Source organism: Paenibacillus sp. FSL H7-0918 (assembly GCF_038007025.1).
In the GTDB taxonomy this organism is placed as follows: Bacteria; Bacillota; Bacilli; order Paenibacillales; family Paenibacillaceae; genus Paenibacillus_AQ; species Paenibacillus_AQ odorifer.
On sequence record NZ_JBBOWJ010000001.1, the window covers coordinates 1,610,397 to 1,668,067 of the forward strand.

Below are 57,671 nucleotides of genomic sequence, written 5' to 3' on the forward strand. Positions count from 1 at the left end.
CAGAGAGTGTACATGCGTTGAATTTAGATAAATTAAAAACACCTGAAATCACCTTCTGGAGTGCCTGGGAGCAGGGCGAACTCTTAGGTTGCGGTGCTCTTAAAGACTTGGGTAGCCATCATGGTGAAATCAAATCCATGCGTACTTCTACCAAGCATCTTAGGAAGGGCATTGCATCTAAAATGCTTGCCCATATTATTAAAGAAGCTAAGCAACAAGGCTATCGGCGGCTGAGCTTGGAAACCGGATCCACTGAAGGGTTCGAAGCGGCTAGAAAACTATATGAACAATATGGGTTTGAATACTGTAGTCCGTTTGCAGATTACATTGAAGACCCCTATAGTGTTTTTATGACGAAAGAATTATAAGTACTGTAGAGGTGCTTACTTGACTACTAATCAATGGATACCGATTCTCGCAGCGTTCATCGGAGCCTTTTGCTGCTGGATTACGCTCCTTAATAAACGTAAGAACAAATAGAATCACAGATAATAAAAGATAAAAAAAGATAAAAAAAGACTCCCAAATGGGAGCCTAAAGGTTGACACATTATTTTTTTGGAATGTATTTCCAAATCTTAAATGTAAAACATGTAATTGTCAGCCAAACTCTCTTCTTTGTAGTTAATCAAATCATAAAGTGTTGTGGAATCCAGCACATCGGCAATACTGTCGCGAATACGCAACCATAAATCCCGTTTCGCTGCATCGTCCTCTTCCGTGAAGTCTACAGGAGAGATAGGACCCTCCAGCACACGGATGATATCACCGGCAGTGATAGCATTCGCCTCACGAGACAAAATGTATCCGCCATATGCTCCACGAATACTTTTTACAAGTCCTGCATTGCGCAGAGGAGCAATTAGTTGCTCCAGATAATGCTCGGAAAGACCATTTTTCTCAGCGATACTCTTAAGTGAAGTTGGTCCTTCACCAAATTTCAGTGCAAGCTCCATCATAATTGTTAGTCCGTAACGACCTTTGGTTGATATTTTCAAAGGGGCACCTCTTTCAGTTTAATGTCTGATTATTGTATACTATTGATTCGGCAAGTCATTTGGATTGTCATATCAAGGTATTCCGATAATTACTCTCAGTTTATGTTATCATATCCGAAGTCACAAATGAAATGGAAAACAAAACATTTTACGAGAATGTTCACCCCAGGTGGACATTTTGTTGTTTCCAGTCTCTTATTTCAGAGGTTTAGAGTAGACAGGTATGTTATAATACATTTTGAGCCGGGTGTTCCATGAATGACCGGTATTTTGGGTACAGAAATGGTGATTACGATGACAAAAGCAAAACAAGACACCCGTGTCGTCGTCGGCATGTCCGGAGGGGTCGATTCCTCCGTCACGGCGCTTCTGCTCAAGCAGCAGGGCTATGACGTCATCGGCATCTTCATGAAGAACTGGGACGATACCGACGAATTCGGAGTATGTACGGCCGAAAGCGATGCAGAGGATGTTCGCCGCGTATGCGAGCAGATTGATATTCCTTACTATACCGTTAATTTCGAGAAGGAATACTTTGATAAGGTATTTTCTTATTTTCTCGATGAATATAAGGCCGGCCGGACGCCAAATCCTGACGTCATGTGCAACCGCGAGATTAAGTTTGGAGAATTTTTGAACAAAGCTCTTCAGCTTGGTGCCGATTATGTCGCAACTGGACATTACGCACGTGTTATAGAAGAAGATGGTGTGTACAAGCTGCTCCGCGGCGTAGACAACAATAAGGATCAAACCTATTTCCTGAATGCACTGGGGCAACATCAACTCTCTAAAACAATGTTCCCTATTGGACATCTGCCGAAACCTGAAGTGCGGAGAATTGCTGAAGAAGCAGGACTTTACACTGCCAAGAAAAAAGATAGCACAGGCGTCTGCTTTATCGGCGAGCGCAACTTCCGCGAATTCCTCAGCCAATATCTCCCGGCACAAGCTGGCGATATGGTTGACATAGTAACTGGAGAGATCAAAGGCCGCCACGACGGACTTATGTATTATACGTTAGGCCAACGCCAAGGCCTTGGTATTGGTGGCTCTGGCAACGGCGAACCGTGGTTTGTAGCTGAAAAAGATCTTAGCCGCAACATTCTTTATGTAGTACAAGGAGACAAGCACCACAGCCTGTACTCCACTAGCCTGATTGCTTCCGGTGTTAACTGGATTGACGGTCAAGCGCTTGGGCAAGAGCCGCTGAAATGCACCGCCAAATTCCGGTATCGCCAGCCAGATCAAGGCGTGACCCTTACAGCGCGTGAAGATGGAACGATTAATGTAGCCTTTGATGTTCCACAAAAAGCGATCACACCTGGTCAAGCCGTTGTCTTCTATCTCGGGGAGCAATGTCTCGGCGGCGGAACGATAGAATACGCGGAGAAGGTTGTTCCTTCAGCACAAGTGTGAATGTAACCCAAGTTTCTATAAAAGCTTGATCTACAAGTAATCGTAGTAACTCACAATATCTAACTAACATACCAAAAGCACGAAATAGTTGTATTTAATACAGCTATTTCGTGCTTTTTTATTTCTTTTTGGGTTTTAGTTGCACATTGTACAGTTAAACTGAGCTTATATCTCAATAAGTATCCATATACTGATAAATAGTTGTATGAAGTGCAATTAAATTACGTTGACGCGGCTAGAGCCTATTTTAGTTGTAGGAAATACAATTAAAATGGACATGAAGCCACAATTAGTCGAAGTGCAGTCGCTAACCAGCCAATAACAAAAAAAGCCCCAGCCAAATGGCTAGGGCTTCCCTCATTTAGACTTTAAGGCTCAAGTCCCCATGCTAGAGCACCATTCAAGTACAACGGCACATGATTCCATTCCGTGTACGATGTTTTGGTAGGGTCATAAGAGTAGTCTCCAACCTCGTTGTAATTACTCCAGTCCGTTTTGTTGACCCGGATCTGGATATCACCCGTGTTGGCTCCCGGTGCAAGACTGCCTGCACCTGCGCCGAAGGAGATTTCTAAATAATAGTCCGCTCCAGTTTTGGCAGGGTCTACCTTCACGAATGTTCCCTGTATATTACTTCCACCGATGTTAGCATAGTCAACATTAAATTGTTGAGGTTTATCGCCATCAATCGTGTAATAATACCGCAGCTTTACATCGCTAAGCGCTACAGCCGTATCCCCATTGTTAACAATTTGCAGCTGCGGGCGGAACTGATTATCTCCCGGATTGGTATCACTTGTCCGGTACTTCACCACCAAATCTCCTTGTGCCGGAATCGGTACATCCATAGGCTTGGCGTGAACCTCAGGCGAATTCGGGCTCTCTCCAACCACGTTGGAAGCACTAACTACATAGTAATAATCCGTACCGTTAACCACGGAAGTGTCACTGTAAGTAGCTTGAGTGACAACAGCCACATCGCTGTAAGGGCCACCAGTTGTTGCAGCTCTTTTCACAGTATAGCTTGTAGCTCCAGTTACGTTGTTCCAACTAAGATCTACAACTTGGTTACCAGCGACCGTACTTGGTTTGGAAGGTGCTTTTGGAGCTACTGGCTCAGTAGGCACGCTGCTGTTGATCAATCGATCGTATTCTGCATAAGCAGTTGCCATATCTACTTGCGACCAGAAGCGATGGTAGGTAAATTCAGGGGCTCCATTGTCCCATGTTTTAGTCACTTTATTAAAAGAAGTATTGTATTTGTCCAGCAGATATTGCCACTTAGAGTCATTTACGATATTTGGACGGATATCGGTATAGCTTGCATATACCCCATTTCCGCCTTTAGCAGGATCGGAAGGCACTGTTGATGTACCAGGGATCGTATTTCCTTGGCCGAATGTACCTGTCCAGCCGCTTGGGAAATAGACTTCTTTAGTGAAATAGCGAGAATAATCTGCACGGCTTTCGGTAGTTGCAATACCAATTCCATCGTTATAACCCCATGCCGTGTCTAACAAAGATTTAGCCAGTACCTGAGCTTCTCCTCCCAGAGTACTGTAGCTGCCATGTTCAGCTTTGGTGCCAGCCGCATAGAAGGTAAGTGCCTTAATATAGCTGCCCAGTACACCTGTATCTTGGCTTGGACTCTTAGTTACGGCTTTCAGGTTACTGTTTGCGGCAGAACCACTGAAGCCATTCCACGTATTAGGTTGTCCTGTCCATTCCACATTACCTGGAATCCAGAATTCTCCTGGTGCAGAGACTGTAGCCACTTGTGGATTGGCGCCTCCAAGAATTCGATTTCCTTGGCTGTTCAGATAGTAACCTTCTGCATCCGTAACTGGACGTTTGTTGGCAAAGGCATAATCTTTAGACCAATCTACCCAATTTTCTATAACTTGTTTTGCCATTTGGAAGTTTTCAGATGTAGTGTCTCCGTTAGAAGCAAGGATATAGTACAGCTCCGCTACCCGCTCCACACTCCATGCCTGCATTCCGAACCAGTTATTGGATGGAGGATCGTGGTAGACTGGAGCTTCGTCATAGGCCATGCCATAAAAAGTACTGGTTCCAGCTGGATAAGCCTTGTAGGCGCCTTGATAACTATTGGTCGCTCCACCGGCAATTGCCCCTTCAGAGGACTGCAGCCAAGTATAAAATTCCAATTGACGTTTCAGAGAGTTTTCCCAATCCTGCCCAGCTGTAGCTGATGACGGAATCAGACCACCATCCGAATCAGAAAGTGCGTAGGCAGCCACGACATTCTGATACCCTTGGTGGGCATGGCTCGCACCGATTCTCCAAGCCCAGTTTCCTGTTGCTCCAAGTCCACCGCCCCATGCGGTATACCAAGCCAGAAGATATTGATTGGAATCTTTGCCAGTCCCGGCATCAGGGGTGCCGTCAGTAGCTGCACTTCCTACTTTTTGGAAGTATTTATCATACATACCGTACCGCAGGAAATCGCCCATTTTCTTAGCTTTATTCAAATACACTGTATTGTTGTAGCCGAGCTCTTTAGCCCAGTACATTGCTTGCACTGCCCGTGCATCGGCATCTGTAGCATTCGTGTAACGCCATTGAGCGGAAGGCACGTTAGCTTCTTTTGTGAACAGGCTCATGAAGCCTTCGTTTGCTTTTCCGAACGTTTTGTCATCTTGAGACGGGTGAGGGACCGCCTCCCAAACGGACTCTTGTTCACCCCGTTGGAATGTATTCACATAAGCGGCTGTATGCGTAGGATTCAGCAAGTTGCCGAAGCCGTACCAGTTGTCCACGTCTACCAGCCAGTGCATCAAGTAGGTCTGGTTGTTGCCATACGTCGCCTTCAATTCAGCATCTAGCGGATCTTTACCTGCTGTATACTGGCCACCTAGCTGACTTGGATACTGATCCGGCTGAGCATGCTCCGCTGCATACGTAGCCGGGCTGTTCGGATTGTAATAACTCATGGTTGGCTGTTCTTCCTTGCCATCACCTTCGTTAATAGGAATGATATATTTCTCCATGTTGTCCCAAGCTGATTCCAGCTTAGTCCAGTCCCCTGTGTGATAACCATAGAGTACCTCAAGCCACATCCAATAACTGTAAGCTTCCGAGGTCGTCATATGTCCGTAATCAGGGGCTTCACTCATCAAGGTCTCTACCGCATGATAAGGTACTCCTTCGGCAGAGAAATAACCATTTGCGGGGTCTTTTAGCTGCGCATATAATTGCAGAAATCGCGTCTGCTCCGTAGTTGAAGCGTGAGCAGTCTGAGGTCTAAAATTAAATAGACCGGTCATGAGTGAGAGAAACAGGACTGCGGCCATTATTACAGAAACAGGCTTCTTTATTAAGCTCAATTTCATCATCTTAGGCAAGCTCCCTCTCTTGGATATATTTATGGTTCTAAGCCCCATACAAGTGTTTCACCTTGATAAAGTGTAACCTTATTCCAATCGGCAAATGTCTGCTGAACCGCGCTGTAGGAATAATCATCCGTTTCATTATAAGCCGTCCAGTCCGTCTTATTGGTGCGAGCCTGAATCTCGCCGCTATCTCCACCAGGCGCTATACTTCCAGCCCCTGCACCAAAAGAAATCTCCAGATAATAATCCGCGCCCGTACTGGCGGGATTCAGCTTAACAAAACTGCCGCTTAAATTACCACTGCCCACTACAGCATAATCACAATGAAACTGTTGTGGTTTATCCCCATCCACAGTGAAATAATAACGCAGCTTCAAGCCGCTAAGTGCCACAGACTCGGTTCCTGTATTCATAATTCGGAACTGAGGGCGCAGCTGTCCATCACTGGCATTCGTATCATTCGTACGATATTGCACCTTCAAATTTCCCGTTGTGGGCTGTGTCGGTTCTTGGGGTTTAGCACTAACCTGTATAGATGGCAAGCTCGCCCCTACACTATTCGTGGCAGTGATCACATAATAATAAGTGGTTCCGTTCACCCGTCCACTATCCATGTAATCCGTTCCCGTGACATTCTCAAGCACCGTATACGGGCCTCCACTCACTTCACTGCGTTTAACGGTATATTCACTGACCCCGCTAATCGCATTCCAAGTCAAATGGACAGTCCCATTACCTGCTACAGCCTGAACATTAGTCGGACGTGCAGGGACTTGAGGTTCTCCAGGTTGTCCGCCACCCGCTGGAAGTTCTCCATACATGTGCACACCTGCTTCAAACACCGGAATGTTCGCTGTTTTTACAGGAGTTACTCCTTGAGCTGCCACCCCTTGGAATGAAAAATCATTAGCATTATTCCAGAAGTTAGTGTTCAGCGGAGCTGCAATTCGGAATTGAATCTCCTTACGATGAGCAGATTGTCCACCCGGATAAATCAAAGTACCTGTAAAATCAACCTTAGTATAGTAGATATGGTTAGCTGCATCGTAAGGCTGAAGTGCAGACACCGTTCCACCCTGATTGTAGCCTCCCGCTGTAACCGTAATATCCTCAGGACCATAACCAGCCGCTATCGCTTCACTAAGATCCACATAATAGTTAAAAGACATCTCTTTACTGGCCCTTGCCGGCCAGCCCGTACGGTTATTCAGCAATGCTCGAATCTCTACAAAGTTGCTGCCACTAGCATTCACAGAGGCTTCGACAAACATCTCATCTTCACGTGTCTCTGCAGGTGGAAATTGTGCAAGGGGCTGTTGCCCTTGTCCATGCAGCAGCACCATTTTTGCAATAGCTCCTGTAAAAGCTGCATTGTAATCGGTTGCAACTTCATTCGAGACATAATCGTTAATGGAGTCGGTGTAGCTGTCTGTTTTGGACGGGCCTCCAACTAGCGCTCCGTACAAGACATGGCGATGATTTACCGGAACGCTCTGACTATCATTCCATGATCCATGTGAGGTTCGATGATGGGGATGCTGAGGAGAATTGTTACCAAAACCGATAACATAACTGCTGTTTCGTGGATTGTCGCCAAGCATATACGTAATTTGTCTCTCCGCGAAAGAGCGCGCCGTATCTTTCTTCACCGGATCGCTCACCCAGTCTGAGTAAACGAAGGCCATAAAAGCCTGATTGGCTGCATAACGCAATGCGCCCCATTGATCCAGATGGGCTAGTCCGCCAGGTGTATAGGCAACACGGTCACTTGTTCCACCCACTCCAGTCGTCCAATACTGCATATTCCGTTCAGTGGATTGAATGAACTTGGTCTGCCCGGTGATTCGTGCCAACAGTAATTGAGCGCCATAATGCTTGTCGTCCCAAGACTGTGTCCACTGATACCCCCAGTTTCCAGCCTGATTCGTTCCCCATTGATCGCTTGCTGCAATAGCCTTATTGAGATACTGCTGATCGTTAGTCGCCAAATACAACCAGACAGCCCCCCAGCTCAATTCATCCGCGTAACCGCTCCAAGAATTATAATATTGTTTGACGTCGGTAATGCTGTCGGAATAGGAGCCGCGATAAGTGTCTGCAAAATTGTAAAGCTGTTTAGCATGCAGCAGCAGCTTGTCCGCGTATACGGCATCCGTATCCCTGAAAATAATGGATGCTGAAGCTAACGCTGCAGCTGTTTCTGCGGCAAGATCTGATCCGGGATGAGTGGCATCAATTTTGTAGGAAGGTCTCTGCATCTGCATGACTTCTGCGGGTCCCCACCAATTATGATCGGTTGTTCCGTTACCAACTTGTCCCCACAGCTCGTTAGGAGCGGTATGAGCTTTCACAAAATAATCGGTTGCCCAGCGAATATTGTATAAAATTTCCTCCAGCTGCCCAGACCCCTCATATCCTTGCTTGTACTCATAAACTGACCATGCCAGCATCGTTGTAGAATAAGCCATAGGCAAACCGAATTTAACGTGATCACCGGCATCGTACCAACCACCAGTCAGATCATGTCCCACATCCGCCCCGTCCAAAAGACCGGAATCGCCCCGCCATTCCACCCGATTGTTATCTGGCAATTCACCAGACCGCTGGGTTTCGTAGAAATAAATAGATTTTTGTAGAACCTCCGCATAGTTGTAGTCTCCGGCCGCTGCCTCTGCTATCGCCGGTTGAAATGCAGCATTTGAACAAAATGTAAGCGTAAACAACAAACTGAACACCAGTCCTTGTTTCCTATACCTCTTGATCATTTCTACTGCCCCTCTCTTCAGTGAATGCCACAAGAAAGATTACACCTCAGTCCCGTAACACCTCCCTCACTTGAATCAGGTACCTGTCATTGCGATCATCCACTCACCTCACTCTAAGAGCTATATTTAAGCGAAAGTTTCGCTCTCATCCAAAATATACCATATCTTTCATTAAAACACTATATTTTTACAGTAAATAATGCACAAAATATAGGAATAATTGTTAATTTAACGGAAAATAAAAAACAGCAGCTCAGGATTTCTCCTTGAACTGCTGTTCATTAATCCCCTCTTACTGAGCCACCGCAGCTTTATCTGCAGAAACCGCAATGTCGTTATAATAGAGTCCGGTTCCATCACCAATTGCAAAGTTTAGAACACGGTTATTAACCGGCACAATCACAGCACGATAAAGTGTTGGGAATACTGGAATCTCATCAACCATAAATTGTTGCCACTCTTTATAGATTTCTTTACGTTTGTCTACATCAAATGCAGCCTCAGAGATCCCTTCGGCGAGCAAACGATCGTTCTCTGCACTGGAGTAACGTGGGAAGTTATAGATTGCATCTTTGCCATACAGACCTGATGGGTCAACGTCAATCCCTACCCCCCAAGCACCTTGGTACACATCAACAGTAGGATCATCCTCACCATTTTGACCTATGCGATCATAGAAGGTATTAAACTCTACCATTTCCAAAGTTACATTCAGACCAATCGCTTTCCAGGATTGTACATAATATTGAGCCAGCGGCTCAGCAATGTCTCCACCAGTCATCGAAATGAAATTAATCTTCAGCTCGCTGCCATCTGGATTCGTTCTAAATTCACCGTTTAATTTGTAACCAGCGTCATCCAGGATCTTTTTAGCTGCTTCTGGATCAAAAGCTACGCCCGGATTGGTAGTATCATGGAATTCTGGATGGGACGGTGGAATCAAGGTAGTCGCATTCCAACGCAGACCATTATAGAACTTTTTACCAACAGTATCATTGTCAACCGCAGCCCACATTGCTTTACGAAGATTCACATCCGCCATTTTAGCTTTAGGATCGGTAACAACCTCTTTTTTCGTTGCATCCCATTTGCCAAGCTTAAATCCAATATACGTATACGCACGGTCAACCGCCCCGAGATACTCAACATTTGATAGCTTCGCATTATCTGGGAATTGATCAATAGGGAAGGAATCCACCAAGTCAACTCCACCAGATTTCAGTTCTTGTACAATCGTTGTTGGGTTGATAACCTTCAAAATTACTTTATCCAGTTTAGGGGCTCCGCGCCAGTAATCTTCATTCTTAACAAATACTACAGACTCACCAGGAACGATACTCTCTACTTTAAAAGCTCCGAAGCCAATTGGCTTTTGGCGGACTTCAGGGGAAGAGGAGATTTTGGCAACATCCATGCCGCCAAAGATATGTTTGGCTAATGGATAAATCCATACGCTACCCGTTAACAAGGAAGGTGTAGATTGCTTATAAGTAATTTGCAGTTTCTTATCACCCAGCACTTTAATCCCGGATATGGTTTTGGCCTTACCGGAATGGTACTCATCCATGCCTTCAATATTAGTGAAGTCAGAACCGTAACGAGGACCATCATAAGCAGGATTACCAATAACTTCATGGGCGAACAACCAGTCTTCAGCCGTTACTGGCTTACCATCCTGCCAGTTTACATTGTCGCGAATCGTAAAGGTAAAGGTACGTCCATCTTCTGCAACTTCATAAGTAGCCGCACCATCATTAGTATAAACATAGTCTTTATCCCAAGTTAACAAACCTTCATCAAACCAGTTCAGAACTTGAGCATCTGGATCTCCAGAATAGAAGTTCCAGTTCAAAGTGCCTTCAAATGGACTATCGGAAACAAGTCCAAATGTAATTGTCCCTCCGTCAATAGCTTCACCTTGGTTAGTCTTAACGTTACTGAAATCTTTAATGTTATAAAGTCCGTCTTCTGCCTCAGGCGCGGCCGTTGCTTCTGCGGTTGCCGCAGGTGCGCTGGCGTTAGGAGCTGCTGTTGATTCAGCCGCTTCGTTGTTGTTCTTGGAGCCGCAAGCCGCAAGAGCGAACAACATTACAAACATTAATGAAACTAGTAAAGCTTTTGAACGAATGGCTTTTCTCATTTAATCATTTCCTCCCTTATTATCCTTTTCTTTGTCTTGCGTCGGTCGCACGTTTTAGCGCTTGACCCACATTATTTATACTCAACATCAATACCAGGATCAGCAATGATGCGGGTAACCAGATCCACCATCTGAACTCAAGAGTCTGCGGATTTCTCGCATAACTTACTAGAGTACCCAGACTGGGTGTACTTTCTGGAAAACCAAAACCTAGAAAGGATAGGCCTGATTCCAATCCAATATTAGCTGCCAGATTCAAGGTCATTGTTACGATAATGATTGAGCTTAAGTTCGGCAGAACTTGCGTAAACATAATTTTTAGATTGGAGGAGCCTAGGGTCTTAGATGCCTGAACATAATCCAATTCCTTCTCTTGTAATGTCTTGGAACGAATGAGCCTGGCAATCCCCATCCAAAGAAATGCTGTCATGATAAAGGAGAAGGTCAACGTATTGTATTTAGGAACTGCGCTGACAAAAGCTATAACAATCATTAGAAAAGGTAGAATCATGAAGAAATCTACAATACGCATCGCGACATTATCTACCGTTCCCCCAAAGTAACCTGAGACTAAACCTACCAGAATACCGATAATTCCCGTAAAAAATGTAACCATAAAGGCAATAGACATGGAATTTCGTGTTCCTATAATTAATTGACCGAATACATCCCGTCCTCCATAATCAGTCCCCAGCCAATGCACAGCCGAAGGCTTCTCATATAGGGCGAACAAGTCAACCGTGACAATTTCTTTCTGATCTAAAAATAAGGAGATCCCATATACAGCAGCAATAATCGTAAATAGGAAAATCAACGAGACCAGTGCCAGCTTATCCCGCACCATCTCCCGCCAAACAATTTTGAAGCCCGATGGACTTTTATCAGTTTCCTGCAGCAGAGCTATCTCTGCGCTCGTCTTTGCCATTTCATTCACCCCAAAGTGTTCATCTTCTTATTTAATCCGGATACGAGGATCTACGATACTTAAAATAATGTCTGATAACAACGCACCGACGATGGAAGCAACCCCATACAGAAGAACGAGGGCTGTTACCACGCTGAAATCCCGAATCGTTATCGAACTTAGAAACAGCAAACCCATTCCTGGATAGCTGAAGATCGTTTCAACGAACACCGTACCACCGATTAACCCAGTGATCTCATATCCAAAAAATGCAGCGATCGGCAGCAAGGAGTTTCTCAAAATATGACGATTGTATACGCGTGACTCCGAAGCCCCTTTAGCTCTAGCAGTGAGAATGAAATCTTTTTGCTTCGTATCAATGATCTCATTTCTCAGATATTGTACGGTCCCAACCGTTGCAATTAGCGCCATAGATAGCGCAGGCAGAAGCAGATGATAGAATTTACTCCAGAAGTGACTTAGTGTACCTGGAACTTCCCCGGGACTGACACTGCCGCTGGTAGGAAACCAATGAAAATGAAATCCGAAAACCCATACCATTAAAAGTGCAAAAATAAACAACGGTGCAGCAAATCCAATATAGGTATAGCCAGTTATCAAGCGATCCAGCCACGAATCGTTATAACGTCCGCTGGTAATACCAAGCGGGATAGCAATAAGGTATGTAAGAATCAGCGTAACAATGGCCAGCCAAAGTGTATTCATCAGGCGTTGTCCGATTAGCTCTGAGACCGGCATTTTGAAACGGAAGGACTGGCCGAAATCCCCTTGTATCGCTTTAGTGATCCAATCCCAGTACTGGATGTACCATGGATCATTTAGACCGAGCTTTTCTCTCATCGCATCAATGGCCGCCGGATCAATATTCGGATCGAGCATTCCTGAGAGTGCGTCACCAGGCATCGCCTTCGCCATAAGAAAAACAAGAATACTTAATAGAACTACCTGAGGGATCATTATAAGAATTCTACGAACGATAATCTTCCACATATTCTCAACCTTTCTCAGGCAAGGCTACCAGATGAGTCTCGGAAATTGATTTTAATGGATAAGCCATGCCTTCTTCATCAAAATAATTCCGGTGCGCTTGTTCATATTCCTTGCTTACTGATTTTCTGAATTCCGTCTGCTTTTCTCTCTGTTTCGGATCAATATCAGGAATGGCGGCAATGAGTCGTTTGGTATAAATATGCTGAGGATTGTCAAAAATATCTTTAGCAGTCCCTTGCTCCACATGTCGTCCTTTATACATAATCCCTATGTGATCGCACATATGCCTGATGATCCCGAGATCATGACTGATAAATAGAAAAGTAAGATTCAGCTCTTTTTGAATGTCCTGCATGAAGTTAAGCACCTGTGCCTGTACTGAGACATCTAGCGCAGATACCGGCTCGTCAGCAATAATAAGTTTTGGCTTGAGTGCAATTGCTCTGGCAATTCCGATCCGCTGCCGCTGGCCGCCAGAAAATTCATGCGGATATTTCAGGATGTTCTCAGGACTTAAGCCTACTTGTAAAAGCAATTCCTGCACCCGGCGTTTTTCTTCCCCTGGAGACATTTTTTCGAAATTACGCAACGGTTCTGCAATAATATCGAGTACACGCTTCTTAGGATTTAAGGAAGAGTACGGATCCTGAAAGATCATCTGAATGTCTTTGCGGACATTTCTTTGCTTTCGTACACCCCTCAAGGCCAAATCTTGCCCTTCAAAAATCACGCTGCCGCTAGTAATAGAATTAAGACCTATAATCGCGCGACCCGTTGTCGTCTTTCCGGAACCAGATTCACCAACCAGACCATAGGTTTGCCCAGCTTCAATGGTAAAATTAACATTATCGACAGCCTTAACTACGCCAACTTCCCTTCGAAAAACACCGCCGTGGATCGGAAAATGTACTGCTAAATTTTTAACCTCAAGAAGTCCCATTGTGGATTGCCTCCTCGTTAGTATCAGGGAAATGGAAATTGTTATAACAGGTGCAGCGAACGAAATGTCCGGGTGCGACTTCATGCAGCTGTGGGTTCTCCTCATGCTCCGATTCAGGAATCCAAGGCGTCCGTGCCGAGAAACGGCAGCCCTTACGCGGAAGGTTTTGCAGTGGTGGAACAATCCCCTGAATCACATGCAACCTGGATTTTTCTTCTTTTGCCGTTGGAATGGAGTTTAATAAGGATCTCGTATATGGATGTTTCGGATTAGACGTCAACGTAAAAATATCTGCGATTTCGACGATTTGTCCGGCATACATCACCGCAACACGGTCAGCCATTTCGCTTACAACCCCTAAGTCATGAGTGATTAAGATAATGCCTGCTTCCATATCGTTTTTTAATTTTTTAATAAGTTCAAGGATTTGTAATTGGATAGTCACATCTAGTGCTGTGGTAGGCTCGTCGGCGATCAAAAGCTTGGGTCCATTGGCTATCGCAATGGCGATAACCACCCGCTGCCTCATGCCACCGGATAATTCGTGGGGGTACTGCTGATATGTATGCTCTGGACGGGAAATTCCAACCTTGGTCAAAAGATCAATGACCTTCTCTTTTCGCTGTTTCTTAGAAAGCTTGGAATCATGTAGGATAAGTACTTCTTCAATCTGTGAACCGATGATCATTAGCGGGTTTAAAGCGGATAAAGGATCTTGAAAAATCATAGACATTTCTTGGCCGCGCAGCTTGTTTAGTGCAGCAGGAGACATAGTAACGATGTCCTGGCCCTTGTATTTGATTTGTCCGTCAATTCTGGCTCTGGTATGCAGCCCCATAATGGAAAAGGCGAGCGCACTTTTTCCTGAACCAGATTCTCCAACGATAGCCAGAATTTCATTTTTGCGAACAGACAGGGTAACATCATCAACCGCAGCATAATAGTCGTCTGCAATTCTGAACGATGTCGACAAATTTTTGATTTCTAGTAGTTCTTCGCCCATATTCATCACCCTAACGACAAGGATTTCAAAATTAACACAATGAAAATATTATGTAAATTTTGATATAAATAGTGTTGATTTTCATGAAACATTTTGAAATAACCAATGTGATGATAATTAACACTGTTAAGAATACTACCAGTAGTTCAATCGGAAATAAAAATGAACATCTCGTAACTTTGTAGTTCATTTTAATTAACTTATGGTAAATTATCAATCTTTTCCTATAAAAAATTTTCAATCGATGTGATTAAAAGTAACGTAGGCAACAAAAAAACGGCTCTAGGCCGCCTTTTTTTGGGAATTATTTAGTTCGACTGAAAGTTAAAATCTTTGGCTTTCCAGCATGAAATTGGAAGGTATTACAGTCGCTAGCGGCTCACTGCTCCCGCCGAAGCTTTTGATTATGACGAATCTTAATCTCATTGCCTTGCTCAGTAGCTTGATAAAAAACACGCTGAGAAATCTCCTTAGGCAAATACTCTTGCTTCACATAATGCCCCGGAAAATTGTGCGGATATTGATATCCTTCATGCCCTAACGCAGTTGCACCTTTATAGTGCGTATCACGCAGATGCAGCGGTACCTCCGCTGATTTGATCTCATCCATACTTGCCATTGCATTGGAAATAGCCATAACCACAGCATTAGACTTCGGACTTTCCACTGCAAAAAGAATAGCTTGGGCAATGTTCAGCTTCGCCTCTGGCCAACCATTGTTTCGATACGCATCCAGCGCACTCACCGCTTGAACCATAGCTTGGGGATTAGCCAAGCCGATATCCTCACTGCTGGCTGCAATCAGGCGCCGAATAAAAGTCATAGGGTCCATTCCAAGCTTTTCTACCGCATACAGAAACCAAAACAACGCGGCGTCGCTGGAACCGCGAATACTTTTATGAAAAGCGGATAGCACATCATACTGCGTAGATTCATCAGCCTTCACAATGGGGCGCCGAATGGATTCCTCCGCCACCTCCAGCGTGATATGAACACTTCCATCAACTTGTGGTGCGGTAGTCAGGGCTGCCAGCTCCAGTGCATTTAGTGCCCGCCGGATGTCTCCATTAGCCATTGTTGCAATATGCAACAAAGCCTCCTCATCGACCTGAAGCTCCATAAATCCAAGACCTTTCTCTTTGTCCGCCAAGGCTCTGCGCATCGCGATCAAGCTGTGTTCACTCGTTAATGCCTCCAGCTGAAATAAGGTGGAGCGGCTCATAAGCGCCCCATTAACATAATGGAACGGGTTCTCTGTAGTCGCTCCAATGAAGGTAATAGTCCCTTTTTCTACTGCTGGCAAAAGCGCATCCTGGCGTGAGCTATTAAATCGATGCACCTCGTCCAGGAACAGGATCGTCTTAGTGCCGTACAATGTTTGATTGTTCTGAGCTCGCTCAATAACCTCCCGTACATCCTTCACGGTAGCTTCCACCGCATTCAGACGTACGAACTCTCCTTGCGTGTGATGAGAAATAATATGCGCGAGTGTCGTCTTGCCGCATCCCGGGGGGCCATAGAGCAAAATCGAAGAGACTTGATCCGCCTCAATCGCTCTTCGCAGCAGCTTCCCCCGACCTATGATATGCTCTTGACCAATATATTCATCAAGATTCTCCGGTCTCATCCGGTCCGCAAGCAGCCGTCCGCCCCCGGTGTCCTCTCCGAAAGAAAATAAATCCATAACTCCACTTCCTTGCTATATTCTTGTAAAAGCTCAATGTAAATCCTCTCTATCATACCATATCACAGGGAAGGATTAGGATGCCCTGCCGGGTCAAGGTAACAGTATCAGCATAGACTTATTTTACGCCAAAATAAAAAGAGCATGATCTCGTCTTAGAAAGGCGGGAGCCATGCTCTTTTTTCAAAATATAAGAAAGTATAGGTTTCACGCTATACTTTATCCTTATGATTTCTCGCATAACGCTTACCGTCCTTCTAAGGACACCAGAGGCGTTTATGCTTGAATTGCAAGCTAGCAATTTACTGCCAGCCGCATTTTTGATATGATTTTACGAATGCTTTCTTCCGATAGATGGTACTTCTTCTGAAGTTCCGCTACGGAATCACCGCTTCGATGACAACTGAAAATTTCCTTGTTCCGGTTCGCTATTTCTTTCCTCGAACCGCTGTTCTCGCCCCATCGAACCCGCTCTTCCGTCTTCTTTGGGATGTAGAGCAGTTCACCTTGGATGTATCCCTGAAGCTCTTCGAGCAAGCCAGGGGGGAGCACATCCTTCCCATTTACATAACTCAACTTGCATTTCCTCCTTCAACAGGTGTGTCCCTATGCGTCGGTCAACTAAGTTTTTAGTTATAATCACGTCACCTGCCTCCTTTCTTCTCCTCATATTTGGAAAAATCCGTAATTTCATTATATAAAAACCTTTTGGTAGCGTCTACATTCGATTTCATAAATTTCGTTCTTATGGATAAGTGTGGTACTTCTTATGTTAGTAATAAGGAGGCCGTAAGGCCTCCTCGCTTTAAGCAGGTTTCCGTCTTAAACGGAAACCACCTCGTATACTGAAATCATTTCAATCAGCCTCCTTCCAGAAGTGTTCTTGCCCGGCCGGACACTTATTATTAAGCCATACCTATGGGGGAGTTACAAGACCAAGAACAGTTATAACCATTCTCCACCAGTCTTACTCTCCCTCAGAATCGCTTCCAGCCGCCGTTTGCACATAGGAAGGAACTTCCCCATTATGGAGCAGCCACAGCTCATGGAGAGCACGTGTACAGCCGACATACATCAGCTTCGCGTCCCAAGCCGTCGCTCCATAATGGTCTTGATCGGCATCTGCTAAGATCACCGCATCGAACTCCAAACCTTTTGATAAATAGACAGGCAGCACCGATAACCCGCCCTGATATTGCGTCATACTGCCATCAATCAGATGAATATCTTCAAAATGCTGTGCCAGCTCCGCATATAGTTCTGCAGCCTCATGAAGATTTCTTGTTAGGACAGCCACCGTACGGTATTCCCTTCCTGACAGAGACTTCAGTGCAGAGGTTATTGTCCGCAAGCGAGCTTGCTCATCAGCCACCAGTTCCCCGGCATCCTCGCCATAGGCGATCATACGCACGGGATCTCCACTACGAAACACAGGAACAGCCAGCAATGAGCTCTCCACACCTGAAGATAGAATTCCATTAGCGAAGTCTATAATTTCCATAGTAGAACGATAGCTGCGTGTCAGCGCGTGATAAGCCGTGTTCTCAGGGGCAAACAACGTCTGCATCTCTTCCCACGCGTGTACGCCTTTATAGGCATGTATGCCCTGCGAGAGATCACCCAGGATCGTAAAGGAATGGCCTCGCACATATAAATCCAGAACGGCAATTTGGAAAGGTGAAAAATCCTGAGCCTCATCGATTACTACATGGTCAAAGCGAGTAACGCCCTCATCACCATTCAAAAGATAATGGATATACAGCAGCGGAGGTAAATCCTCTTCACGTATGATGCCTTTTTTCAGCTCTTTTGCCGTTTCCTTCAACACAGCTGCCGGAATTTCCTCTGGCGGTTCAACCGGCCAATCCTCAGGAAGTTTAGCTGCTCGGAAAATTTGCTTATAGATCGTTAATGGATCATATTTAGGCCATTTGGCACTATAAGCCTTCTCTCGCTGCGCGCCTTTTTTCTTGCGATCCTTCATAGCAGCAGCTGAAGGACTCTTCTTCAGTTCCATCTCAATCCAGCGATGAATCCGCGCCATTACCCGTTCCTTGCGCTTGGCTGGAGGATAGGGAGCATACTCCTCATTATGCCAGCGCAAAATCATAGAACGGCGTAGCACCGCACCCTCCCACGGGCTAAAATCACCCTCAGGTACAGAGCTGCTTTCTAATAGCTCGATGCTGGAATCTATGATTCCCATCAGCACCGTGGAACCCTTGAAGCGCCCTGGTGTCTCTTCTGTAATTACCGGCATGCCGCCAGGGGTTTCGAACCAGCGGTTCATCGTCTCTGTCGCATCCTGTTCCGGCAATTCCAGTCCTAGTACATTAGCCGCCCAATCCGGAAATGTACTTTGAGCAATATTACCTACCCCGAGCTCAGGCAATACGTCCGAGATGTAATCCAAAAACATCCGGTTTGGTGCAAAAATGATCATTTTTTCCGCAGAAACCTGATCCTTGTATTGATACAGCAGAAAAGCAAGCCTGTGCAGTGCAACGGTTGTTTTACCGCTTCCTGCCACGCCCTGAATGATTAGCGCTGTATTTTTGGCAGCACGGATAATCTTGTCCTGCTCCTCTTGAATGGTCGATACGATATCCCGTAGACGATTATCCTTGTTCTCCCCAAGTCGATAGACGAGAAACTCATCTGATACAATCGGTGCATCGCTTTCCCGATTGTACGTATCCGCGACCCGCTCCAGAATTTGCTTCCGAATCACCACGTTGCGTTTGAGGTATACCAGCCCCTCTATTAATCCCTCAGGAGCTTCATAGGAGGCTGGCTCGGTACCGCCGGTAAACGAATAAAACAGGCTTGCTACCGGTGCGCGCCAGTCGATGACTAGCGGACGGTCGCTTACCTGCTCGCGGTCTACGCCGATTTTGCCTATATAGAGTGCCTTCCGTTCATTCTCATCATTGCCTTGAAAATCAAGCCGTCCGAAATAAGGCTCCTGCCTAAGCTTGGCAAGATCTTTGCGCTTCTGATCACGGTTCGCTTCCAGCACCTGTTCCGTATAGTCATGTCCCGTGTACACTGGTGTCTGCTGGAGCTTCTCCAGCAAAGTGTCAATTTCAGTAAGCGCTTGATTCAGCCTGTCTTCTTCCTCTTGATAGGCACTTTGAAAGTTGTCTTCCAATTTCAGTTACCTCCTAAAAGTTTATCGAGCTTAAATTTTCATGCTCCTACGCCCATTTCTCACGCAAAAGGATACCCATTGTAGCACAATCAGCACTTAAATACCAAATCTTTCAAATGATTTGACTAAACTTATAAGTTCTCCAACCTAAAGCACTTTGGTGCTCCTTAGCTCGCACAAGCGTCGAATGTTTGGGACAAACCAAAGGCTTTTTTGCCTTTGGTTTCAGCGTTCGCACGCATTTAGCTCCGAGCAGAGGCTTTTTTGCCTTTGGTTTCGGCGTTCGCACACGTTCGGCTCGAATCAACGGCATTTTTGCCTCTGTTTTCGACGTTCGCACACGTTTAGCTCGAATCTGAGGCATTTTTGCCTTTAATTTCAGCGTTCGCTCACATTTGGCTCGCATCAGAGGCATTTTTGTCTTTGATTTCGACGTCCAGGCACATTTAGCTCGTATCAGAGGCATTTTTGCCTCTGTTTTCGGCGTTCGCACACATTTAGCTCCGATCAAAGGCATTTTTGCCTTTGATTTCGACGTCCAGGCACATTTAGCTCGCATCAGAGGCATTTTCTCCTCTGTTTTCGGCGTTCGCTCGCATTTCGCTCCAATCAGAGGCATTTTTGCCTTTGATTTCGACGTCCAGGCACATTTAGCTCGCATCAGAGGCATTTTCGCCTCTGTTTTCGGCGTTCGCACACATTTAGCTCCGATCAAAGGCATTTTTGCCTTTGATTTCGACGTCCAGGCACATTTAGCTCGCATCAGAGGCATTTTCGCCTCTGTTTTCGGCGTTCGCTCGCATTTTGCTCCAATCAGAGGCATTTTTGCCTTTAATTTCGACGTCCAGGCACATTTAGCTTCCATCTACGGTATTTTTCCCTTTGTTTTCGAGGCTTCCACACATTTAGCCCCATTCAACGGTATTTATCCCGTAGATTTCGTCGTCTACACGCATTTAGCTCCAATCAGCCGCATTTATCCCTCTGTTTTCGACGTCTACGCACATTTGACTCCAATCAGCGGCACACGCATTTACCTCTTTGATTTCAACGCGGGCTAATAGAGCTAATAAGTGTGTAACAGGTCCCTCGCAATCAAAGAAACCGGATGCCGCACTATAGCACAGCCTGCAAAATAAAGTTAGCCACAAACAAACCAGCAATTCCATACAACGCAGGTGGCACTTCCTTCCCTTTGCCCAGCGCCAGCTTCACAATTGGGTAGGTAATAAAACCAAAAGCCATACCGTCCACGATGCTATAGGTGAATGGAATCATAACCATGATTAGAAAAGACGGGAACAGCTCGGTCAAATCACTTAAGTCCATCTCACGCACATTTTGTACCATTAGTCCGCCGATCACAATCAGGATCGGTGCGATCGCACTGTCGGGAATATAGGATAACAGCGGTAGGAATAAGAAGGTCGCCCCGAATAGAAGCCCTGTTACCAGCGAGGTGAGACCCGAACGCCCGCCCGCAGCTATTCCTGCATTAGATTCTGCAGCGGCCACGACCGGACTGCTTCCGAAAAGGCCTGCGGCGATATTAGCAAGCGAGAGCGCACGCAGGCTGCTTTTGAAGCGTTCTGGACGGCCTGCCATCATCGTCTGCGAGGCTACAAGACCGATATTTTCAAATACAACGATTAACAATAACAGGAATACAGCAATCCAGAACACCAGGCTCACAATGCCGCTCCAGTCCATTCCGAAAAATAGGCCGCCATAACCTGAGAATACATGCCCTGAGGCCTGTTTTTCCGGTGCATGTGCAGCTCCCAGCAGATAGGCTAGTCCTGTACCAACCAGCATACTTATCAGCAGGCCTCCGTTAGTTCCCCGGATAAATAACACTAAAGCCAGCAATAAAGTCACACAGGATGTAATAACTGCAGGATCACTAAAATGTCCTATGGCAACAAAAGTAGTCTGATGGGCAATCACTATCCCACTCTTTTGCAGCCCTATAAAGGTCAGAAACAGCCCTATACCGACTGTAATGGCATGCTGCAGGTTTTGGGGAATTGCCTCACTAAGAATACGATAAAGTGATGTGAAGGCCACGATAGCGAATAACACGCCTGTTATAACGACTACAGTAAGCGCCTCTCTCCAGTCCAGTTTCATGGAATGAACAAGCGTATAAGTGAAAAATGCGTTAATCCCCATCCCGGGAACTACGATGATAGGCGTCTTCCCGCCAAAAGCCATCAGCAGACAGCCGGTAATTGCGGTCAACAGTGTAGCCACCATTGCCGGTCTAAGCGGCATCCCCGCGTCATGGAGAATCGTCGCATTCACCATAACAATATAAACTGAAGCAAAATAGGAGAGAATCCCTGCAGCCCATTCCCGTTTCCAGTCATTCTCAGGCGCAAGCCCCACACTATTTCGCCAAAAATTCGATTTCATGTACAAAAACCTCCACTGATATTAAGTTCCGCAGGCGGATATTACCCGGATTATAAATCTAATAATCAGCCGTTGATCCCGGTTCAGCTATTATGCCTATTTGTGGCCTGCTTCTTGCAGAACCCGCCTGTTTAACGACAACAAAAGGGCGTACGCAGCCGGATTCCAGCTACTCGCCCTTTTGTCCATTACTCTAATCCTATAACTATAATTGAAACAGCCTCAGCTCAGCAATTCACTTACAAGCTGACGCCTCCAGCCTCAAGCAAATCCCGCACGGCAACGCTGACCATAATTAGGCCGGCTACCGGTGGAACAAATGAATTGCTGGCTGGCGGTTGTTTCGCTTTACGTCGATCCGGCGCATTCTCCGGAACAATCTTGTCCGTAACATCCTGACGTGGCTTCATTGGCGGCTCCGTAGAGAAAACCACCTTCACGCCTTTCTTAATCCCATCCTTACGCAGCTTCTGGCGAATGACCCGGGCAATCGGATCATACGTTGTTTTAGAAATGTCCGCTACCTGGAATCTTGTAGGATCCATTTTGTTGGCAGCACCCATGCTTGAAATCATAGGAATTCCACGTGCCAGACATTCTTTAATCAAATGGACCTTGTAGATAATCGTATCCGAGGCATCGATCACATAATCCGGTTTCAGCTTGAACAGTTCCTCATAGGTTTCTTCCGTATAGAACATGTTCAGCGCAATTGCTTCACATTCCGGATTAATCAGCTTCACACGGTCTACCATCAGTTCGGCCTTCTTTTGCCCAACCGTTGTAGTAAGTGCGTGGATCTGCCGATTCACATTGGTAATGTCGACGGAATCCTTATCAATCAGAATCAGTCTGCCGATCCCGCTACGAGCCAATGCCTCAACAGCCATACCGCCAACACCGCCGATACCAAGTACCGCTACTGTGCTGTTCTTCATAATCTCCAGACCTTCCGGTCCGATCGCCAGTTCCGTACGTGAGAACTGATGCAGCATGAGGTCAGCCTCCTTCAAAAGCTATGGCGAAGCAGAAATCTGCCTCGCCCGCTTTATTTAATTATTCTTTTTCTTTTTCTTTCTTTGGTTTAAGAGCCAGCTTAATATGCAGTTGCTCCAATTGTGAACCGTCTACTGGTGCAGGTGCATCCATAAGCAGGTCCGTTGCACTTGCCGTTTTCGGGAATGCGATGGTTTCGCGCAGATTTGTACGACCCGCCAGCAGCATAATTAGACGATCTAAACCGAAGGCAATACCACCATGTGGAGGTGTACCATATTCGAACGCATCCATCAGGTAACCAAATTTCTCGTAAGCAACCTCATCTGAGAAGCCGAGAGCTTGGAACATTTTTTCCTGTACTTCACGTTTGTAAATCCGCATGGAGCCGCCGCCTACTTCATAACCGTTCAGAACAATATCGTAGGCTTGTGCACGAATTGCACCTGGATCTGTGTCGAACAGATGCAGATCCTCTTCACGTGGACGAGTGAACGGATGGTGTTCTGCTACATAACGTTTCTGATCTTCATCATAACCAAGCAATGGGAAGTCAGTCACCCAAGCGAACTTGAACACGTTATCGTCGATCAGACCCAGCTGACGTCCGATTTTGACACGAAGGGCACCTAGAACGTCCGCTACAACCTTTTTGGTATCAGCGGAGAACAACAGTAGGTCGCCTTCTTCAGCGCCTGTACGCTCCTTCACAGCGGCAATTTCTTCTTCAGTGAAGAATTTGACAATCGGCCCTTTGAACTCGCCGTCTTTCACTTGAATCCAAGCCAAACCTTTCGCTCCATAACGCGCAGCATAAGGTCCGAGATCATCGATTTCTTTACGAGTCCAAGTCCCACAGCCTTTAGCATTTAGACATTTCACTTCTCCGCCTTTTTCGATCACGGAAGCGAATACCTTTACGCCACTTGTGGCAACAATATCGTTCATTTCTACAAGCTCTAATCCAAAACGCAGGTCAGGTTTGTCTGAACCGTATTTGCCCATAGCCTCAGCATAAGTCAAACGTTGGAATGGAAGCTGAATATCCGCTCCTACAGTTTCTTTAAACAGACGTTGCATCAGGTTCTCCATCATGCCAAGCAGCTCATCCTGAGACAGGAATGAAGTCTCGATGTCCACTTGTGTAAATTCCGGCTGACGGTCAGCACGCAAATCTTCATCACGGAAACAACGAGCAATTTGATAATAGCGTTCAACGCCACCCACCATCAATAGCTGCTTGTAGATTTGTGGAGATTGCGGCAATGCGAAAAATTCGCCTTCATGCACACGGCTTGGCACCAAATAATCACGAGCACCTTCCGGTGAGCTCTTAGTTAGGATTGGTGTTTCTACATCAATAAATCCTTCACTGTCAAGAAAGTCGCGGAAAATCTTAGAAGCTTTCGAGCGTAGCAACAGCGTTTTTTGCATTTCTGGACGACGCAGATCCAGGTAACGATATTTCAGGCGAAGAGATTCGTCTACTTCCACTCCATCTTCGATGAAGAATGGAGGGGTCTTAGCAGCGTTCAGCACTTCGATATCTGTAATTTGAACTTCAATCTCACCTGTTGGCAGATTGCGGTTAATGGTTTCTTCATCACGTTTAACCACTTTTCCTTTGACAGCCAAAACATACTCACTGCGAACCTTATCCGCAATTTGCAGTGCTTCGCCGGAGTAGTCCGGGTTGAATACAACTTGCACAATACCGCTTCTATCACGCAGGTCAATAAAAAGTACGCCCCCAAGGTCGCGGCGGGTCTGGACCCATCCGTTCAAGGTTACCGTTTGTCCAATATGTTCTGGTGTTAATTGCCCACAGTTATGACTTCTTTGCATAATTCACCATTCCCCTTTTTATTTAAAAATACATTTCTACTTAAAAAGTCTTCTTCTATACCAACGCCTGAGCCAGCTCTTCGAGCTTCACAGTCTGCTGTTCCCCTGTGCTCATCGACTTCAGCGCAATTACACCATTCTTCAGCTCGTCTTCGCCAAGAATCGCAGTATAACGTGCCGACATACGGTCAGCTGACTTCATCTGCGCCTTCATCTTCCGGCCGAGGTAGTCGCGTTCTGCCGAGAACCCTTGGCTACGCAGAAAGTATAGCTGCTTGGAGATTTCAATGTCAGCCTCTTCGCCAAGAGCTACAAAATACACATCCAGTGGCTTCGCAGTCTCCAGCTCAACCTTCTGATCTTCCAGAATAAGAAGAATACGCTCCAGCCCGATCCCAAAACCAATACCCGGTTGATCCGGTCCACCGATTTCTTCAACTAAACCGTTGTAACGGCCTCCGCCGCCTACGGTATCAATAGAGCCAATGCCAGCTGCTTTATATTCAAACGCAGTATGCGTGTAATAATCCAAACCACGTACAAGACGAGGATTAATCGTGAACTCCACACCCATGATGTCGAGATGCATCTTAACCTTCTCAAAATGAGTTATGCATTCATCATCCAAACTGTCCAAAATGGAAGGCGCATCTGTAAATTTATCCTGATCCACCTTGCAATCCAGCACACGAAGCGGATTACGCTCGATTCGACGCTGACAGTCACTGCAGAGGTTATCCTTCATCGGTCTAAGGAATCCCAGCAGCTTCTCCCGGTAAGCCGCACGGCTTGGTGCATTACCCACGGAATTAAGCTCCACTCTTACATCCTTAAGACCTAGATCCTTATAGAATTGATAGCCCATAGAGATTACTTCTGCATCAATAGCCGGATCCACGGCCCCAAACGCCTCAATCCCAAACTGATGGAACTGGCGATATCTTCCGGCCTGCGGACGCTCATAACGGAACATAGGTCCGATATAATACAGCTTGCTTACATCAGGTTCACCGTATAGCTTGTTCTGAACGTAAGCCCGCACGACACCAGCCGTTCCTTCTGGACGAAGAGCCAAATCACGGTCGCCTTTGTCCTTGAACGTATACATTTCGCCTTCCACGATATCCGTTGTTTCGCCTACTCCACGTTCGAATAACCCTGTGTGCTCAAACATAGGTGTGCGAATTTCCCGGTAGTTAAAACGGCGGCATAAATCTCTGGCCTTCCCCTCAATATACTGCCATTTCTCCACAGCACCCGGAAGCACGTCCTGCGTTCCTGTTGGTTTCTCGAATCTTTCTTTAGCCACAGTCTATCCCTCCTAAAAAATAACCCCTCTAAAGCTGTTCTCTTCATCTGTTTCTATTGCAGAAAAAGCAAAAAATCCCTCGCCCTGTTTTATAAAAAAACAGGGACGAGGGATTATCATAACCAATAATACACCACGTGGTACCACCCACATTCCGGATCAGTAAAAATATACTGAAGCCGCTCAAAGCGGTTAACGCCCGCCTACGCGTAAACGGCTACTGATCGCGGCAATCAACACTGCCCACTTTCGCCGTACGTTCTCGGGGAGGTCATTCATTCGCTCATCAACAGAATCCTTGCAGCCAAGCGATACCGGTTCATCATCCACTTAAGTAGATGTCATCCGAATCGACAAGGGATTCTTCTCTGGAGTTGTGGGTTCTCGAATTACTTGGTCCCGTCATCAAAACCATATGATAAAATCGTATATTGTTAATATTCTACTGAACTACTGCATTAAAGTCAAGGAAGTAAAAAGGATGCCTGGTATAAATTTTGACAGCTTCCGAGTTTTTTATTCAGCAATTATATTGTAACAAAAAAAATGACCTGCAGCCGAATGCTGCAGGTCCATCATCATATATTATTAAAAAGGGGGTCATGCCTTTATTATAAACACGCTATATTAAGGAATCATGTACGTAATATTACGATTATATTACATTCCATGAAAGCGGTTTATTTTTAATAGAATACTATTCGAATTGTTCAACATAGGCCCCTTTGCCCCGAAGGATTTCCACAACTTCATTATAATTTTCTTCTGCTATACTTAGCTCCATCACATAACGAAGTTCACTTAAATCCCCATCTTCGAGATCTCCTTCTGCCACGTTCGCACTAACCTGATCTTCATTCACACTATAATGTGTTTCAGGGTCAGCCCGAGTGTCGGAAGCGGCAATGCCAGGAACCAGCATAGCTCCAGCTGCAGGTGTGCTAGCCGTTCCAAGCGTTCCAGTTGTGCCTGCGACTACAGATGCACTATCCAGTGGAATGATTGGAAACAGAATATTACGATCATTGCCGATAGGGTCTGTGAGTGGCCAAACCTCCAAGCCATCCACCTTATAGCTAATCAATGCTGTTTTTGCGCCTTCTGCTTCATTTTCAGTTCTGAAATACGCTTGGATTTTTCTGCTCATTGCCATTACCTCCTTGGATTATAAGACTCTAAAATAAAAAATGCTTATTTATTTCAGGACCTTCAATATTTCACGAACAAATGCAGGCTCATCTTTTGGTGTACGCGAAGTAATGTAATTGCGATCAACCACTACTTCCTCATCCTTAAACTCCGCGCCGGCATTCACAACATCATCCTTCAGCGGAGGATAAGAGGTAATGGTGCGTCCCTTAAGCAAAGCTGCACTGATCAGAATTTGCGGTCCGTGGCAAATAGAGGCGATAGGCTTGCCTGCTTCATTTGCTTCTTTTACAAACTTCAAAATATCAGCATTTTGCCGTAAATTCTCGGGGGAAGAACCACCCGGGATGACAATCGCGTCATAATCACTTGCTTGAACATCGGCGATCGCCTTGTCTGCTGCGTAGGAGACTTCTTTCTTTTTACCTAGCAAGGTCTCCCCTTTTTTCAAACCAATAATGTCAGCTTGATGTCCTGCCTTTATAATTTCATCATAAGGAACCTTCATTTCAGAATCTTCAAAATCATTAGCCAGTAAGAAAGCAACGTTACTCATGTAATAGTTTCTCCTCTCTGTCTTTAGCAATTAATGATGTTCTAATTATTCTTTCTTGTGGTCTATTACCCTTATGAGGATGCTTTCTAACCTTTAATCGGAAAAAAGGCTTCCTTCACAACACCGAAAAAGCCGCATTTTCCACCCGCTTCAGGTACGCGGCAAGAGATTGCGGCTTCTTCCTTTCATCACTAGTGGTTCGGTCTCGCCGTCTAGCTTTTTGGCTAATGCACAGGCTTCCATAGGACTCCCAGTCGGTAGTGCCGGGATACTTCTCCATACCCATGCCTTCTGTGATTGTCTCATTCTTAAACTCCTGCCTTATGCGTGATATCTGCCTGCATTTAGTTTATCCAGCCCAAAGAAGCTCTATCCGCATAAAAAAAAGATGTCGAAAGTTAGCTCCGGCCAGAAGCAATCTTCGACATCCTCTATTTCGTTAGCTGCGGCTATCCAGAATGAGAGTAACTGGGCCCCAATTGGTCAGCGACACATCCATCATCGCTCCAAATATGCCCGTCTCCACCTGAAGACCTCCAGCTCTAAGCTCTTGATTAAAATAATCATAAAGACGCTCGGCCTCCGCAGGAGCTGCAGCTCCCATGAAATTCGGCCGTCTTCCCTTACGGCAATCTCCGTATAAAGTAAACTGGGACACTGAAAGAATAGCTCCGTTAGTATCCGTGACACTATAATTCATTTTGCCAGCATCATCTTCAAAAATACGCAGTCCAGCTATTTTATCCGCTAAATATTTGGCATCCTTCTCTGTATCTTCATGGGTAACGCCGACAAGCAGCATCAGGCCATTGCCAATCGCTCCGGTCACTGTCTCATCCACGGTTACTTTGGCGTCCTTACAACGCTGTACTACAACTCTCATCGCACTACTTCGCTCCTTGCCTTATTGCATGATCCGATTCACTGTATATACATCCTTAACTCGTTTCACTTTATCTACAACGGATTGTAGATGCTCCGTATTACGAATAAGGATGGTCATATGAATCATTGCCATCTTATTCTTGTCAGAGCGCCCAGTGACCGCTGAAATGTTCGTTTTGCTCTCGGACACAGCCTGCAGTACTTCATTGAGCAGTCCATTGCGATCATGGCCTGTAATCTCTATATCCACACTATAGTTTGCTTCCATCGTGCCTTCCCATTCCACTTCAATCACTCTAGCTGCTTCTTCTCCGTCACCTTCACCCGGAATGTTAGGACAATCCTGGCGGTGTACAGATACGCCCCGGCCCCGTGTAACATAACCTACAATGTCGTCACCCGGAACCGGGTTGCAACATCGTGCAAAACGAACAAGTAAGTTTTCAATTCCTTTTACACTAACGCCATTGGTGGGTTGATTTCGTCTCTCGCCGGAAGACTTGATCTCCTTCATCTCTGAAGTAAGCTCCAAGTGGTTAGCAGCTTCTTCCTGCTCCTTGCGCAGCTTCTCCGTCAAACGGGAGGCAATCTGCGAAGCGGTAATCCCACCAAAACCAACGGCAGACAACATATCCTCTACATCATTAAAAGCAAATTTTTTCGCAGCTTCCAACAGTTTTTCATCAGAAATCCACTCGGAAACTTCAACATTCAGGCGCTTCAGCTCACGTTCAATCGCTTCGCGACCTTTTTCGACATTTTCCTCACGTTTTTCTTTTTTGAACCATTGTTTAATTTTGCTTCTTGCGTGAGAGGATTGTGCAATTTTGAGCCAGTCACGGCTAGGTCCGTAAGAATGCTTAGACGTCAAAATCTCAACAATATCGCCCGTCTTCAGCTTGTGATCAAGCGGCACGATCCGCCCATTCACCTTGGAACCAATCGTACGATTGCCCACTTCTGTATGAATGCGGAACGCGAAGTCAAGAGGCACAGAACCGGCAGGAAGCTCAATAACCTCACCTTTAGGAGTAAATACAAACACGAGGTCTGAGAAAAAATCCATTTTTAGTGATTTTACGAACTCTTCGGCATCCTTAGCTTCATGCTGCAGCTCCAATATTTCGCGAAAGAAAGGCATCCGATTCTCCGGATTAGCATTATTACTGCTGCCTTCTTTGTATGCCCAGTGTGCGGCTATCCCGTATTCTGCCGTGCGGTGCATTTCCCAGGTGCGAATTTGCACCTCAGTAGGCTCTCCGCCTGGTCCTACCACAGTAGTATGCAGAGATTGATACATATTGGCTTTTGGCATAGCTATATAATCTTTAAAACGCCCCGGCATTGGCTTCCATAAGGTATGAATAATTCCAAGGGTTGCATAACAGTCCTTAATATTATCCACAATGATACGAATGGCCAGCAGGTCATAAATTTCATTAAACTGCTTATTTTTTGTGCTCATTTTGTTATAAACACTGTAAATATGCTTCGGGCGACCGGAAAGATCACCTTCAATGCCCATTTCATCCAGCTTGGCACGAATACGGCCAATTACGCTGTCGATAAATTGCTCACGTTCAGCCCGCTTCTTATGCACCAGATTAGCAATCCGGTAATACTGCTGCGGGTTCAAGTAACGAAGCGCAATATCCTCCATCTCCCACTTAATCGCGGAAATCCCCAGCCGGTCAGCTACAGGACAGAAGATCTCCAACGTCTCATAAGAAATACGGCGCTGGCTCTCTTCAGATTGGTATTTTAACGTTCGCATATTATGCAGACGGTCCGCCAGTTTAATGACAATGACCCGGATATCCTGGGCCATAGCAATAAACATTTTGCGGTAATTCTCGTTCTGCTGCTCTTCCTTTGAGCGAAAGCGAATGCGTTCCAGCTTCGTTAAGCCGTCAACAAGCATTGCGCAGGTATCGCCAAATTTAGCGCGGATTTGTTCCAGTGAGACCGTCGTATCTTCCACCACATCATGCAAAAGCGCTGCAACAATAGATATAACATCCATTTGCATATTGACGACAATATCTGCCACCGCCAGCGGATGCAGAATGTATGGCTCCCCCGACTTGCGGATCTGCCCGTGATGAGCCTGATCGGCAAATTCATAAGCTTCCCGGATGCGGAGAAGATCTTTATCTTTTATATAGGCGCCAGCCTTATCAATTAATCGCTCAATGCCCATTCTCGTCGTATCCGATTCCTTTCTATAATAAAATGAACCCGCAACTGTTCAAAAATCTGCAGGTTCCAATCATTTCATTTGTCCAAGCTTACTTACGCCCTTATTCAAAGTTGTCTATAATTATGAGGCTTAAGGAGGATTACGTCAACACTTGCCATCTCATGGTATTCCAGAAGTAAAAGTAATTAAATTCGGACAAATTAATAACACTTGTGAAAATGTTGTTGTAAAAAAGCCAAGTTCTATTTAATCTAGTAAAGGCGGATTTTCGCCGGACAACCTAATATCAGATAAGAAAGAGGAGTGAACTCCATTGCAACGCGAAATTCAAGTTAACGAAAAACTTCCATGGGGCCCAGGCTTTCTATTAAGTCTCCAGCATTTGTTTGCCATGTTTGGCAGTACAGTGCTAGTGCCTAACTTGTTCGGGGTCGACCCTGGAATGATTTTGCTTATGAATGGTATCGGTACATTGCTGTACATTTGGATCTGTCGCGGTAAAATCCCTGCGTACCTTGGTTCCAGCTTTGCCTTTATTGCACCGGTATTGTCAGTACTCAGTCGTTACCCAAATGATCACATGAAAGGATACTCGCTTGCTTTGGGTGCTTTTATCGTCACTGGTATTATATTCGTGCTCGTGGCATTGATCATTCGTTATGCAGGAACCAAATGGATTGATGTTGTTTTCCCTCCAGCAGTAATGGGAGCGATCGTAGCTACGATCGGACTTGAACTTGTACCTGTTGCCGCACGAATGGCAGGACTTATTGCTCCTGAAGGCGTTGCAGTTGCAGACTGGACTCCAGATGGCAAAACAATCGCACTTTCTATGGTGACACTTGGTGTAACTGTAATTGGAGCTGTACTCTTCCGCGGTTTTCCAAAAATCATTCACATCCTTATTGGTATCGTCACTGGTTATGGTTTAGCATATATTTTGAAAATGGTGGATACCGCTGCTATCTCTAATGCAAAATTTTTAGCGCATCCTTCCATTGTTACTCCTTCATTTGATTGGAATGTAATATTCACTATTATCCCGGTATCATTAGTTGTTATTGTTGAGCATATTGGACATTTACTAGTTACAAGCAATATTGTCGGCAGAGACTTGGCAAAAGATCCTGGACTTGACCGCTCTCTGATGGGGAACGGGATATCTACAATTATCTCCGGTTTTATCGGTTCTACTCCAAATACAACCTACGGTGAAAATATCGGGGTTATGGCGTTGACTAAAGTATATTCGGTATATGTAATCGGCGGCGCAGCGGTGATTGCTATTCTGCTTTCATTCTCTGGTACTTTCTCCTCCGTCATCGCTAATATTCCAACCCCTGTAATGGGTGGTGTATCCCTGTTGCTGTTTGGTGTAATTGCGGCTTCCGGATTACGTATTTTCGTTGAGCAAAAAGTTGATTTTTCCAAGGCTACGAACATGATCATGGCTACGTTGGTACTCGTTGTCGGAATCAGTGGTACAACCCTTACTATGGGCAACGTTAAACTAAGTGGTATGGCGCTGGCTACAATTGTTGGTATCGTATTGGCACTGTTCTTCAAACTCATTGAAGTGCTTGGACTGTCTAATGATGGCGGAGAAAGTGATAAAACTGCCCATTAATCGATTGTAAAAATAGAATTTTAAAAAAGCTGCTCCAACATCCATTTATGGACTTGGGCAGCTTTTTTTATTAACTCAGATACAAAACAGCAACTCTCCGCCACAAGGCAGACAGCTGCTGTTATTATCTTACATTTTCCAATTAATGTTTAACTTCCACACTTTGCGTCACGCGCTAATCTTTGCACTTTTCAGCATAATTCGAGCGCCGAATCCCCGTTTATTTCCCGGGAAAAGACAAACTTCACAAGATTAATCCTCGTAATTCACCAAGGAAAGAACTTCAACTCCAGAAAGCTTATTACGCCCAGCAAGCTCAACCAGCTCAATCAGAAAAGCAGCACCTACCACTTTACCGCCAAGCTGTTCTACAAGGTTAACCGAAGTAGCAATGGTTCCACCAGTAGCCAATAAATCATCAGCGATCAATACTTTTTGACCAGGCTTGATGGCATCTGTATGAACAGCAAGGGTGTCCTTGCCATACTCAAGATCATAACCTACCTCTATAGTCTCATATGGAAGCTTGCCGCTTTTACGAATCGGCACAAAACCTACTCCCATCGCATAAGCAAGAGGTGCTCCAACTACGAAGCCACGTGCTTCTGGTCCAGCGATAACGTCGATTTCCAAATGCGCTACGAGAGCTTTCAACGCGTCAATCGCTTGGCGGTAAGCCTCACCGTCTTTAAGCAATGTGGTGATATCTTTAAAACTAATACCTTCTTTAGGGAAATCAGGAATCACACGAATACTATCTTTAAAATCCAAATTTATCATCTCCTATAAGTTTTGTAAGCATAAGCTGCTTTGATTTCAGATCGACAAAACTTGCTTCGTAAGCATTCGCTTTGTTATATGAGCGTTGCATTTTTATACACCATTGGGTACGCTCAGCAGCTCATATTTGCATGGATTATGATACGCCTAAACGACGCGATAACATCCAGTCCTGTAACTCTGACAGGCTGCCCTCCATGAAGTATTGCTCCATCTCCGCCATCTGTCCCAGTCTAACAAAATGACTCGATGCTGTCAGACTTTTAGCTACTGGCTGAGTAATAAACGCCACACTTCCCTGACTTCTTTTAATAAAATCAAGCTCCTCAAACACATCAAGCATGTTGTTAAGCATGCGGATACTTAACGAGGACTGGCGGCTTAACCGCAGCAAGACTTCGTTCTCAGGCGTTGCAACTGAGGTGATCGAAGCCAACAGTTTATATAGTATTTTGAAATGATCCCGCGTGGGAGTAATAAGTCGTTCTCGGCCATCCTTGATAGAATGCAATAACGCAATATTATCAGCATTAGGGAAGGTTTGGAGCAGCGCATCCAGTTGTTCAGGAGTCTCCGGCATATCCAGTATGCATAACAGAGAGACATGCCCTGACTCCTGAAGGGGCTCATCCTTAACAGCAGCGCTAATGCCAGCTTCTTTATCATATACCCATAAAGACATTCCTATCAATTCACTTGCAGGCGTACTACGTCCGTTCTGAAACACTGCAGCAGCTCGATACGGACCCGCACCACTATAAGGAAGAAGTAGTTCTCTAATATGTGCGGCTTGTCGTACGGCGTCAGCAGCACCACGAAGATCGAATAACTGGGCATCCTGCACAGATAAATCCTGCAGCATCAGCTGTGATTTGCGTGAGCCATTCCATTCATTGATCGACAGCTCAGCTAACACGTTGATCGTAGTACCCGCCGGTAGCAGCCTGGATAAAGCGCCTTTACCAAACGCCAAGGCTTCAATGCTGTTTTTCCCCTGCTGCAATACAATCTTCAGGTGTTTTCCATCTTGACCCATTGTACGTGTCTCTTTCACGGTAGCCCCACGAATAATAAACTTCGGCAACGGATTAGACATTCCGAAAGGTGCAAGCCTTTCCAATTCTAGCGCGGTCTGCAGTGATAAATCCGAGATTGACACCTCTGCATCAGCGGAAGCAACAGGAACGAAATGCTCTGGCGTTAACACCCCGGATGCATATTCATTTAATGCTGCAGCAAAGGCTTCTAATCCATCCCGATGCAGGCTCATTCCCGCAGCGGCTGGATGACCTCCAAAATGATCCATTAAATCAGAACAAGAAGAAAGTGCAGCGTAGATATCAAGTCCAGGTATGGAGCGAGCAGAACCTTTGCACATTCCGGTCTCTGGATGTATATCCAGAATGATCACAGGCCGATAATAACGCTCCAGTAGTTTGGAAGCCACTATACCTACCACACCTACATTCCAGCCATGATCAGCAAGAACAATGATGTCTGGGATTTCGCCACCCTGTGTCATTTGCTCCAGCTTGGCAGTGGCCTCAACAACAATTCTTTCTACCACCAATTGGCGTTCTTTGTTAAGCAGGTCAAGCTCTCCAGCTAGCTGCTCTGCCTCAGCCGCATGCTCGGTAGTGAGGAGGGACACAGCCCGTCCAGCATGATCCAGGCGACCACTGGCATTGATGCGCGGCGCCATGCCAAAAGCGATATTGACCGCACTCACAGTACTCATATTCACACCGCTGACAGCGAGTAAGGCACGAATCCCCGGGAAACTTGAATGCCGCATACTTTCCAAGCCATTTCTAACAATCTCACGGTTCTCGCCAAGCAGCGGCATTAAATCCGCAACCGTTCCTATCGCTGCAATCTCTGCCCATTCTGTGGGAGTCTCTTCCCCTAGAATAGCCTGAGCAAGCTTATAAGCCACACCTACACCCGCTAATCCTTTGAACGGATAAGGGCAATCTGGCAGCTTGGGATTAATAAGCGTATAGGCCTCTGGCAAAAGCTCAGGAGGTTCATGGTGATCCGTAACGATCACATCGATCCCCAGTTCATTAGCGTAAGCAACCTGATGATAAGCGCTAATGCCAGTATCTACTGTAATGATTAAGGAGACACCTTGCTGTAAAGCCCAATCCAGGGCATGATTATGCAGCCCATAGCCCTCATTAGAGCGGTGTGGGATATAAATATCAAAGGAAGCGCCTAAATAGCGCAGCAGATGAATCATAAGTGCTGTGCTGGACACCCCGTCGGCATCATAATCGCCATAAATAAGAATATGTTCTTCATCTTTTAAAGCCTTTCTAATTCTAGGAACCGCTTCAGCCATTCCTTTGAGTAGGAACGGATCATGCTGTTCTTCCTCACTGCCATCCATGAAGCTTAGAGCTTCATGAGGCGTGTTCATTCCTCTATTTACTAATAGTGAGGATAAGAGTGGAGAAATAGAAAGGCTCCGGGCCATATCCCTAACTGTGTCGGGATTGGCTGCCGGAGATTGCCATCTTGTTTTTGAATAAAGCAATAGAACTCACCTTTCTCTCACCTTGCAAACTACTGAAGCAACGTAGGAATATCATTATCCGGCAATTCATAATTGCTTTTGTACGGATAGCCGGGATCATAAGGAACAACGTCCATATGCACCTCACCGACATGAACAAACCGGTGCTGCAGCAGTTTCCTAGCGCATTCCGAAATATCCTGTGCTTCCATCACCGTAATCCGCGGATTTACACTGATTTTCACTTGAAGATTCACATAATTCCCTTGCTCAAGTGCCTTCAAATGTTCTACGCGAATGACGCCATGAACACGTTGCACTGTTTCAATAAAATTAGCGGCTTCCTCCGAAGGAAGCTCCTGCGCATTTTTAGTGTTAATAGAGCTAGCAATGAGTGAATAGCCTTTACGAAGAATTAAAACTCCGGTTAAGAGTGCAGCAATAGGATCCATATAAGATAGAGGATGCCAATAGGTACCACCCATGGATAACGAAATTCCGACTAATACTGTGATAGATGTATATAAGCTGAAACGATGACTATTAACATATGCAGCATGACTGCCATCACCTATTTTTTTAAAGTAGCGATATTGATATTGAAAAACAGCTTCTTTAAACACAATAGATACTAAGACGGTTACAAACGCCAGCTGTCCGTGTGTAGATGATTTTCCATCTGTTAAGTCGCGGATTGCAGAGAATGCGATCTGCAGTCCCCCCATAAGAATAAATACCGAAAAAAGTATAGCCAGCAGCGGCTCCTTAGTGCCCCGCCGTTCTTCGATCCGTTGCTTACTCTTTCTCCCTTGCTCAGAGCGCCACGGAAGAATATCCGCCAGTTTAGCTGCTGCATCTGCTCCGGAATACAAAGCATCCCCCATTAATGCCTTGCTCCCTGAAATATAGCCAAAACTCCCCTTAGCTACTGCCAAAGTAACATCGCTAATGATCCCTGTCCAAGCAACCGTCTCGCTTTGCGGTGATCGTTCTTTATTCATACGAGGCCCTCCTTACCAATAGCAAGTAATCTCATGATGATTCAATACACATGACATGACCCTAAAGATTTCGAAAGCCGCGTCGCATTTGACGCGGCTTTCTTAAACGTATAAGAAAAGTAGAACTTCGATGCTAATTTCTTCTAACCTTTATTCGGGCTGCTCTTCACTTTAACCTTCTCACGCTTTTTAAGCACTAACCAGAGTGGACTTGCAATAAAGATGGAAGAGTAAGCTCCGAAGAGCAAACCGATTACCATCGCAAGCGAGAACATCTTAATCGACTCGCCTCCGAACAATAACAGGAAGAACGCCGCAATAAATACGGTAAATGCAGTATAGAGAGAACGCATGAGCGTTTGAGCCACACTTTTGTTCACAAGGTGCTTCAAGTCTTCATAAGTCTTCTGTTTACCAAAACGTAAATTCTCACGGATACGGTCAAAGATAACGATCGTATCATTGATGGAATAACCGATGATCGTAAGCACCGCTACAATGAACGTCAAATCCACTTCCAAGCGGAAGATAGAGAAGAGCGCGACTACGATAAAGGCATCATGGAGCAAGGCCACAATCGATGCCACGGCGAAACGCCATTCAAAACGAATACTTACATAAATAATAATCCCCAGACAAGAAATCAGAACTGCATAAATAGCATTACGTGCCAATTCTTTAGCCATTTCAGTGTCCACGGTGTTAATTTCAAATGATGCTTTGTCATCCAGCTTAAGGATTTCAGCTTTTAGGGCTTCATCTTGAGCCTCATCAAGAACTTCGTCATAACGAATATTCACACGCTGATCACCAAACGAAATCGTCGGTTCATGATCGACATCGATTGCACTAGTTGCAGTCTTAACCTGATCCAAGTTCAAATTCTTGGATAGGGAGATGTCCACATTAGATCCAGCTTTAAAGTCAACGCTGTAATTCAGGCCAAATGTCGCCAGGAAAATCAATCCTGCTACTGTCAATGCGATAGAGAAAATATAGAAATATTTACTCAAATGTACGAAATCAAGCTCTTTCTTAAAGCGCACGGATTTCACTCTCCTTAACACCGAAGCTCTTCGGTTTGTTCAGCTTACCCGCTTTGACAAGCTGGCTAAGCAACCAGTGGGAGAAATAAAGATTCGTGGCGATACTCAGCACGATTTCTACAATCAGCACCAATGCAAAGCCTTTGACCGCACCTGTACCGAAGGCAAACATAACTGCTGCTACAATAATAGTAGTCACATTGGAGTCCATTACTGTCCGGAAAGAGGATTTATTCCCTGCCTTAACGGAGGACAGTATACTTTTTCCACTGCGCATTTCTTCCCTTATCCGTTCGTTGGTAATGATATTGGCATCGACCGCCATACCTATACCCAGAATAAATGCGGCTATACCAGGCAGCGTCAAGGTGAAGTCCGCGAAGACGAAGACCGCAATTAGCGCCCATGTATGCAAGAGCAAGGCAAAACTAGCCAAAAGACCTGGCAAACGATACATTCCGATCATGAAAATAAGGATAATCACAGAAGCCAGCAGACCTGCTCGAATCGTTTGATCAAGCGATTGCTTACCCAGGGTAGCACCCACACTTTGGGAATATTTCTCCGTCAGCTTCAGTGGCAATGCACCTAGGTTAATCGTGTCTGCAAGTTCGCGCGCTTCCTTAATTGTATAGTTACCAGAAATAGAAGCACTGCCATCGGTAAGTACTGCTTGTACCGTAGGGTCAGATAGTTTGTTCTCATCCAAGTAAATTGCGAGATTCTTTCCCAAGAGACGTTTAGTAATCTCTGCAAATTTGTCCTTGTCCTTAATCTTGATGCTGATGATTGGCTGATTCAGGTTATCCCGTCCAACTTCTGCAGCACCTTCAACAAAATCACTACCTACCAGTTCGATTTTGCTGTAAGTTCCCTCAGCGTCACCTTCAGCAGCACTACGGAAAGTCAGAACTGCAGGTTCCTTCATTTTTTTACGAACCTCGGCTTCATCCGTTACGCCCGCAATTTTCAAACGGATACGGTCCGTACCTTCAGTAGTTACCTCTGGTTCACTTGTTCCGAGCGCATTCGCCCGTTTTTCTAAGCTTTCCGCTGTCTTCAGCAGAGAAGCTCGGGACAATGCTGCTCCCGCTTCCATAGGCTCAGCATGATACAAAATCTCAAATCCGCCTTTCAGGTCAAGACCAAGTCTAACCTTGTCCAGCAGTCCAGGAGTAGTAAATGCCATAACGCCTGTCAAAACGAGCACGGTAATAAAAAAGCCCATTAGTCTCTTCATGCTCTAGCTAGTTCCCCTTTCATTAACTCAATATTCCTATTATAGCTACACGCGAAATGACCGTCAATTCACAGCATTGATAGAGCTATACTCACACAAAGAAACGGCCGCCCCTGCCTAAATCAGCAAGACATCCGTTTTAATAGGAGATGTGGAGTTATTATTCTCTTACTTTACTGCTTTATCAGGCAGTTCGCAAAAAGAAATATGTGGTTTATTGTTCAGTTCAACCCCCGATAGGCCGCAATAGTCAAATAATTCATGTAACTATTGGCTTTCAAGGAATAAATGTCGTTTACCAGCTTATGTAGGGGAGGCAAGCCTTCCTTATCATAATTACGGCTGATGCAATCCCAAATATCCTTGCTGGTTACATACTCATAGCCGAGGAGCCGGAATTCTTCAGCTTTGCTGCGGCACATGGCTTCGATTTCTTCACTATGTTGATCATGATTCCACTGTTCCGATTCCACGTGTTGACACCTCCAAAGATCGCTCATGTTCGTATGCTCACCATAGATATTCGACTCTTGTTCTTCGCTTTCCTTCTTCCGTCACAAAAAGTTAATGCCACTAAAACAAGGCATGCCGAGATAGGGGTACAGCATATCCATAAGAATAGACAAGTTCGCCAGCGTTTTATTTCATTTTGGGAAGAAGGCGTGACCTTTGAAGAAACAGAGCTTTATACAAGGAACTTTAATCTTGCTAGCCGCCGGCATCATTAATCGGATGCTTGGATTTATTCCCCGGATTGCTTTACCCCGTATTATCGGAGCAGAAGGTGTGGGTCTGTATCAGCTCGCGTATCCTTTTTTTCTTGTGCTGGTTACTGTCATTACAGGCGGGATTCCACTGGCGATAGCCAAGATGGTGGCGGAAGCAGAAGGAGAGAATCGGCCTGAAAAATCACGGCTGATTTTACGTACTGGACTTGCTCTTAGTATTGGACTTGCAATCTTCTTTACATTGGTTGCTTTGGTAAGTGCCTCATGGGTCTCCAATGTTATCTTAACAGACCATCGAGTTTATTATACGTTTATTGCCATGATCCCAATGATTGGGATTGTCGCCGTATCTGCAATTTACCGCGGTTATTTCCAAGGCAAGCAGAACATGATACCATCGGCGCTCTCCTCCATCTTCGAATCTTTAGTTCGAATATTCTTTATGCTCTGGTTCTCCTGGTTGTTGCTTCCTAAGGGTATTGCTATGGCGGCGGCTGGAGCGATGTTAGGTGTGACGGTAGGAGAAATTGGCGGAATGTTAGCGATTCTGTGGCAATATTATGTCATTACTAAAAAAGATAAAAAGCAGACAAATCCGACTCCAGAGCAACCCGCTCTCGAGCCGGAGGTTATCCCATCTGATACACAAGGTGTGAAAGCCAACTCCCCCATATTACGGCGGTTACTAGGCATATCCATTCCCGTTACGGCAAGTCGGCTTGTAGGCTCTTTTTCTTATCTGCTGGAATCTATTATTACTGTGCGCAGTCTCGCCTTGGCAGGTATAGCCGCTGCTGCCGCTACAGCTCAGTACGGGTCTTTACAAGGGATGGTTGTTCCTTTATTGCTGCTGCCCGGGGCATTAACCTCTTCACTAGCCGTGTCTCTGGTTCCTTCCATATCAGAAGCTGCGGCAAGAAAGGACTTGCCCACCATTCACAAGCGTATGCATCAAGCGTTGCGGCTTGCGCTGGTAACAGGGGCTCCTTTTGCTGTTCTTATGTATATCCTGGCGGTTCCGCTATGCAATTTGTTATATGGAAACGCGGATACAGCTCCTATGCTGAAGCTCATGGCTCCATTCGCCTTGTTCATTTATGTTCAAGCTCCTTTACAAGCTGCGCTGCAAGCTATGGATCGACCGGGCAGGGCACTCATCAATACCTTAATTGGAGCAGTAGTCAAAATCATTCTGATCGTAATACTGGCATCGCAACCTGAATATGGAATTTACGGCGCCATCATAGCCATTATTGTGAACAGCATTCTGGTTACGATGCTTCACGGATACAGTGTGGTCAGTCTTATTTCATTATCTTTAAGAGTAACCGAAACCATAAAAACCTTATGTGCAATGGTCATTATGGGAGCGGGCGTGCATTATGTATACACTTCCATTCCCATTGCAGATGTACAATGGATTCAATTTATATTTGCCTCTGCGATAGGAATGGTCCTGTATTTCGGAATCAGTCTGTTAGCTGGCCTTATCTCAATTCGTGATTTGGACCGTCTGCCGTTTATCAAACGCAGGCTCTAAAAAGCTATCTGTTGTCCAAACGGTCGACATAAATTCTGCCCTTATGATCTATGGAGCATAGAAATACATTTTTGAAATCAGATACTCCTTTTTGACGAATTTGAGTTCTTAACCAAAATCTGGTTTTTCCAATCATCTCTAAATTCTGATCCTGCACCTTGCCATCCATAATCAGAGGGATTGGAAGTCCTTCATATCTGATCTTATTCTTCGGCAGCTCTATCTTACGGTTCTTATTTCCTTTGTTATCGTCACTCTTTTTATGCTCAGCAGCTGCACTGCTATTGCCTGATGGGTTAGAGGATGAACTCCCCTTCTCTTTCTCGAATACGGTTAGCTGTCCACTAGGCTCCAGGATTGCAAATTCCACGTCAGCAGGACTGGCGATGTTCTGTCCACGCAACTGCTGCAGCAGATCATCAATATTATATCTCTGCCTACGCATTTCGCCCCGGTGCAGCTTGCCGCCAGAAATGAGTATGCTCGGTTTGCCGTCCATTAAAAGTCTGAGCTTTCTGCTCTTAAGACTGAGCTGAGCCACAATTACCTGTATCAACACCAATGTTGCCATCGGAACGACTCCTTCATAGATCGGCCGATTAATATCCTCAAGCACAAAAACAGCAATCTCAGCAATCATGATGGAGATCGTTAGATCAAATACAGACAGCTTACCTATTTCCCTCTTCCCCATGATGCGCATACACAGGAATATGAAGAAATACATCAGCACGGTCAAGAAAATATGGGTAGAGATATGCTGGAACATATAGCTTCGCTCCCCTCCATTCTCACCCGCAGACTTGTTTCCTCGGGTGGATTAATGTAACCCTATTCTGACCGCTCTGTGCAGGGAACATTCGGAAGCCGGCATATTAATTAATGGTAAAAAGGCTGCAATGCCCTTTCTTGTACTATTGGGGCAAGCCATCCCATACAATGAATAATAACTATGTTGATTCTTTTTCCTCAAAAAAACTTTAGGAGGTTGTACCATGTATTTAATCCGGCGCATGTTCTCGTGGAGAATAGCCAATCCTGTGTTATCTGGCCTATGTCGATCATTCCTTTGGATGCTGATGGGTGCGTTTGTCCTCTCACTTTTGTTATGGGGCAGCAGTCTGAAGGAGCAGGATCTCTCAATGTACACGTACATTGTACACGGCATAGCTGCAGCATTCGGAGGACTAACCGCCGGTCGCAGAGCCACGAGCAAAGGCTGGTATCAAGGAAGTCTTACAGGCGCATTTTATGGGATTATCGTTCTGTTGATCGGTTTTTTGGCACTGGACAGCGCACCCTCTGGTGTGGATCTGCTATGGGTTCTGGCAGCCGCAGCAATTGGCGCTCTCGGCGGAATGTTTGGCGTTAATTTACAAAAAAGCTAAAATTATAATTCCATTAAATTCGAAACATTCCTTGAAAATATGTTAAACTGTGATCATCTGACTTCATTAAGAGATCAAGGAGGCTTCGATTGCTTTGTTTTACCAATCAATGAACCATATTGTTTTGTACACAGTTGCATTAGTAGTGATATTAGTATGGATTGGCGCTAAACGTAATCCACTCATGGCATTGGTTGAAATTGGGAAAGAGATGCTGCGATCCTATAAGTTTTTGTTGCTGATTGCAGGAATGTTTGGCGTATTAGCCATAAATAAATATGAACTGCAAATTGAACAAAAAATGCATCTTACCTCTGATTATACGCCGTTTATATTTGGTCTAGAGGGTCATTTTGTCCAAGCCGTTCAGGATATATTCTACAGTCCATGGTTAACACCGATCATCGTCTTTTTCTACATTTTCATGCTTCAGTCTGTTCTAGCAGCATCATTAGGAGTCTATCTGTTAGATAAAAACCGGGTGATGTTATATGCCACCTGCTATGCTATTATTATCAACTATGCCTTGGCGATTCCATTCTATCTTTACTTCCCGGTAAACGAGGTTTGGTCCTATCTGCCAGCGGGCGTCAAATTTACTATGCTGGATGTATTTCCGAAATTCGAACAGGAATATAGACCGCTATCCGGTCTCAATAACTGCTTCCCGAGTCTACATACGTCCATATCTGTTACAATGGCACTTCTGGCCTTCCGTTCAGGGAACCGCCGCTGGATGGCCATCACTAGTATTTCCGCAGTTGTAATCGTCTTTGGAATTTTCTATCTGGGCATTCATTGGCTTACAGATATGATTGGTGGAACCTTGCTAGCTGTACTAGCCTCTACAGTTGGCGTTCAACTCGCCAAATTAACTTTGCGGGGACGTGAAGAGTCGCTTACCGTTCCGAGCCGCGTAACAAATGTACGTTAAAGTTAAACTGCTAAATCTTAATAACCTTAAAGATCAAAAAAGCGGTGTCCTCTCCAATGAGAAGACACCGCTTTTTATGTACTTAAATAACTCTATACTTTCTCTTCGACATCCGTCGCCACAGCGTGGCTGATGGAACCGCGATCAAAAGTCAGCTTAGTTACATCGTTGACCCGCAGAACCACGATATCATCGGAAATCTCCATGATCGTACCGTGAAGTCCTCCAATAGTAACGATTTTATCGCCCTTTTTCAGAGCTTTCAACATTGCGTTACGAGTTTTGGTCTTCTTTTGTTGCGGACGAATCAGCAAGAAGTAGAATACTACAAACATAAGGACAAAGGGACCTACCAGGCCTAGTATACTACCTCCACCACCTGCGCCAGCTGCATATTGAAACGATTGAATCATATTTCTCCCCCCTTTCAAAGTACATTAAAGCATGACTCTTAAATCAAACCCTAAAAGCCTTTAAGATTATCATATAATCCGTATTTGGCAAAAAACTCATCGCGAAAATCAAGCAGCCGATCTTCTTTGATGGCTTCACGCACTTTACGCATTAAATCCAACAAGAAGTGCAAATTGTGGTATGTCGTCAATCGAAGTCCGAAGGTTTCATCGGCTTTGATTAGATGGCGCAAATAAGCGCGGGAATAATTCCGGCATGTATAGCAATTACACTCCGGATCAAGCGGCCCAAAATCACGGGCATACTTAGCGTTGCGTACAACGAGTCTTCCCTGACTGGTCATCGTTGTTCCATTACGGGCAATACGAGTAGGCAAGACACAATCGAACATGTCTACTCCTCGGATTGATCCTTCCAGCAGCGCATCCGGTGAACCCACGCCCATCAAATAGCGAGGTTTGCCTTGTGGCAGCAGGGGAACTGTATAATCCAGCACTTCATACATTAGCTGCTTGGACTCTCCGACGCTGAGCCCCCCAATAGCATACCCCGGGAAATCCATGGAAGTCAAATCAGCCGCGCTCTGACGGCGCAGATCTTCATACATGCCCCCTTGCACGATAGCAAAAAGACCCTGATCGTTAGGACGAGCATGACTTTTCAGGCAACGTTCTGCCCAGCGCGTGGTGCGCTCCAGTGATTTTTTCACATAATCATATTCGGCCGGGAATGGAGGACATTCATCAAATGCCATCATTATATCTGAACCCAGAGAGTTCTGAACCTCCATCGCTACTTCCGGAGACAGGAATTTCTTATCCCCATTTAAATGGGAACGGAAATGAACTCCTTCTTCCGTAATCTTGCGCATGTCGCTTAACGAGAATACTTGAAACCCGCCGCTGTCTGTCAGAATCGGGCGATCCCAGTTCATGAACTTGTGCAGTCCACCAGCTTCACGAACAATATCATGGCCTGGTCTTAGAAACAGATGGTAAGTATTGCTCAAAATAATATGGGCATCCATCTCTTTCAGCTCTTCAGGACTCATAGTCTTGACTGTAGCTTGTGTGCCGACTGGCATAAATGCTGGTGTCTCAATCACACCATGTGGAGTGTGGACTCTTCCAAGTCTGGCTCCGGATTGTTTGCACGTTTTGATGTGCTCATAAGTAATTGCTGCCATAAGTTAACCCATCCTCTTACCTTAATAAATAAACATTGCATCTCCAAAGCTAAAGAATCGGTACTTCTGCTCTATCGCTTCTTCATAAGCAGCTAGAATATGTTCCCGACCTGCCAAAGCGCTAACCAACATAACCAAAGTAGACTTTGGCAGGTGGAAATTGGTAATTAGCGCATTTACTACACTGAACTTATACCCTGGATAGATAAAAATATCCGTCCAGCCGCTGCATTCCACAAGCGGACCACCTTCACATTGTCTTCCGACCGTTTCAAGTGTCCGACAAGACGTTGTACCAACTGCAATAATACGGCCGCCTCGTGCCTTAGTAGCATTTATGGTATCTGCCGTTTCTTGAGACATTACGAAATACTCAGAATGCATAACATGCTCTTCAACCTTCTCTACAGACATCGGACGAAAAGTACCGAGACCTACATGAAGGGTGATATAAGCGATATTTACACCCTTAGCCTCAATCTGTTTCAGCAATTCTTGGGTAAAATGAAGCCCTGCGGTAGGCGCAGCGGCCGATCCCTCATGCCGAGCATACACAGTCTGATATCGTTCACGATCATCCAGTGTTTCCTTAATATAAGGTGGCAACGGCATCGTTCCCAGCCTGTCCAGAATTTCCTGAAAAATACCCTGATATATGAAACGAAGCGTACGGCCACCCATATCAGCTTCATCCTCGATAACGGCACGAAGCTCATCACTAAAGATGATCACCGCGCCTGTCTTGAGCTTTTTCCCTGGCTTTACAAGTGCTTCCCAGCGATCATCCCCAAGATTCTTCAGGAGAAGCACTTCCGCCTTAGCACCAGTATCTTCTTTCACTCCAAACAATCTCGCTGGAATGACTCTCGTATCATTTAGAACAAGCGTGTCTCCGGGATTAAAATAATCAATAATATCGGTAAAATGCCGGTGAGCCAGCTCTCCATCCTCCTTATTCACTAGAAGCAGTCTAGAAGCACTGCGATCAGCGAGAGGTGTCTGGGCAATCAATTCTTCCGGCAAATGAAAATCATAAGCATCTACATTCATGGTCTGTCTTCATTCCTTAACTATAGTAACGTTCTTATAATAGTGTTGCAATATTTGCTTGTAATCATACCCGCTGTCCGCCATGCCTTTCACGCCCCACTGCGACATGCCTAGACCATGGCCGTTGCCTTGTCCAATGAACAGAAAGCCCGAGCTGTTAGTGATCACTCTGGCCGCAGAATCTCCGCCCATCACTACAGTTCCACTGCCATTCACATTAACCTTCCCCGATGCGGAAAGCACGCCAGCACTCTGCGAGCTGCTAATTGTGGCGGTAGCGCCGTCAGCGCCTAATACAGTATAACTTCCGGGTGCCACAATATCAAACAATGTACTAGGTAATCCATTAAACGCGGAGCGGAACATATCAGGATATTTCACATTCAGAGCCTGACCATTAGCTTTCACCTGAATCGCTCTTCCAGAAGGACCGCGCTGGGTGACCTGCAGGTTAGAGATGCTGGAAGGGAGCGTGCTTGTTGTTTTACCCTGCAGGCTTTTTAGAAGTTCAGCAGAGGTATACGGCCCTTTGATCCAGCTATAGCTGCCAGACTCATATACTTTATCCAGAGCCACAGCGTTCTCACCCGGATTCAGCTTTCCGACTGCACTAACACTGCTCTCAATAACTGGCAGAGGACGTATATTCACATCTTTGGTTGTAGCGGTAACTATATCGAGTCCGGCAGCGGTTTTGCTGCCCGTCAATTTAATATTATCTTCACGTGCATAACCAGAGGTACCATTCGCAAGCAGAACATAATACCACTTCTTAGCAGCAGCTGCCGAAACATCTTCAACGCTTGGAACACTAGCAAATACATCGCCACCATTCGCCCAAACCTCTGAAGGGTCAGCTGTCATACCTCCACTATTGGAAGAAAATACAGCCTCAACAACTTTACCACCACTCATCAGCACTTCACCAGCAGTAGTATCTACAGCTTTGATAATGGAGGGAGCTTCAGACCCGATTCCGTTATATACCTGACTAAGAGTGGTATCTACTACATTCGCTACATCAAAACGGTTGCCTTGGGACAGCGCATAGCTGCGGGCGGCGACAGCCTGAGCTTTTAGCGCTTCTTCTGGCCAGCTGGAGGAAACCTCTCCTCCAACTACGGCATACAAATATTGCTCCAGCGGCACTACATTAATTACAGCCAGCGATCCGCTCAAATTGCTCAGTTCCAAATTTCCGCGATATGTACGCTTGGATCTTTCCACTAACTGAATCCCAGCCTCGCTGCCTGCAGCAAGAAATTTAGCATTGCTTCCAGAAACCAGATAATGATCGGCTTGAGTTTCACTGCTAAAATCCAGTCCGGCATCCTTACGCAGTATTAATCCGGGCGAGGTCGCCACCGAAACCGTAAATTGTGGTGCCGCCGTAGACACAGCGGCTTGAACAGCTGTTAAATCACTATCGTTGGCAGCTTCGCCTACCCATACCTCTACTTGTGCACTGCCATCGTTTCCTGCCAGAAACACCTTCCAAGCATCCAAACCAGCTGCAGTGAGGCTATTAAGCGCCACATCTGCTTCCTGCTCCGAAGAATAGCGGCCAGCTGATAAATGTTTATTACCTTTCACCGCTGGGGTTTGGTCAGCAGGAATACTCAACCCTGCTTTGACTACACGGGTAAGCCCATCCTTGGCAGCTGCTTCACTAGCATAGACGCCCGTGTACAACTGATACACAGTCGCTCCATTTCTGGAGATTGCAAAAATCTGCGGTTTATCGGAGGTGGATTGGAGCTTTTTAGCTGCATCCGCTGCTGTCTGCCAGCTTGAAACCTCCATCACCTTAACTCTATATCCGTCCAGACTTATACGAATTTGCTTCTGTGCTGGGACAGATACCAAAGGAGCACTTCCTGCTTGATCCGACAGCAAAGTAAAGCTTTGCGTTGATTGCAGTGTTACTACTGGCACAGTTGATTTATATTTACTTCCAATATCAGCATAAAGAGCAACTCGTATCGTGCTATTAGAATCGGCATGACTGGCACCCGCAGGGATCAGGAAACTTCCTACAGCAAGCGCAGCCGCAAGCAATCCTTTGCTTAGCGGGGCGACCCCTCTCCATTTCCTCTTCGTATGCTTCATCCAGCATCCTCCTTTATAATTGTAGTGACGAACTAGTGCTGCTCCGGAGGGAGCGGAAGCCCTAAATGATGATAAGCGGCCGGGGTTACAATTCTTCCACGCGGACTCCGCTGCAAGAACCCTATCTGTAGCAGGTACGGCTCATATACGTCCTCAATCGTCTGACTTTCCTCACCAATCGTAGCTGCAATCGTATCCAGTCCTACAGGACCGCCGCGAAAGCTTGAAATCATAGCACTTAACATCTTGTGGTCAATACTGTCCAGACCACGTGGGTCCACCTGAAGCATCTTCAATGCTTCCCCAGAAATTTCAGGAGTTATAATTCCATCTCCGCGCACTTGAGCAAAATCACGGACCCGCTTCAATAAGCGGTTAGCAATCCGCGGTGTGCCCCGCGAACGAAGCGCGATCTCTTCTGCTGCATCGCCAACAATCTCAATGCCTAAAAGATCCGCATTTCGAGAAACAATGTAACTCAGCTCATCTATGTTATAGAATTCCAGGCGACTGACCACTCCGAAACGATCACGCAGTGGCGCAGACAGTAGTCCTGCCCGGGTTGTGGCACCTATCAGTGTGAACGGCGGCAAATCCAATCGTACCGAACGGGCACTTGGCCCTTTGCCGATCATGATATCCAGCGCGAAATCCTCCATCGCAGGATACATAACCTCCTCGACCGTGCGGTGCAAACGGTGAATCTCATCAATGAAAAGCACGTCGCCTTCCTGCAGATTCGTCAGCAGAGCGGCAAGATCGCCTGGACGCTCTATCGCAGGGCCGGAAGTTGTTCGCAGGTTCACACCCAGCTCATTGGCGATAATATTAGCGAGCGTTGTTTTGCCCAGACCCGGAGGTCCGTACAGCAGCACATGATCCAGCGCTTCGCTTCTCATTTTGGCCGCTTCTATATATACTTTCAGGTTTTCTTTCACCTGAGTCTGGCCGATATATTCTCCCAGATAACGAGGACGCAAGCTTAGTTCTACCGCCTGCTCATCCATCATCAAATTCGCGGATATAATCCGGTCATCCATTTCCTATCGCTCCCTTTCTTTAGGATGTGTACGGCTTTACTTAGCTATATATAGCAGCCCTAGTGCTTTCTTCATCAGCACATCTACAGTTCCTGTCTCTGCTCCCTCTTTCTTCAACGCGAGCCACACGCGGTCCAATTCGCTTTCGGTATAACCCAGCCCCTTAAGCGCATCCCGCGCCTCTTGCCATGCCAATCCATCCGTTGCTTCCTCCGTTGGCACTGCAAACAATCCCGTTTGCATTGAAGCCATACTGAGTCCGTCCAGCTTGTCCTTCAAATCAAGGATCATACGCTGTGCCGTCTTTTTGCCAATGCCCGGTAATTTCGTTAAGAACGTTATATTCTCTTGATAAATCGCTGAAATCAACTGATCCGGTGTTCCACCTGTCAGGATTCCAAGCGCAACCCTAGGACCGATGCCAGATACCTCTATCAGCTTGCGGAACAATTTTTGTTCCTCACGAGTCGGGAACCCAAATAATAGCGTAGCGTCCTCACGTGTTTGGTAATGAATATAGATCGTTACAGGTCCTTCTACTTTAGCAAAAGCATAAGGATTCGGGCAGAATACCCGGTATCCTACTCCCTGCACATCCAACACCACATATTCCGACTCCAAATGAACGACGGGTCCTCTTAAGAAATCTATCATTTTCGCAATACCTCATTTAATTTAGAATTAAGACTGCTCGAATGGGCATGGCATACCGCTACCGCCAGCGCATCCGCCACATCATCGGGTTTCGGAATCGCCGATAGCTTCAGCAGCAGCTTCACCATTTCCTGGACCTGCCGTTTCTCAGCCTTACCATAACCCACAACAGCCTGCTTTACCATCATAGGTGTATATTCCGAGACGGGGAGACCCCGCTGTACTGCAGCTAATATAGTCACACCGCGGGCCTGCGCCACTGGCAATGCTGTAGTAACGTTGCGAGCGAAAAACAGCTTTTCTATCGCCACAGCATCGGGTTTATATTTATCAATGAGCTGACCCATGCCTTCATAGACATGCAGCAGTCGTTCTTCTTCAGGCGTATGAGCCTCAGTCTGAATACAACCATATTGGACGGGGGTCAGTTTATGTCCTTCCTTATCCACAAAGCCAAAGCCGACGATCGCCAGCCCCGGATCAATTCCCAAAATACGCAAACACGATCTCTCCTCTATAACAGGCAGATTATTCCACCGTTTTCATCCATTCCTCCGCCATGAAGCGAACATATGTATTCCTTCTAACCATTATAGCAAAAATCGCCCTTGCGGGAGAAAAAAAGTTTACCGTTTGCAGCGAAATGGCAACTTTAGGCCTACAGCTTAGACTCTTCCCCGTTTCATTTCACACAAAAAAGCTGCCCTCAGCCATTAATAATGACTTTAGGACAGCTTTATCAAAGCTATTGCTTGTTCTGCATGACATGCTCAGCAGCTTCGCGGGCATAATCACTGAAGGTAGACAGCACACTGTTGTACTCTTCAATATCCTGAACACGAATCCCCTCATGAAGCTCTTTCCAAATATTTTCCGGCAATGAGGATTTCAGGGAACCCATATCCATTTGAAAAAAAGTCTTCAGTACCTTCTCCTGAACTGGCGGACCTTTAAACAAGGTCAAATTCCCAAACGCATCTACACCAATGTAAGCTTCATTTTTTATCATTGTCGATAAATCATTCACTTTTTGTTCCAGCCACAAATCCCCTTCTGAACTAATCCAACCGCTCCATTCAGGGTGTTCATTGATTATAGTCTTCAGCTGAAGCGGGTTCTTTACGCCCGGCAACGTCTGAATCTCTTCTCCGGACACATAGGTTGTTTTTAAATGAACGGTTCTGCTGAGCCCACTTTGGGTGATGGTTTGCAGCAGTTGTTCATTATTTAAAGTGCCCTTCTCTTTTGCCTCATCACTGTCCTCGCCTACTTTAAAGACAGCTGCGGCCAGCTCACTATCGGCACTATCCGCCCAGCTAGAATTCGTCAGCAGTCCACTGATTTCCTCAGGTACCTGCATACTGCGCCAAGCCAGTACAGTAAAAGCTATACAAGCAGCTCCTACCCAAAGCGCCTTTTTCCAACGTCTCCATCGCCGCCAAAGTTGTTTTTTTAAGCGAAACGCGTTCACGTTAATCCCTTCATTCTGGTTTTTCCCTATTGTGACCTAAGAAGGGAGCATTTATGCGCTTTTCTGTGAATAATCGACATTTCTCCAAAAATACAAGGTTGACCTTGCAGTATAGTTCAAGATTTATGGTATAACCAATAGACTATTAGTTCTTAGTGCGCTATGCCATTGGATTGGGCGATGGCGTTTGGGATGGTGGCGATGTAGGCGTTCTGCGTTTGCGTGCTGGGAGTATGTGTTCTGCGTTTGCGCGTTGTGCGGAGTGGATCTAAAACTAATTAGGGAAAAACTCCCTGAAAGTAGGAGAAATTTGCTCTAAATGAACGAAACCAGGGAATTCCTCCCTAATAAATAGGCTGTTTTCCTTATTTCCGGGGAATCAGACATAAAATTAGGGAGTTTTTCCTCAATTATATGCCTGACGACCAGAATCCTAAGAATTTCAGGGAGAAATTCCCTAATCGCTCTATAAGAGTTTTACTTTTCGCTTCAATTGAAGCATAAGCTCATTCTTCACTTTTTGTTTCACCTAGGCCGCACTCGGTGTTCACTCAGTACTCTCTCGGTACGTCACTTGAAGCATCATTTGTCATCAAATGCAGCTTCAGCTTCAAGTGTTAATTCCCTTTACCTTTGTTCAGCCCCTTCTTCGTATTAAAGTCACATTTAAGCGTTAGGAACCACCGGCAGCTTCACATGGCTCGGATACTCACGATTATGGTAAACAGTCTGCAGCACAGTAATCGCTTCTGAATCTTCATACGGATTACTGCCTGTATTTGTATTAGGGAAAGCAACGAATTTACTGGACGAAGTAATCGAGAACCGAATTCGGTGTCCCACAGCAAATCTATGGGCAATATTCGGCATGAAAATATCATATTTCTCCACCTGCCCAGGAATCAGCAGCTCAGGCGCTTCCAATCCATGACGGTATTTAGCTCTGACAATATAATTGGATAACCGGATAGAGTCCCCTTGTTCATTCACGTCACTAAGCGTAACAACCCAATCCGTATCTTTGCCAGTGCTGGCAGCATAGATAACCGCAGACAATTCTCCGGCCACAGTCAGCTCATCCGTCAGAATATCACTAGTGTAGACAAGGATATCATTGCGCAGCTCGTATTTTCGCAAATTCTCAGGCTCTCGTTCACCGCTATCATTCATAGGATCATGAGGATTATAGATATAAGTATCTTCAGGAGAATGTTCCTCAGGCGCTGCAAGCAGTTGCCCATCCCCTTGTCCTGAATTCGCTCGCCCGCCGCTGGAAAGGTAGAAGGAAGAAGTTGTGGCTTCAGCAGGTGTCCAATCCGCAGACGTTCTCCACTGATTTTCACCAACAACATAATAAGAGGCTCTAGGCTCCTGATCTATTCCATTTGGAATGCCTTTGAGGAAGCGGTCGAACCAGCGCAGCACAGAAACATCGTAATCATAGACTACAGCATCATTGCCGAAGCTCACACCTTCATAGTCTCTGGCTCTGTTAGGCCCGTGCTCCCAAGCGCCCAGACGGATTTTTCGATTAGGCACATCATGTTCTGTCAACATTCTCCATGTTTCCGATACGCCGGCGCTGTCGCCGTCATACCAGCCTGAGATAACATACATAGGCACCTGCACCTGATCACCGCGCTCGGTAAAAGTACAGTTTTTCCAGAAATCATCATACTCCGGATGCTGGCTCCACAGATCCCATGGACCTGATGTTTTGCCAATCATTTGCTGAGGGATCTCTTTAATCGGTCTTGCATCAACGGCTGCTTCCGGATTCACTGTAATGCCTCCAAAGATATCAAAATCCGTCCGAGTACCCACAGATTGAGCAAGAGTCCAAGAGAGCAATGGCCAAGAACAAAGGGTTCCCCCTTTGCGAACGGTATCAACAAATGGAGAGCCCACGTTCACTTCATCCACAACCGCCTTCAGATTCGGGTGCCCACTGGTGGCCGCCGCCACAACAACAAAACCTAGATAGGATGCGCCCCACATGCCGACGTTGCCATCCGACCATTCCTGAGCAATAATCCAGTCAATCGTATCATAACCGTCATCCCGTTCATTATAAAAAGGAATCAGTTCGCCTTCCGAATCTGCCCGACCTCTAACATCCTGCGATACTACTGCATAACCTTTATTGGCCCATCTCATAAAAATCTCTTTTTTTCCGTTGCGGTCATAACATGTTCTTACGAGAATTGTCGGCAGCTTAGTTCCCGGCTTAATGCCCTCTGGTAAAAAAACATCTGTCGCCAACTTCACCCCATCGCGCATCGGAATCAGATCAGTACCCAAATCGTTCACACCATATTCTGCCTTGGATAGAAGAGGATCGTCGTAGACCACTAACGGAGTCAGCTTCTCATAACCTGCTTTAACCATAAGCTCAATACCATACCGATTCGGCGTTAAAAAAGCGATAATTTCCCCGTCCAAAGTCACAATGTCCAGAGCCGTCTCTTTGCGCAGCGCCCATACTTGTGAGGTCAGTTCGCGGCCTTCAATCTGCGCCTGATACTGGATATGCTTTTGATAGATATCGCCATTACTCAGCACTACCTCGTCTTCTGCCCATTCTGCATTAGCATAAGCATCCAAATGTTTATGGATTTTTTGAAGCGGGAGTACGGTCTTGAACTGTCCATCCAGCACATTGTCCTGCATTTGCGTTCTTCTACGCGGATCGACCTTAGCTAGCATGATCTGTTGCTCTGTAAAATGAATTTTGCCTGTATAAACACCAGAAAAGTAGACGTTAAATGTAGATGTGTGTAAGTAGGTTGTCATCTGTTTATCCCCTATCCGCAAATTTCTTCAAATACGCGCAGCCAGTTGCCGCCCATGATCTTAGCAATATCTGCATCCGCATAACCGCGGACAACCAAACCTCTAGTAAAGTTAATAAAATAACTATATTTCTCAAGTCCAGCAACGGTTTCTGTAGAAGGTCCGTCTCCTTTGGCGAATCCAAGCTTGGGTGCGATATGTTCTTTAAAATAAACCAATGACCAGAGCACATCGCTCATCGGCCAATCCGTTCCAATTCCGACATGATCCACGCCTACAAGCCGGATTACATATTCGATATGATCCAGCACATGGTCAATAGTTGTATGTTTAGGATCTTCATGAACAAACCAAGGCATAGCAAAAATACCAATAACTCCACCCGTCTTGGCTATCGCGATAATCTCCTCATCACTTTTACAGCGCATATGCGGATAGATCGCCTCTACACCCGTATGTGAAGCAATCACCGGAGTTGTGGAATAAGCGCAGGCATCTAACGTAGTCTGTTTCCCGCAATGCCCCGTATCTACAATGATCCCCAGCTTGTTCAAGCGTGCAATGAATCTTTTTCCGAAATTAGTGACCCCGGCGTTTGATTGTTCTGCACAACCCGCCCCAATCTGGTTCTGATTGTTGTAGGTCAATTGTAGAATTCTTAATCCGAAGTTATAAAGTACATCTAATTGATCGAGATTCGTGCCCAGACCATCCGTTTCTTGTGCTGTGATAATGCCCGCTTTATAACCATTACGCTTGGCAGCACGTATGTCTTCGGCAGTTAAGGCTTTGATTAACCAATCTGCAGAATCAAATTGCAGCTGTACCTCTGCCATGCTTGTAATGATGCTGTCTAAGGATTCCAAATGAAGTTCGCGGTTCCCTGCTGTAATTCCAGACTTGTACCACTCTTCTTTATACTCAGGGATCTCTCCGCTCGCAGATAGCTTTGTGATGATTTTTGCAGGCATACTGCTGTATACCATTGGCTCATCTTTATAAGGCTCACATAATTCTTTGATTCTGTCAGAGATAGAGTCTGGAATCGCGCTTGGAGATAAGGGACCTTGAAACAGCAGATCGATAATAATGTTCTGCTCATGCAAGCGTTTAGCCCGCTCCTCCTCTTGCTCCGTCAACTTGAAATCATACAGGCCTTCATAAGTGCTCATCGTGTAGTCGCTCCTTAGAATGCAATTTCAGTGCCTTTATGTAATCTAACAGCTTCATTATATATAAAATTAGCTGCTGCTAAATCCTCTATGGCCAGCCCTAATCCTTTAAAAAGAGTTATTTCAGCCGCGGACCTTCTGCCCTCCATAGTGCCACTGATCAGCTCACCAATCTCCCCGACAATATGATCTGCTGTGATTTTGCCTTCGTTCAGCGGGATTAAATAATCCCCAGATTCATTCTGAGCGGATTCCAGCCGATCTACATATAACTTAGCTAATTGGACGGTCTCCGAATCCAGCTCACGATCATTTGGTCTACATGCGCCAACAGCATTGATATGTACACCCGGTTTCAGCCATTCTCCCTTGAGCACAGGTTCGGTGGATGCTGTCACGGTACAAATGATATCCGCTGCGCTGACTGCCGCTTGAACTGTCTCGGCAACAATGATCTGCACATCATATTTTTGGCTCATCTCCATTTGAAAATCCTGTGCCTTTGCGAGTGTCCTGCTCCATACTTTTACCTCGCGGATGGGTCGAACCCGCAACATCGCTTCCAGATGACTTTTTGCTTGTTCCCCAGTTCCAAGAAGAGCAAGGATTTCGGCATCCTCTCTGGCCAGATATCGGGTTGCTGCTGCACTGACTGCCGCCGTACGAATGGCTGTAATCTTTTGTCCATCCACTATAGCTTTCAGAACACCCGTAGATGAATCGAATAGGGTAACAAGACCTTGATGAGAAGGCAGGCCTGAACCATGATTGCTGGGAAATACACTGATGATTTTGGCACCAGCTACCTCTTCATGCTGCAAATAACCCGGCATTAAGCCGAGCAGATTGCTCTTTTGTAAAGGAAGCACTTGTCTTAAGCTTTGTACCGCTTGTCCAGCGGAAAGAGCCTTCAAAACAGATTCCATAACGGAGATGCAAGATTCCATAGCTAACAGTTCGGCCACTTCATTTTGATTAATGACTAGCATAAGACGGACCTCCTTCTCCTCATCATGATTGCACGAACGCGAATATAAAATTTTTCTTACTATCATAACTTATCCGGTTTAAATATTCATGTATAAAGCTGGAAGGCAAAATTTGTCCTGACCCGAGTTATTCTCTATACTTAATATAGTACGTATTATATTTTAAGGAGCTGACTATTGATTATGGCTAATAAAATAACTTTAGGAAAAACCAATCTGCAGGTTCTCCCGCTGGGTCTGGGTGCCAATGCTGTTGGCGGGCATAATTTATTTCCGGGTTTAAATGATGAAACCGGCAGAAATATTGTGCGCAGCGCTCTGGATCATGGGATTAATTTTATTGATTCCGCCTTTATTTATGGACCAGGAAGATCCGAGGAACTGATTGGCGAAGTGCTGAAGGAAAGAGGCGGCCGCGACAATGTGGTCATTGCTACTAAAGGCGCTCACGTGATTACCGGTGACAAGATTACACTCGACAACTCTCCAGCCTTTCTAAGACAGTCTGTAGAAGACAGCTTGAAACGCCTCCAGACCGATTATATTGATCTTTACTATATTCATTTCCCTGATGAAAGCACACCTAAGGACGAAGCTGTAGGTGAACTTAAGAAGCTGAAGGATGAAGGGAAGATTAGAGCCATCGGGGTGTCTAACTTCTCCATTGAACAGCTGAAAGAAGCCAACAAAGACGGTCATGTGGATGTTCTTCAATCCCACTACAATCTGCTGCATCGTGATGCGGAACAAGATTTGCTGCCTTATACGCAGGAGTATGGCATTTCTTTCGTGCCCTATTTCCCACTTGCGTCGGGTCTGCTGGGCGGCAAATATAAGCAAGGCGATACATTCAGCGACATTAGAAAAAATGACCCGCTATTTCAAGGGGAGACCTTTGCCAAGAATCTGGAGAAGGTGGACAAGGTTCGTCAGATTGCCAATGCTAAAGGTGTCGAAGTCGCACATGTCGTACTTGCCTGGTATTTGACCGTACCTTCCATAGATGCGCTTATTCCGGGCGCCAAACGTCCTGAGCAGATCGTTTCCAACTTAGAGACGCTGAAGGTGCAGCTGACACCAGAAGAGATCAAAACTATAGATTCCATATTTAAGGCGTAATCTAGCCTCATTAGATTAAGGGGTTGTCCCATGGCCACGAAATGGCTGCTGGGGCAGCCCCTTTTGTGCTTGGGTTCATCGGATGATTCGGGTTAGATAGTTCGATTGCCACGATTCGTAAGATTCGTCATTCGTTCGTTTTATTTCCTTCGT

The 57,671-nt window shown here is 45.6% G+C and carries 47 protein-coding genes (1 of these 47 only partly in view); 8 read left to right on the top strand and 39 right to left on the bottom strand.

From position 1 onward, the window contains the following. Positions 1-368, top strand: the 3' portion of a protein-coding gene (locus MHI15_RS07400; RefSeq protein ID WP_036677596.1) for a GNAT family N-acetyltransferase. Its footprint begins 88 nt before the window's first position; the window shows 368 of its 456 coding nt (coding positions 89-456); the start codon falls outside the window, past its left edge; its stop codon occupies positions 366-368. Between the two features lie 209 nt (positions 369-577). Here the strand turns inward: MHI15_RS07400 and cymR are convergent, their stop codons facing one another. Further along, entirely contained in the window at positions 578-997 is a 420-nt protein-coding gene (cymR, locus tag MHI15_RS07405) for a cysteine metabolism transcriptional regulator CymR (protein WP_036677599.1), read from the bottom strand. A 294-nt stretch (positions 998-1,291) separates the two neighbouring features. Between cymR and mnmA the strand changes: the two genes are divergently transcribed. After that, positions 1,292-2,413 carry a tRNA 2-thiouridine(34) synthase MnmA gene (gene mnmA, locus MHI15_RS07410; protein ID WP_076129704.1) on the top strand — a complete coding sequence of 374 codons (1,122 nt, stop codon included), beginning with the start codon at positions 1,292-1,294 and terminating at the stop codon, positions 2,411-2,413. 368 nt (positions 2,414-2,781) lie between these two features. Here the strand turns inward: mnmA and MHI15_RS07415 are convergent, their stop codons facing one another. The 10 genes from MHI15_RS07415 to MHI15_RS07460 all read right to left on the bottom strand — a co-directional run bounded on the left by MHI15_RS07415 (position 2,782) and on the right by MHI15_RS07460 (position 19,364). Next, a complete protein-coding gene (locus MHI15_RS07415; protein ID WP_081390569.1) occupies positions 2,782-5,766 on the bottom strand; it encodes a glycoside hydrolase family 48 protein in 2,985 nt (994 codons plus the stop codon). A gap of 32 nt (positions 5,767-5,798) precedes the next feature. Continuing rightward, positions 5,799-8,531 (bottom strand): glycoside hydrolase family 9 protein, encoded by a 2,733-nt coding sequence (locus MHI15_RS07420; RefSeq protein WP_341164292.1) that lies wholly within the window; start codon positions 8,529-8,531, stop codon positions 5,799-5,801. A gap of 292 nt (positions 8,532-8,823) precedes the next feature. Then, positions 8,824-10,671: an oligopeptide ABC transporter substrate-binding protein gene (locus MHI15_RS07425; protein WP_076218485.1), complete on the bottom strand. Its 1,848-nt coding sequence runs from the start codon at positions 10,669-10,671 to the stop codon at positions 8,824-8,826. 19 nt (positions 10,672-10,690) lie between these two features. Further along, positions 10,691-11,596 (bottom strand): ABC transporter permease, encoded by a 906-nt coding sequence (locus tag MHI15_RS07430; protein WP_076129671.1) that lies wholly within the window; start codon positions 11,594-11,596, stop codon positions 10,691-10,693. Positions 11,597-11,623: 27 nt separating this feature from the next. Further along, positions 11,624-12,586 (bottom strand): oligopeptide ABC transporter permease, encoded by a 963-nt coding sequence (gene opp4B / locus MHI15_RS07435; RefSeq protein ID WP_036677612.1) that lies wholly within the window; start codon positions 12,584-12,586, stop codon positions 11,624-11,626. Between the two features lie 4 nt (positions 12,587-12,590). Beyond that, the gene (locus tag MHI15_RS07440; protein WP_036677615.1) at positions 12,591-13,526 is read right to left on the bottom strand and encodes an ABC transporter ATP-binding protein; all 936 of its coding nucleotides are present in this window, start codon (positions 13,524-13,526) and stop codon (positions 12,591-12,593) included. Continuing rightward, entirely contained in the window at positions 13,513-14,529 is a 1,017-nt protein-coding gene (locus tag MHI15_RS07445; protein ID WP_076129669.1) for an ABC transporter ATP-binding protein, read from the bottom strand. The genes MHI15_RS07440 and MHI15_RS07445 overlap by 14 nt, the downstream gene beginning before the upstream one ends. Before the next feature lie 379 nt (positions 14,530-14,908). Beyond that, positions 14,909-16,213: a replication-associated recombination protein A gene (locus tag MHI15_RS07450; RefSeq protein WP_076129668.1), complete on the bottom strand. Its 1,305-nt coding sequence runs from the start codon at positions 16,211-16,213 to the stop codon at positions 14,909-14,911. Positions 16,214-16,507: 294 nt separating this feature from the next. Further along, positions 16,508-16,789 carry a CD3324 family protein gene (locus MHI15_RS07455; protein WP_076129667.1) on the bottom strand — a complete coding sequence of 94 codons (282 nt, stop codon included), beginning with the start codon at positions 16,787-16,789 and terminating at the stop codon, positions 16,508-16,510. 391 nt (positions 16,790-17,180) lie between these two features. Continuing rightward, the gene (locus MHI15_RS07460) at positions 17,181-19,364 is read right to left on the bottom strand and encodes a HelD family protein (protein WP_076129666.1); all 2,184 of its coding nucleotides are present in this window, start codon (positions 19,362-19,364) and stop codon (positions 17,181-17,183) included. A 395-nt stretch (positions 19,365-19,759) separates the two neighbouring features. On the opposite strand from MHI15_RS07460, the gene MHI15_RS07465 reads away from it, so the two are divergent. Next, positions 19,760-20,425 (top strand): hypothetical protein, encoded by a 666-nt coding sequence (locus MHI15_RS07465; RefSeq protein ID WP_341164293.1) that lies wholly within the window; start codon positions 19,760-19,762, stop codon positions 20,423-20,425. A gap of 55 nt (positions 20,426-20,480) precedes the next feature. Here the strand turns inward: MHI15_RS07465 and MHI15_RS07470 are convergent, their stop codons facing one another. From MHI15_RS07470 to MHI15_RS07515, 10 genes are all read right to left on the bottom strand, one after another. Beyond that, the gene (locus tag MHI15_RS07470) at positions 20,481-21,779 is read right to left on the bottom strand and encodes an NCS2 family permease (protein ID WP_036677630.1); all 1,299 of its coding nucleotides are present in this window, start codon (positions 21,777-21,779) and stop codon (positions 20,481-20,483) included. Between the two features lie 239 nt (positions 21,780-22,018). Continuing rightward, positions 22,019-22,774, bottom strand: a complete 756-nt coding sequence (locus MHI15_RS07475) for a tRNA threonylcarbamoyladenosine dehydratase (RefSeq protein WP_076130395.1) — start codon at positions 22,772-22,774, stop codon at positions 22,019-22,021. Between the two features lie 61 nt (positions 22,775-22,835). Continuing rightward, positions 22,836-24,620 (bottom strand): aspartate--tRNA ligase, encoded by a 1,785-nt coding sequence (gene aspS, locus MHI15_RS07480; RefSeq protein WP_076193219.1) that lies wholly within the window; start codon positions 24,618-24,620, stop codon positions 22,836-22,838. 55 nt (positions 24,621-24,675) lie between these two features. Continuing rightward, positions 24,676-25,929: a histidine--tRNA ligase gene (gene hisS, locus MHI15_RS07485; RefSeq protein WP_036677635.1), complete on the bottom strand. Its 1,254-nt coding sequence runs from the start codon at positions 25,927-25,929 to the stop codon at positions 24,676-24,678. Positions 25,930-26,121: 192 nt separating this feature from the next. Beyond that, positions 26,122-26,259, bottom strand: coding sequence for a hypothetical protein (locus tag MHI15_RS07490; RefSeq protein ID WP_155288182.1), 138 nt, complete (start codon positions 26,257-26,259; stop codon positions 26,122-26,124). 367 nt (positions 26,260-26,626) lie between these two features. Next, a complete protein-coding gene (locus MHI15_RS07495; protein WP_036677637.1) occupies positions 26,627-27,076 on the bottom strand; it encodes a hypothetical protein in 450 nt (149 codons plus the stop codon). A gap of 48 nt (positions 27,077-27,124) precedes the next feature. Then, positions 27,125-27,634 carry a type 1 glutamine amidotransferase domain-containing protein gene (locus tag MHI15_RS07500; RefSeq protein ID WP_076281193.1) on the bottom strand — a complete coding sequence of 170 codons (510 nt, stop codon included), beginning with the start codon at positions 27,632-27,634 and terminating at the stop codon, positions 27,125-27,127. Positions 27,635-27,784: 150 nt separating this feature from the next. After that, positions 27,785-27,940 carry a hypothetical protein gene (locus tag MHI15_RS07505; RefSeq protein ID WP_175617366.1) on the bottom strand — a complete coding sequence of 52 codons (156 nt, stop codon included), beginning with the start codon at positions 27,938-27,940 and terminating at the stop codon, positions 27,785-27,787. A gap of 133 nt (positions 27,941-28,073) precedes the next feature. After that, positions 28,074-28,517 carry a D-aminoacyl-tRNA deacylase gene (gene dtd, locus MHI15_RS07510; protein WP_036677641.1) on the bottom strand — a complete coding sequence of 148 codons (444 nt, stop codon included), beginning with the start codon at positions 28,515-28,517 and terminating at the stop codon, positions 28,074-28,076. A gap of 21 nt (positions 28,518-28,538) precedes the next feature. After that, positions 28,539-30,719: a RelA/SpoT family protein gene (locus MHI15_RS07515; protein WP_036677643.1), complete on the bottom strand. Its 2,181-nt coding sequence runs from the start codon at positions 30,717-30,719 to the stop codon at positions 28,539-28,541. 313 nt (positions 30,720-31,032) lie between these two features. Here MHI15_RS07515 and uraA point away from each other — a divergent pair, with 313 nt between their 5' ends. Further along, positions 31,033-32,346, top strand: a complete 1,314-nt coding sequence (gene uraA / locus MHI15_RS07520) for a uracil permease (RefSeq protein ID WP_038572987.1) — start codon at positions 31,033-31,035, stop codon at positions 32,344-32,346. 252 nt (positions 32,347-32,598) lie between these two features. Here the strand turns inward: uraA and MHI15_RS07525 are convergent, their stop codons facing one another. From MHI15_RS07525 to MHI15_RS07550, 6 genes are all read right to left on the bottom strand, one after another. Continuing rightward, entirely contained in the window at positions 32,599-33,117 is a 519-nt protein-coding gene (locus tag MHI15_RS07525; protein ID WP_036677647.1) for an adenine phosphoribosyltransferase, read from the bottom strand. A 145-nt stretch (positions 33,118-33,262) separates the two neighbouring features. Then, positions 33,263-35,665, bottom strand: a complete 2,403-nt coding sequence (gene recJ / locus MHI15_RS07530) for a single-stranded-DNA-specific exonuclease RecJ (RefSeq protein ID WP_340011084.1) — start codon at positions 35,663-35,665, stop codon at positions 33,263-33,265. Positions 35,666-35,694: 29 nt separating this feature from the next. Continuing rightward, entirely contained in the window at positions 35,695-36,645 is a 951-nt protein-coding gene (locus tag MHI15_RS07535; protein WP_036677651.1) for a cation diffusion facilitator family transporter, read from the bottom strand. A gap of 143 nt (positions 36,646-36,788) precedes the next feature. Continuing rightward, a complete protein-coding gene (gene secF / locus MHI15_RS07540; RefSeq protein ID WP_052097271.1) occupies positions 36,789-37,691 on the bottom strand; it encodes a protein translocase subunit SecF in 903 nt (300 codons plus the stop codon). Further along, on the bottom strand, positions 37,681-38,931 hold the full coding sequence (gene secD / locus MHI15_RS07545; RefSeq protein WP_036677653.1) for a protein translocase subunit SecD: 1,251 nt from the start codon (positions 38,929-38,931) through the stop codon (positions 37,681-37,683). Before secD ends, secF begins: the two co-directional genes overlap by 11 nt. A gap of 221 nt (positions 38,932-39,152) precedes the next feature. After that, a complete protein-coding gene (locus tag MHI15_RS07550; protein WP_036677655.1) occupies positions 39,153-39,404 on the bottom strand; it encodes a post-transcriptional regulator in 252 nt (83 codons plus the stop codon). A gap of 196 nt (positions 39,405-39,600) precedes the next feature. On the opposite strand from MHI15_RS07550, the gene spoVB reads away from it, so the two are divergent. Then, positions 39,601-41,199: a stage V sporulation protein B gene (gene spoVB / locus MHI15_RS07555; protein ID WP_076185511.1), complete on the top strand. Its 1,599-nt coding sequence runs from the start codon at positions 39,601-39,603 to the stop codon at positions 41,197-41,199. 4 nt (positions 41,200-41,203) lie between these two features. Here the strand turns inward: spoVB and MHI15_RS07560 are convergent, their stop codons facing one another. Continuing rightward, the gene (locus MHI15_RS07560) at positions 41,204-41,968 is read right to left on the bottom strand and encodes a DUF421 domain-containing protein (RefSeq protein WP_076130399.1); all 765 of its coding nucleotides are present in this window, start codon (positions 41,966-41,968) and stop codon (positions 41,204-41,206) included. A gap of 226 nt (positions 41,969-42,194) precedes the next feature. Between MHI15_RS07560 and MHI15_RS07565 the strand changes: the two genes are divergently transcribed. Both MHI15_RS07565 and MHI15_RS07570 read left to right on the top strand, forming a co-directional pair. Beyond that, positions 42,195-42,587, top strand: a complete 393-nt coding sequence (locus MHI15_RS07565; protein ID WP_036677660.1) for a TIGR04086 family membrane protein — start codon at positions 42,195-42,197, stop codon at positions 42,585-42,587. A 94-nt stretch (positions 42,588-42,681) separates the two neighbouring features. Next, positions 42,682-43,521 carry a phosphatase PAP2 family protein gene (locus tag MHI15_RS07570; RefSeq protein ID WP_248549480.1) on the top strand — a complete coding sequence of 280 codons (840 nt, stop codon included), beginning with the start codon at positions 42,682-42,684 and terminating at the stop codon, positions 43,519-43,521. Positions 43,522-43,613: 92 nt separating this feature from the next. Here the strand turns inward: MHI15_RS07570 and yajC are convergent, their stop codons facing one another. The 11 genes from yajC to MHI15_RS07625 form a co-directional block, all read right to left on the bottom strand. Continuing rightward, a complete protein-coding gene (yajC, locus tag MHI15_RS07575; protein ID WP_038572999.1) occupies positions 43,614-43,934 on the bottom strand; it encodes a preprotein translocase subunit YajC in 321 nt (106 codons plus the stop codon). Positions 43,935-43,984: 50 nt separating this feature from the next. Then, a complete protein-coding gene (tgt, locus tag MHI15_RS07580) occupies positions 43,985-45,121 on the bottom strand; it encodes a tRNA guanosine(34) transglycosylase Tgt (RefSeq protein WP_036677666.1) in 1,137 nt (378 codons plus the stop codon). A gap of 21 nt (positions 45,122-45,142) precedes the next feature. Then, the gene (gene queA / locus MHI15_RS07585) at positions 45,143-46,171 is read right to left on the bottom strand and encodes a tRNA preQ1(34) S-adenosylmethionine ribosyltransferase-isomerase QueA (protein ID WP_076130401.1); all 1,029 of its coding nucleotides are present in this window, start codon (positions 46,169-46,171) and stop codon (positions 45,143-45,145) included. 9 nt (positions 46,172-46,180) lie between these two features. Next, positions 46,181-48,280 carry a SpoIID/LytB domain-containing protein gene (locus MHI15_RS07590; RefSeq protein ID WP_076147855.1) on the bottom strand — a complete coding sequence of 700 codons (2,100 nt, stop codon included), beginning with the start codon at positions 48,278-48,280 and terminating at the stop codon, positions 46,181-46,183. A gap of 32 nt (positions 48,281-48,312) precedes the next feature. Further along, complete coding sequence (gene ruvB, locus MHI15_RS07595) at positions 48,313-49,320, bottom strand: Holliday junction branch migration DNA helicase RuvB (protein ID WP_036677672.1); 1,008 nt, start codon at positions 49,318-49,320, stop codon at positions 48,313-48,315. Positions 49,321-49,356: 36 nt separating this feature from the next. Then, on the bottom strand, positions 49,357-49,974 hold the full coding sequence (gene ruvA, locus MHI15_RS07600; protein WP_036677675.1) for a Holliday junction branch migration protein RuvA: 618 nt from the start codon (positions 49,972-49,974) through the stop codon (positions 49,357-49,359). Further along, on the bottom strand, positions 49,971-50,474 hold the full coding sequence (gene ruvC / locus MHI15_RS07605; RefSeq protein WP_036677679.1) for a crossover junction endodeoxyribonuclease RuvC: 504 nt from the start codon (positions 50,472-50,474) through the stop codon (positions 49,971-49,973). The genes ruvA and ruvC overlap by 4 nt, the downstream gene beginning before the upstream one ends. Positions 50,475-50,719: 245 nt before the next feature. Then, positions 50,720-51,445, bottom strand: a complete 726-nt coding sequence (locus MHI15_RS07610) for a BofC C-terminal domain-containing protein (RefSeq protein ID WP_076130403.1) — start codon at positions 51,443-51,445, stop codon at positions 50,720-50,722. Positions 51,446-52,111: 666 nt separating this feature from the next. After that, the gene (locus MHI15_RS07615) at positions 52,112-54,238 is read right to left on the bottom strand and encodes a CocE/NonD family hydrolase (RefSeq protein ID WP_248549478.1); all 2,127 of its coding nucleotides are present in this window, start codon (positions 54,236-54,238) and stop codon (positions 52,112-52,114) included. 11 nt (positions 54,239-54,249) lie between these two features. Then, complete coding sequence (locus MHI15_RS07620) at positions 54,250-55,410, bottom strand: dipeptidase (protein WP_340011097.1); 1,161 nt, start codon at positions 55,408-55,410, stop codon at positions 54,250-54,252. 14 nt (positions 55,411-55,424) lie between these two features. After that, positions 55,425-56,399 carry an ornithine cyclodeaminase family protein gene (locus MHI15_RS07625; protein ID WP_341164294.1) on the bottom strand — a complete coding sequence of 325 codons (975 nt, stop codon included), beginning with the start codon at positions 56,397-56,399 and terminating at the stop codon, positions 55,425-55,427. A 183-nt stretch (positions 56,400-56,582) separates the two neighbouring features. Between MHI15_RS07625 and MHI15_RS07630 the strand changes: the two genes are divergently transcribed. Then, on the top strand, positions 56,583-57,518 hold the full coding sequence (locus MHI15_RS07630) for an aldo/keto reductase (RefSeq protein ID WP_341164295.1): 936 nt from the start codon (positions 56,583-56,585) through the stop codon (positions 57,516-57,518). Positions 57,519-57,671 lie beyond the last annotated feature (153 nt).

Excerpts from the sequence above, each read along its gene's own strand:
- MHI15_RS07495 (WP_036677637.1), bottom strand. The coding sequence starts at position 27,076 with ATGAGCAGAAAAATCCAAGCGTATTTCAGAACTGAAAATGAAGCAGAA.
- MHI15_RS07450 (WP_076129668.1), bottom strand. The coding sequence starts at position 16,213 with ATGGATTTATTTTCTTTCGGAGAGGACACCGGGGGCGGACGGCTGCTT.
- MHI15_RS07505 (WP_175617366.1), bottom strand. The coding sequence starts at position 27,940 with ATGAGACAATCACAGAAGGCATGGGTATGGAGAAGTATCCCGGCACTA.
- yajC (WP_038572999.1), bottom strand. The coding sequence starts at position 43,934 with ATGATTCAATCGTTTCAATATGCAGCTGGCGCAGGTGGTGGAGGTAGT.
- MHI15_RS07515 (WP_036677643.1), bottom strand. The coding sequence starts at position 30,719 with ATGGGCATTGAGCGATTAATTGATAAGGCTGGCGCCTATATAAAAGAT.
- aspS (WP_076193219.1), bottom strand. The coding sequence starts at position 24,620 with ATGCAAAGAAGTCATAACTGTGGGCAATTAACACCAGAACATATTGGA.
- MHI15_RS07565 (WP_036677660.1), top strand. The coding sequence starts at position 42,195 with ATGTATTTAATCCGGCGCATGTTCTCGTGGAGAATAGCCAATCCTGTG.
- MHI15_RS07470 (WP_036677630.1), bottom strand. The coding sequence starts at position 21,779 with ATGAAATCGAATTTTTGGCGAAATAGTGTGGGGCTTGCGCCTGAGAAT.
- mnmA (WP_076129704.1), top strand. The coding sequence starts at position 1,292 with ATGACAAAAGCAAAACAAGACACCCGTGTCGTCGTCGGCATGTCCGGA.
- queA (WP_076130401.1), bottom strand. The coding sequence starts at position 46,171 with ATGAATGTAGATGCTTATGATTTTCATTTGCCGGAAGAATTGATTGCC.
- secD (WP_036677653.1), bottom strand. The coding sequence starts at position 38,931 with ATGAAGAGACTAATGGGCTTTTTTATTACCGTGCTCGTTTTGACAGGC.
- MHI15_RS07615 (WP_248549478.1), bottom strand. The coding sequence starts at position 54,238 with ATGACAACCTACTTACACACATCTACATTTAACGTCTACTTTTCTGGT.
- ruvB (WP_036677672.1), bottom strand. The coding sequence starts at position 49,320 with ATGGATGACCGGATTATATCCGCGAATTTGATGATGGATGAGCAGGCG.
- ruvA (WP_036677675.1), bottom strand. The coding sequence starts at position 49,974 with ATGATAGATTTCTTAAGAGGACCCGTCGTTCATTTGGAGTCGGAATAT.
- MHI15_RS07620 (WP_340011097.1), bottom strand. The coding sequence starts at position 55,410 with ATGAGCACTTATGAAGGCCTGTATGATTTCAAGTTGACGGAGCAAGAG.
- MHI15_RS07415 (WP_081390569.1), bottom strand. The coding sequence starts at position 5,766 with ATGAAATTGAGCTTAATAAAGAAGCCTGTTTCTGTAATAATGGCCGCA.
- MHI15_RS07500 (WP_076281193.1), bottom strand. The coding sequence starts at position 27,634 with ATGAGTAACGTTGCTTTCTTACTGGCTAATGATTTTGAAGATTCTGAA.
- MHI15_RS07425 (WP_076218485.1), bottom strand. The coding sequence starts at position 10,671 with ATGAGAAAAGCCATTCGTTCAAAAGCTTTACTAGTTTCATTAATGTTT.
- MHI15_RS07430 (WP_076129671.1), bottom strand. The coding sequence starts at position 11,596 with ATGGCAAAGACGAGCGCAGAGATAGCTCTGCTGCAGGAAACTGATAAA.
- opp4B (WP_036677612.1), bottom strand. The coding sequence starts at position 12,586 with ATGTGGAAGATTATCGTTCGTAGAATTCTTATAATGATCCCTCAGGTA.
- MHI15_RS07475 (WP_076130395.1), bottom strand. The coding sequence starts at position 22,774 with ATGCTGCATCAGTTCTCACGTACGGAACTGGCGATCGGACCGGAAGGT.
- MHI15_RS07440 (WP_036677615.1), bottom strand. The coding sequence starts at position 13,526 with ATGGGACTTCTTGAGGTTAAAAATTTAGCAGTACATTTTCCGATCCAC.
- dtd (WP_036677641.1), bottom strand. The coding sequence starts at position 28,517 with ATGAGAGTTGTAGTACAGCGTTGTAAGGACGCCAAAGTAACCGTGGAT.
- MHI15_RS07445 (WP_076129669.1), bottom strand. The coding sequence starts at position 14,529 with ATGGGCGAAGAACTACTAGAAATCAAAAATTTGTCGACATCGTTCAGA.
- MHI15_RS07560 (WP_076130399.1), bottom strand. The coding sequence starts at position 41,968 with ATGTTCCAGCATATCTCTACCCATATTTTCTTGACCGTGCTGATGTAT.
- MHI15_RS07535 (WP_036677651.1), bottom strand. The coding sequence starts at position 36,645 with ATGAATAAAGAACGATCACCGCAAAGCGAGACGGTTGCTTGGACAGGG.
- tgt (WP_036677666.1), bottom strand. The coding sequence starts at position 45,121 with ATGGCAGCAATTACTTATGAGCACATCAAAACGTGCAAACAATCCGGA.
- MHI15_RS07420 (WP_341164292.1), bottom strand. The coding sequence starts at position 8,531 with ATGATCAAGAGGTATAGGAAACAAGGACTGGTGTTCAGTTTGTTGTTT.
- MHI15_RS07630 (WP_341164295.1), top strand. The coding sequence starts at position 56,583 with ATGGCTAATAAAATAACTTTAGGAAAAACCAATCTGCAGGTTCTCCCG.
- MHI15_RS07590 (WP_076147855.1), bottom strand. The coding sequence starts at position 48,280 with ATGAAGCATACGAAGAGGAAATGGAGAGGGGTCGCCCCGCTAAGCAAA.
- MHI15_RS07625 (WP_341164294.1), bottom strand. The coding sequence starts at position 56,399 with ATGCTAGTCATTAATCAAAATGAAGTGGCCGAACTGTTAGCTATGGAA.